Origin of the sequence: Collinsella aerofaciens (assembly GCF_015560135.1) — a bacterium.
Classification (GTDB): domain Bacteria; phylum Actinomycetota; class Coriobacteriia; order Coriobacteriales; family Coriobacteriaceae; genus Collinsella; species Collinsella aerofaciens_AN.
Map to the genome: position 1 here is coordinate 1 of NZ_JADMRH010000015.1, position 51,952 is coordinate 51,952.

Consider the following 51,952-nt stretch of genomic DNA (forward strand, 5'->3'; position numbering starts at 1 on the left):
GGCGCCTTTAGACGCGTGCCGGAAATCCAAGGGTTATACCCTAAGAGCAAACCACCCCTTTTAGGGGTGGTTTTGATTGCACGGTACGGATGCGTTTTATTGCACGCTGAGCGGACTCGCAGACCGTTCGGACGTTAAAACGAACCGACCGCGCCTTCGTGCTGCCGAGGGTGTTCATAAGTGGATAGTATGTGCTTACTATCACAACGTGTGCCGTGTCTGGGAAGCACGGTGCCGCTCATTGGGAGGAACAACATGAAAAAGAAGCTGCTGCTTGCGCCCCTCATGGCCGTTTTGGTTGCATGCGTGGTCGTGCTTTCTGGCTGCGGAGGCCCTTCGATCGAAGAACTCATCACCGAGGACCTTACGACTCAGTTCGATGAGGTCAAAAACGGTGGCGACGATTTCCTCTCTGGTCTGGAAGAGGCTTCGGGCGACGAGTTCGAGCAGCTGGGCATCGATCCCAAGGAGTATGCCAAGACCTATCTCGAGGGCTTTGATTACGAGATCGGCGACGTGACGGTCGACGAGGACAAGGGCGTTGCAACCGCCGAGGTCTCCATCACCTGCAAGTCCATGAACAAGATCGTCGAGGACTTCTCCACCCAGTATCAGGAGAAGGTCGCTGCACTTGACACGGTTCCTTCCGATGACGAGCTGTACAAGATGGCCGGCCAGGTGATGGTCGATGTGACCAAGGCCACCGAGCCCAGGAAGACCACGGTTATCTTCAAGTACACCTGCAACGACGACGGCGAGTGGTCTGCTGACGACTCCGTCAACTCCGAGATGATGGATGCGATGCTGAGCTAGGGGAGTTACGCGGTAGTTTGTTACGGCGTTTTACCAAACGCCGTAACTGCTCGACGCTGCGCGGGCACCAGAGCGACAACTTGTCATTCAAAGAGGACGGCATGACCAGAAGGTCTATGCCGTCCTCTTTTCATGCCAATTTGTTCGCTCTGGTGCCCGCTCGCTGTCATTGCCGAAACATCGGCGTTGCCATGGCAGTCATTGGGGACGTTCTTAAATGACTAGTCGTTGGGGACGTTCTTGTTTGACTAGTCGTTTAAGAATGTCCCCAACGACTACTTTCCGCGCGACAGAATCTATGCAGCCGTGTTGAGCGACAGCCCCGCTACTCGCCCAGAATCAGCGCCGCGAGCTCTGCCTGGCTGTCCACCACGTAGTCGGCGTCGGCGGCTTCGAGCTCTGTTCGGCCGCGGAAGCCCCAGGTGACGCCGGCGCTCTTAAGGCCGGCATTGTGGCCGGTCAGAACATCGACATTCGAATCGCCAACGTAGAGCGTGGTCGCCGGGTCGGCGCCTAGCTCTTTCATCACATGCAGCGTAACAGGCGCCTCGGGCTTGGGTGGAAACGCGTCGACACGACCCTGCACCAGCGCAAAACGATCGGGGCCAAAGTACTTTTCGATAAGCGGAGCCGCCGAAATATGGTCCTTGTTGGTGAGCACGGCAAGCTCAACGCCCGCGGCGCGCAGACGGTCGAGCATCTCGACCGTGCCGGCATAGGGGGCGGTGTGGTCCTCCTTGTGCTCGCCGTAATAAGCCCTAAACTCGGTGAGCGTCTGCTCAAACATGCGGCCGTCGCCCGCGTACTCGGCGGGCATAAAGCGCTCGACAAGCTTGAGCATGCCGTTTCCCACCTTGTAGCGGTACTCGTCCACGGCAAACGTGGGCCAGCCGTGCATCTCGCAGGTATGGTTGCCGGCTGCCGCCAGGTCCTCGAGCGTATTGAGGATGGTGCCGTCCAGATCAAAAATCACATGGGAATAGGCTGCTGCCATGGGTGCTCCTGCCGTTTGAGTTGTAAAGCGCACCCCATGATACTGGGCTTGCGTGTCGGGCGCGTTTGGAATCTGAACATCTTTAACGGCATCGGGGCGCATCGCGCCAGCGCAAGCCTTTGCCGCTAGCAGATCCTGGGCAGTTGCTCTCCCACGAGCATGTCGAGGATGCGGGTCGATCCCCAGCCGGTGCGCACGCGAACGGCGGGTCGAGCGCCTTCGGCAAGCGGCATCACGCGACCGATGATGGCGGCGTTCTTGCCGTAGCGGGCGGCGCGCATGGCCGCTAGCGCCGCGTCGGCCTGCTCGGCTGGCACCACGGCGACCATCTTGCCCTCGTTGGCAACCTGCAACACGTCGTAGCCGAGCATCTCGCAGGCGGCCTGCACGTCGGGGCGCACGGGTACGGCGTCCTCGTCAATCTCCATGGCAACGCCGCTGGCCTGGGCAAACTCGTTGAGCGTGGATGCCAGGCCACCGCGCGTGGGGTCGCGGAAGCAACGCGTATCGGGGGCGGCGGCCAGCACGTCGGCAATCAGGTGGTTGAGGGGCGCGGCGTCGCTCTCGATGCTGCTCGAGAACGCCAGGCCCTCGCGCTGGCTCATGATGGCGATGCCGTGGTCGCCCAGCGTGCCCGAGACCAGGACGACGTCGCCGGGCTGGCAGCTGGCGCCGCTGAGCGTCACGCCCGCGGGAACCTCGCCCACGCCGGCGGTGTTGATGTAGACGCCGTCAGCTCCGCCGCGCTCGACCACCTTGGTGTCGCCGGTGATGATTTTGACGCCCGCCTCGCGCGCCGTCTCGGCCATGGTCTGCACAATCTGGCGCAGCTTATCCATAGGATAGCCCTCTTCGAGGATAAAGCCGCACGAAAGGAAGCGCACGTTGGCACCCGAGGTAGCAACATCGTTGACGGTTCCGCACACGGCGAGCCTGCCGATATTTCCGCCGGGGAAGAACTGCGGCGTCACCACAAAGCTGTCGGTCGACATGGCGATGCGCCCGCTCGCGGGCAGGGCGGCGACACCGGCATCGTTGCCTTCGAGCAGCTCGGGCGACCCAAAGGCATCCAGAAAGACCTCGTCGATAATGCGCTTCATCATCTGGCCGCCGGAGCCGTGGCCCAGCAGGACAGTGCTATCGGTGACGCTATGGGACATATCGAAAACTCCAATCGTGGTGCGTCTGGTGCGTGGGGGCGTTCGGGCTAGATTTGGTATCTAAAGTACGCAGCGCAGCTGCCTTCCGAGCTCACCATGCACGGGCCAACAGGATGCCCGGGCGTGCAGGCGTGGCCGAAAAGTGGGCAGTCGCTCGGTGCGATGGCCCCGCGCAGCACGTCGCCGCAACGGCATCCGCGCGGCTCGACCGTCGGTTCAACGGGCACGTCATAGCGGGCGCCGGCGTCAAAGCGCGAGAACTCGGGGCGGATGGAAAGGCCCGAGGCGGCAATCGGTCCCAGCCCGCGCCATGTGGTAGCGCACGGCTCAAACACCTGCTCGACCAGTTGGCGCGCCACGGGGTTGCCGTCCACGTTGACGCCGCGACGGTACGCGTTGTCGATCGCGGGCCGCCCCTCAACGACCATCTGCACCAGCATGCAGATACCCTGCAGAATATCGACCGGCTCAAATCCCGTGACCACGCCTGGGGTCCTAAACTCATCGACCAAAAAGCCAAAGGGTACCAGGCCTGTGATGGTGGCGACGTGGCCCGGCAGGATAAAGCCGTCGATAGTGGTCTCGGGGTCGTTGGCAATCGCGCGCAGCGCCGGTGGCGTGGTCTTGTGGGCGCAATAGACCGAGAAGTTCTGGAGTCCGCGTGCATCGGCCTCCAGGATGGCGGCGGCGATGGTGGGCGTCGTAGTCTCAAAGCCCACGCCCATAAAGATGACCGGGCGGTCGGGGTTGTGTTTGGCGATATCGAGCGCGTCGAGCGGCGAGTAGACGATACGGATGTCGCGTCCGGCTGCCTTTTGCGCGGCAAGCGAGGTGGACGATCCGGGCACGCGCATCATGTCACCAAAGGTAGTGATGATGGCGCCGTCCATCTTGGCGAGTGCGATTGCGTGGTCGATGTCGCGGTTTGCGGTAACGCAGACGGGGCAGCCCGGGCCGCTCAACAGCTTGAGCCCCGCCGGCATAATGGAGCGAAAACCATAGCGGCCAATGCTCACGGTATGCGTACCGCAGACCTCCATCAGGTTGATGGTGCGGTCGCCGACAAGCTCATGAATGCGGTCGATGAGCTCGCGAGCGAGCCGTGGGTCGCGAAATGCCGAAAAGTCGATACCGGAGTGAACCGGTTGCGCCGCCGCCACTAGTATGCCTCGGCCGGGTTGGTGGCGAGCTGGTCCTCTTCGACCAGCTCGGTCATGGCGTTGACCAGCTCGAGCGTCTCCTGGGCTTCCTGCTCGTCGACAATCTGGATGCCAAAGCCGGCGTGTACGAGAACATAGTCGCCCACCTGTGCCGTCGGCACAAGTCGCAGCGATACGGGGCGCTCGATGCCCATCATGTCGACGATCGCCTTTAGGTCGTCGTCGCGTTTGACCACTTTACCGGGAACGGCAAGGCACATAATGTTTCCCTTTTATACGCTTTGCGCTGGATGGGCGCTTAATAATCCATCAGTTGATGGTAGCGCTCGCGGGGGTTGCGGGCAAACGCGTTACACCTGTGAGACGGCGGCGCATGGGCTGGCCAAGCAGCCTACCGCGATGCGATCTGCGTGAGGCGAGCGCGGGCGACCGCCGCCTGGCCGTAGGCGATGCAGCCGTCGTTGACGGGCACGGTGTGGGGAACCAAGACGGCAAGACCGGCGTCTTTGAGCTCGCGCGTGAGGAACCGAAGCAAAAGTCGGTTCATGAACACGCCGCCCGAGAGCGCGACGATGTCGATGCCTTCGCGAGCGCAGATTTCGCTTGCGATACGTGCCGATGCGCGTGCAATGGCGATATGGAAGTCGAGCGCGAGCTTGTCGGCCGGCACACCGGCCTCGATTCCACTCAAAAGCGCCTCAAAAAGCGGTTTGGGATCCAAAATGAGGGGGTTGTCCGAGGCCGCCTGGACAGTTAGTTCAGATACGTATTTTTGTGATGGGCTCTGGGTGGCAAAAGCCGTCTGCGATGATCCCAAATGGGTTGATTTGGGGTGTTCGGCAGACATATTTGCCGCAAATAGGGTGTCTGGAGAGCCTTTTTTGGCCAAATCTGAGGCAAAAATGCCGGATAGGGGGTCAGTAGTTAATACGTATCTGAACAAACTGTCCAGCGATGTTGAAGCGGATGCGGATACACCCGCCTGATTGCCGGTGAAATGGCTGTTTTCGCCGTCAAGAGCGCGCCAAGCGGCGGCCTCGAGCTCGATGGCGGGTTCGCCCTCGTAGGTTGCAGTGCCACAGATGCCCAAGATTGCCGCCGCGGCGTCAAATAGACGGCCCATACTGCTCGTTCGTGGGCTGTTGATGTTCCGCTCGATCATCGTGGTCGTGATACTGCGCGTCTGCTCATCGAGGCTGCCCAGGATCCCCGCGGCACCCGGACGTTCGAGCAGACCGAGTTCGCCGAGCAGGGCAAAGGCGTTGCGTCGGGCGTCGCGCACAGATGCGGCGCCACCGGGAAGTGCCCAGGTACGCAGGTGCGCGGTGCGCTTAAAATCGGCGAGGCCGGCGACAAGAAATTCGCCGCCCCAAATAGTCCCGTCGGTGCCGGCGCCCGTGCCATCAAAGGCGATGCCAAGTACGCGCGCGTTGGGCGCAAGCTGGCCTGCGGCGATGGCCTCGGCCATCACGCTCGCGATGTGCGCATGATGGTGCTGGACTTCGATAAGCGGCAGGCCCTGTTCCCGCGCCTGCTCGCGCGCCCATTGGCTCGATAAGTAGCTGGGGTGCAAGTCACAGGACAGCGCGGCAGGCGCTAGGTCAAAAAGGTCTTCCAGGCGCGTGCGTGCTGCATTCCACGCATCGAAAGTCGCACCGTTTTCGACATCGCCGATATGCTGCGACACAAAACAGACCGACGTTCCGTTCGCGTCTTCGCGCGTGAGTGCGATCGTGGCCTTTTGCTGCGGGCCGCAGGCGAGCACACAGGGCGCGGCACTGGCGAGTGCCGGCAACGGCAACGGCTGCGGGGCGTACCCGCGAGCACGGCGCACGGGCATAACGGCATCGTCGACCACACGCGCTACGGAGTCGTCGTAGCGCGAGAGGATCGCGCGGTCATTGCCGAGCAGCGCGTCGGCGATGCCGGCGGCAACGAGATGCTCCCAGGCAAGATCGTCATCGGTTTCGATGGGCTCTTCGCTCAAGTTTCCGCTGGTCATGACCAGCGCGTGCATGCCATGGGTTTCTGCCGCGGCAAGCAACAGATGCTGAAGTGGGGTATAGGGGAGCATAACGCCGAGCTCAGGCAGATCATACGCGACGGACGGTGCGAGTGCGAGAGCATCGAAGGAATCTCCCATACCAACGGCGCGCCGGCGCAGCAGCACGATGGGGCGGATGCTGCCGGCCAGCAAGTCGCGCTTGGCGTCGTTGACATGGCACAGGCGCTCAGCATCGATAAGGTCGCGCACCATAACGGCAAGCGGCTTGTTGCTGCGGCGCTTGCGACGGCGCAGCTCGACTACTGCTTGCTCGTTGGCGGCGTCGCAAGCTAGATGGAATCCGCCCAGGCCCTTGATGGCAACAATGCCGCCGGCCTCGAGCAGCTCGACACAGCGCTCGATAATAGCGTCGCTAGACTCGCGCGTGTCGCCGACAGCCGGCGTCGCCTCTGAGCTCTCGAGCTCCATGCCGCCTGCCGCCTCGCGCCACGTAATAAGCGGCCCGCAGTCAAAACAGGCATCGGGCTGCGCATGAAAGCGCCGGTCAAGTGGGTCGGCATACTCCGCGGCGCACGCGGGGCACATGGGAAAGCGATCCATAGAGGTGGCCGCTCGGTCATAAGGCAGCGAGCGGATGATGGTAAAGCGCGGGCCGCAGTTGGTGCAGTTGATAAAGGGGTAGTGATAGCGTCGGTCGGCGGGGTCGAACAGTTCGCGCAGGCAGTCGTCGCAGGTGGCGATATCGGGCGAGACGAGCGTCGTATGCGCGGTCTGGTCCTGTGATGCCACAATGCGAAAACCCTGTTCATTGGCAGCATCCCAAGTGCCGGGCTCCAAATCCGCAACGTCGACGCGCTCCACGCGGGCAGCCGCAGGCGCGTGCTCTGACAGCGCGGCGACAAAGCCGTCGAGCGCTTCGCCCGAGGCATGCGCCTCGACATGCACACCGTCGCCCGCGTTGAGCACCCAACCGCAGATGCCATGCGCCATGGCCTCGCGATACACAAACGGCCGCATGCCAACGCCCTGTACGATGCCCGTCACATGAATATGCACATGCCGCATGCGGCTCTCCCTCATCAAAACCGACCAAAAAGGGACAGGTTTATTTTGGTAGGTAAAACATCTAAACCTGCCAAAATAAACCTGTCCCTTTTTGGCAGGTGCGCTGCAGAAAATCCCGCTACAGTCCTAGGCTTTGTCCGGTGGCGGCACACGTGAGCTCGCCGTGCTTAACGCCGCGCAGGCCCAGCAGGCGGTCGGCCAGCTCGTAGACGCGCTCGCCGCGACCCTTGAGCGCCAGAATCTCCAGACAGTTGTGGTGATCCAGATGCACGTGCATGGTCGAGACAATCTCGTCGGTGTAGTCGTGCTGCACCTCGTCCAGGCGGCGCGTCAGATCGCCGGTATGGTGGTCATAGATCATGGTGAGTGAACCGATGACCTGCTCGTCGGGCGTGCGCATCTGCTCCTTGGCGATCGAGGCGCGAATCAGGTCGCGTACGGCCTCGGAGCGGTTGGCCACGTCACCACGGCGTGCGATCTGCTCGTCAAAGCGGCGCAGCAGATCGTCGGGCGCGGTCACCGAAAAGCGGACCAGCTCGGAGCTGGAGCCGGCGCAACGGCAGCTCGCCTGGTCGGCCGGACCGTGCGGATGCTCGTGCTTGTGGTCGCAGCCGTGCTCGTGCTCGTGCTCGTGCTCGGTCACGCTACACCAGCTTCACGGAGCCGACGGAGTTATGGTCGGCCTCGATGGCGTCCTCGTAGCCCTCGAGCGCGTCATGCGCCTCGTGCAGCGCAGCCATGGCGGCCTCGAGCTTGGCGCCAATACGCTCCATGTCAAAGTTCTCGGTCGCATGCAGCAGCTGATGGCTCCACTCGTGAGCGAGCTCGATGGTGTCGTCGACCTGCTTGACGCTCATGGCAAGCTGGCTCATGTTCATTCCAACATCATGCATGGGAAATCTCCTTTTGTATGGGGCAGTTCAGTGGTTCAGATTTTACTACGCCCGCTCTGTGCGCAGCTGCATAAGAAAACGGGTGCGAGTCTGTGTGACTCGCACCCGTTCACTGGGGGCTGTTTGTAACTACCATACTATCCGTGGTCGTCCGCGCCGCGCCCGGCAGTCCGGCGAGCGGTGCAAAAGCGCTCATGGACGGCGGGTAAGTAACAAGCGTATTACAGATGCTTCTCCAGCAGCGCCTGCAGCCTCGCCTTGGGCAGAGCGCCAACCGAGCGGTCAATCTCCTCGCCGTTCTTAAACACAATCAGCGTGGGGATGCTCATGACGCCATACTTCATGGCCAGGTCCTGGTTGTCGTCGACGTTGCATTTGGCAACGGCAAGCTTGCCCGCCAGCTCATCGGCAACCTCGTCAACGATGGGCGACAGCGAACGGCAGGGCCCACACCAGGGAGCCCAAAAATCGACCAGCACGGGAAGGCTGCCGTTGACGGTGGCGTCGAAGTTCTCGGGGGTAATCTGCTTAATGTCAGCCATGGTGACCTCCATAATGCGACGCGGCTCGACCGCGTAAAACTCAGTACGACCGTGCTTATACCCAGCGGCCCGCAAAGCAACCACTCGCGGGCGGCTCTTTTATCAAAAGCGCCGCAAAACCCCTTTCTTCAGATATGGGGATATAAGGCGCATCGGCGTCAGCCGATATACATATACGGCTGCAAGTGGTATACTGTTTTCATGGATAGATACAGGAGCAACGACAACATAGTCTGGGACTGCGACTACCATGTGGTCTTCTGCCCGAAATACCGCAGGAAGGTGCTCGTGGACGGCATCGGCTCCCGCTTCGAGGAGATCGCGCACGAGGTCGCGGAGGAACTCGATTTCGAGATAAGGGAAATCAAGGTCATGCCCGACCGCGTGCACATGCTCGTCTCAGTCGACCCCCAGTTCGGCATCCACCGGGCCGTGAAGCGCATCAAGGGCAGGACCAGCCACGACCTGCGCGCCGAGTTCCCGCAGCTGAAGCGCAAGCTGCCGACGCTCTGGACGAACAGCTACTTCGTCTCGACCGTCGGCGGGGCGACGCCCGAGGCCGTCAGGCAGTATATCGAGGACCAGAGGAACGCGTGAGGGCCATGGACAAGACCTTCGAGTACCGCATATACCCGAGCGCCGAGCAGGAGGCCCTCCTGCAGAAGACCTTCGGCTGCTGCCGCTGGGTCTACAACAGGGTGCTGGCGATGAGGCGGGACGAGTACGCGTGGACGGGCAAATCGAGGCACATCAACTCCTACATCACCCAGATCCCCGCCTGGAAGAGGGCGGACGCGCCGTGGCTCTCCGAGGTGGACTCCATGGCACTGCAGCAGTCCCTGCGCGACCTGGACAAGGCATTTAAGAACTTCTTCCGCGCACCAGGCAAGGTGGGCTTTCCGAAGTTCAAGTCCAAACGCGCGGGGAGGAAGAGCTACCGCACGAACGGCGTCGGGATAATCGACGCCAGGCACGTGAGGCTGCCAAAGCTGGGGACCGTCAGGGCGCGGGTGAGCCGTCCCGTGGAGGGGCGCGTCCTGTCCGCGACGGTCAAGCAGGTGCCGAGCGGCAAGTACTACGTGGCGATATGCTGCGCGGACGTCCCCGCCACGGACGCGCCGGCCCCGACCGTCGGGTTCCTGGGAGTCGATGCGGGAATACACGACATAGCCACCTGCTCCACGGGGGAGCGCCTGCCCAACCCCAAAAACCTGCAAAGGAGCGAGAGGAGGCTGGCGCGGGAGCAGCGGCGGCTCTCGCGCAAGCGGAAGGGCTCCGCAAATCGCGCCAGGCAGCGTGTCAGGGTCGCGCGGGCGCACGAGAAGGTTGCCAACCGGCGGAAGGACGCCCTGCACAAGTTCACGACGCATGCGGTGGGAGAAAGCCAAAACATCGCGGTCGAGGACCTGAACGTCAGGGGCATGCAGAGGAACCGCCGCCTCGCCAAGGCCGTGGGCGATGCCGCCATGTCGGAGCTGGCGCGCCAGCTCGAGTACAAATGCGCATGGTCGGGGCGCGGCTTCGTAAGGGTGGGCAGGTTCTATCCGTCCAGCAAGACGTGTTCCGCATGCGGTTACGTCTACAGGGGACTGACGCTGGCCGAACGGGTATGGGACTGCCCCGCGTGCGGCATGCGTCACGACCGCGACCTGAACGCCGCCGTCAACATCGCCCGCGAGGGAAGGAGAATCCTGGAAGGTACCGCAGGGCATGCGGGAACCGCGGCAGACGCCGCAAACGCTTGTGGAGAGGGCGTAAGACCTACGGCTGCATGCGCAGTCTAGGCAATTCTCGGTGAAGCAAGAATCCCCTGGCTTTAGCCATGGGGAGTGTCAAATAATGGTGGGCACGCAAACGATTGGAGAGCGCATACCTATGTCACAAAGCCAGAAAAAAGAAGCCATCGCCCAGGCGGCCGAGCAGGAGCTCGCATCGCTTGCGGGTCGTGGCGTGCGCATCGCAGGCAACGCGTGCTCGCCGATTGTGCTGGTAAAAGGCGATTTGGATGAGGCCGAGCGCTCGGGCGGCGAGCTTGCCGCAGGCGCGGATGGCGCGGCGCTGCGTAAGGCGCTCGGGGCCATCGGTTATGCGCCCGAGGATTTTTGCGTGCTGGCAAGCGTCGCCGGTGCGGGCGACGGAACGGTGGCGGTGGGCCATGCCCTGCCGTGCGAGCTGTTCCGCGAGGCGCTCGAGGCGCTGGACCCCGAGGCGGTGCTGTTGCTGGATGATTGTGCGGCCGATACCATGCGCGAGACCTATGCCGATATGCTCGTGGCGATCGACGACTTCGACACCGCCATGCTCAAGCCCGGCCTGGTCGCCCATGTGCAAGGGCGCCGCGTGCTCGCGCTCGACGGCTTTGAGGCGGCGCTCACCGACAAGGCCGCCAAGCAGCGCATGTGGGCCTACATTAAACAGCTGACTCCGGCCGCCGCGCCGCTGTAGCGGACCGGCGCTGGCAAGGTGGTCCCGGCGGGCCGAGCATGCCGGCAGCTTGTCGCGTCCCTACATCACGGCACGCAGCTCAAATCGGTCGCCGTGAATGCGGAACTGGCAGTTGCCGTTCATGCGCTCGACGGCGAGCTTAATGCTCTTGGTGCCAAAGCCGTGGCCGGCGTGCTGGGCCACGGGCATGCCGTCAACCATACGCGGCGGGCGGTCAAACGTGTTAGAGACCAAAAGCAGCAGCTGCCCGTCTTCGTAGCGCAGGTCCAGATCGACGAATCGTTTGCCCTGGGGAGCGGCGCTCGCGGCGACGATGGCGTTGTCCAGGGCATTCGAGAGCACGCTAAACAGGTCGACATCGGCCACATGGACGTTCTCTGGCACGGCGGCGCGCAGGTCGGCGGTGATACCGTTTCGGTTGATATCGGAGCTAAATGACGAAAGCACGATGTTGACCGTTTCGTTGGCACAGTAGCGGCGCACGGCGGTGCGGTCGTTTGTCTCACAGAGTTCGTTGATGCGCCCGAGCGCCTCGTCGACGTGACCCTCTTCGATTAAAACCGCAAGGCCGCGCAGGAAGTGCCGCATGTCATGGCGCAGAACCGAAAGCTCGCGTCCAGATTGACGCCAGGCTTCGAGCTCTTTGATAGCTGCGCTATCGCGGGTCTCGAGCATCCAACGCTCGCGCTCGGCGGCCTCTTTAGCCTCGTATTCGCGCAGATACACAGCAAGAAACATAAGGTAGAAAGCGCAAAGGGCAAAGGCCAAAAACTCAACGGTCACCACCGAGCCCGAGTGGAACAGCGTGGTGTAGACGTTGGTGGCATAGTCAAAGATGTAGTAGACGAGCGGCAGGATCAGCAAGATCTCGAGCTCGGTGGGGCTTTTAATTGCCAGACGGGGTCCAATGTCACGGGCCCAATGCAAAAGGACGATAAAGACGGCGGCCGTGGTGACGATGTGCGCCAGATAGTACGCGATCTGAGAATCGGTCGCGGCAAATGCGGCGATACCCATCCAATTGCTGAACTGGCAGCTCAGGTAGGCGCTGGTGACGCCCAATGTCGCGAGCAGCGGGCTCAGGCGGTAGCGCGCACACAGGTAGACGGCGAGCGGCAAATGCACGATGAGCGGGTAGGCCTGCCGGGCAAACAGCTCGCCGCCGACCGTATTGGCGATTGAGAAGGCGGTACCGGTCAGAACGGTGGCGACCACCAGCTCGAGCGCATGGCGTCGATTGAGCTCGACACCGCACAGCGCTGCCGAGGCAAAGACGCCAAAGAGCAGCGTCGTGGTGTGATGGATTGCCCAAAGGACCATTTCGACCGAAGAAGTCATCAACGCCTCCCGCCCTCAAAACGCACCGCAAAGTAGGCATCTTGGAAACCCTGCTTGCTGCTGCGCGAAAGCGGAATGCTCGCGCCCGAGCGCATGACGATCTCCGTCCGATCGAAATGATCGATGTTGCGCAGGTTGACCTGGTAGCTGCGATGGCATTTAAAGAAGACCGCGTTTTGCGCCAAGCGGTCCTCGACGCTGCGGAACGATTCGAGCGCCTCGATATCGCGTCCGTCGCGCAGGTGGAAGACCACGTGCTTGTTGCGCGCCTCGGCATATTCGATGTCGGACAGGCGCAGAGCATGGTAGCCAAAGGACGTTTTGATGACGAGCTCGTCGGTCGCCGACGGGCGCATGCTCGAAAGCTCGTCGAGCAGCTGCGCCAGGCGCTCGTATGTCACGGGCTTGAGCAGGTAGTCGAAGGCACGGACCTCGTAGGACTCCAGCGCAAACTCGGGCGACGAGGTGAGGAACACCAGGCGCACGGCGGTATCGGCCTGACGCAGCTCGCGCGCGGTATCCATGCCGTTGACGAGCGGCATGATCATATCGAGCAGGATGATGTCGGCGCGCGACGCGGCATGGCGGGCCAGCAGGTCCTCGCCGCGCGTGACGAGCGCAACGTCGACCGCCGTGCCCGTCTCGCTCGACCAACGGTCGATCATCCGGTGCAGTCTATCTAGAAAAACGACGTCGTCGTCGCAGGCAATAATCTTGAGCATTCGGGCCCCCTTAGTAGTTCGATTTTGCCACATCGGGCGCGTACCGCTTGCGGAGGCGCATCCCATTTGCGCCCCACGGCGTGCAACTCGCGCCGAGCGGAAGGGTGTTAGAAAGAACCGCCGCAAAATAATTCGTGGATAAACATGTCAACAGATGCTGGCGGCTGGCCGGGGATTATGCCAGCCGCCAGCGCCAAGCGATGCCGGGCATCGCGAGAGCATAGGGATAAGGGGAGCTACGATGAGGGAGAAGAAGATGGGGATGCGCGCCGCTCTGACGCGCCTGCTGGGTATCGCCACCGTGGCGTGTGCGCTCGTGGCGTCGCCGGTGGTGGCTGGGGCGGCGACTACGGCGGATATTCCGAGCGATGCGATTCCGGCCCCAACAACCAGCAACAACCTCTTAGTTGCCGATACGGTGACGCTCGAGGCGGGCAAGGATTACGTCGTCGGCGGAGAGATCAAGATCAACCACTACATCGTAAAGGGTGGTACTGAGCAAAATCCGACGCGCATATATCTCACCGAGAATGCATGTCAAGGACGCTGGAATGGTTCCATTAAAGACAAAAGAACTAGCGGCACCGATGAGCTCTTTGTGCTCGAGGGCGGCTATGTTGAGTTCATTGGAACCAACGGGAATGACAGGACTCCCGTCTATTGCAACGGCAAGAGCTTTTTGTCCGACAATGCCGGCAGAAGAGACGGTTGGGGCGATGGCGCCGATAAAAACAGGGTCTCCAATAGCCTGAACCTTAAGGTTTCCGGCATCGAGCTTAAGACGGTAACCTCAGGGGAATCTAAGAGGCCAATTGCGCTGTATGGCACGATGGTCGATGGCGAAACGGCGACCTTCGACAATGTCAAGGTTAGCAACTGGCGTTGCACGGCGAACCATTCGAATTATGGTGGCGATTGCCACTACGGCAACGACAAAACTGATTATGAAGCCTCTCCGGCGCCGGTTACGATCCTCAGCTCGGAGAACGGTGCAAAGAGCTTGGACGTTACGTTCAGCAACTGTGAATTTACTGATAATAGGAATGACTGCGCTGGCGCGCTAAGTATCGTAGGTCGTGGGTGCAGGCCCAGGGTTGTGCTCAACAACTGCACCTTCAAGAACAATCAACAAGAATCGATTTGGTGCAAAGAACTTAACGTGCAGGATAAAAATGAGCATACCCATGCTGGCAACATTGTTGTCAACAAGGCGGACGTCACGCTGAACGGTTGCACCATTACGTCGACGCAAGAAGCGGCGAACTATACGCAGGACATGGTCATGACGAGTGCAATCGCGGTTGCTAAGGACTCTTCATGCACGCTCAACAATACGAAGATATCCGACACCTATGCCGAGGGCACGTACTACTATGCCGATGCGAACACGCGCCGAAACACTGTATATGCTCACGGAACAGTGACGCTTGCCGGCAACACGGCCATTGCCACCAACGGCGAGGAGGGCGCTCGTGGCCTTGCGTTCGACGAGCCGGGGTACTATTACTATGGCAAATTAAACATTGCCGACACCTTCACGGGCAAGGTCCAGCTGTCGCTTAAGGACGATCAGCTGGGCTCCTATACGGGCATGCAGTGGAAACTTGGCGCCTGCGGTATCGAAGAGAGCGACCTGCGCGCTTGCATTACTACGGATGATCCGAGTGTCGGTATCGGAAAGACGGACGACGGATATGTGTACGCCTCTCGCCTGCCGCATGAGCACGTGTGGTCGGTGGAGAAGGCCTCAAACAGCTCATATCAACTTAAGGTCACATGCTCCGGGAAGATGCGCCCGAGCGATTGCAACTACAAAAATGGTTACGCCGTCGAACTGGGCATCGATGGAGCCACGTCGAATAAAGGAAAGCTGGGCGTAACATACAGCGGCGGTGAGATCGTTCCAACGCTGACGATGTCGAATAAGGACGGCTATGCCCGAGACGATATCGTCTCGACGGAAGGCGTCCGTATCTCCGGGTCTCAGTATTACAAGCTCTCGAACTGGGGCGACAGCAAGGGCGAGCCACTGGAACAAGTTCCTACCGATGCGGGTATTTACCGTATCGAGTCCAAAGTTAAGGTCGATGGCCAGGATGACGCCCTGACGCTCACCCGCGAGTTCCAGATTAAGCCGCTTGCATTGGATAAGGTCAGCGGACTCACGTTCAAGTTTAATGACAACGGAACAGACATCACGATTAATGGTGATGCAGTTCGCGCGTACCCATGGACGGGAAAGAAGATTACGCCCAATTTTACCGTTGAGGTTTACAACTACGACACTCAAAGCTGGTTGCCCTTCGTCAAGGGTGGCGATTACAAGATTGATAGTGACTCGACGGTAAGCGCAACCGATCCTCCCAGCCCCAACTCTTATCCCCCGTTCTACCTAGTTGGTATTAAGGGCATGGGCAACTACACGGGCTCGGCATATGCATACTGGACCATCACGGGCACACAGTTCAAAAATGTGACGGCCGAGGGATTCGAGGGCGTCTATGACGGGCAACCGCATGGCGCCAAGATCTCGGTGGATAATGCTCCTGCCGACATGAAGATTGAGTACAGCTATGATGAGGGCGAAAGCTGGACAACGGAGGCGAAGAGCTATACGGACGTTCAGCGTACTCGCAGGGGTGAGGTCTGCTCCGTAACGGTCGATTACCGCATCACCGCGAGAGACTATGTGACAAAGAGCGATTCGGTTGAAATCAAGATTACGCCGGCCAGCCAGCCTGTTCCGTGGCGTTATATCGCTAGCGACGGCACGGGTGTCAAGGTCGAGAACCAAAGTGCGCACTTGCTTGAGGATGGGTCGCTTTCCAATCTGAATGAGACGTACGAGTGGAGAAAATGCGGGGACACCTATTGGGAATCCGTCGATACCGGCAAAACTTCAATCGAGTCGCTTGCTGCCGGTAAGTATGAGGTCCGCTTCAAGGCGGACAACAACCACTATGCTTCGACGGCTAACGTCTTCGAAATCGCCGAGGGCCCTTGTGCGTCGGAGGACGGCAAATGGTATAAGACCGAGGACTCGAATGGCATCCACTGGCAGGTGTGCCGTTGCAAAGAGAAAATTAACGAAGGCAAGCATGAGTTCTGCTGGGAGGAAGTTAAGGCTCCTACCAGCGAGGAACCCGGTCTAAAGCGGTATCAATGCTCCACGTGTGGCTATGTCCAGTGCGAGAAGGAGATTCCTCCGGCGTGCATCGGCGGTTATGTTGGCGTGTATGACGGCAATGAGCATGCCGTGAGCGTTGACCTTAAGGAAGGCGCGACGGCTCAGTTCAGCGTCGACGGTGGCGCCACGTGGAAAACGGATGCTCCTTCAATCAAAAACGTCGGCAAGACCACGGTCGACTATAAGGTGACAACTCCTGGTGCATCCGACATCAAGGGACAGGTGACGCTCGAGGTGACGCCGTGCCCGATTACGGTGGCGCCTGCTACCGCTTCTAAAACGTATGGCGATCCGGATCCCGACTTTACCTATAAAGTGACGGCTGGTTCCCTTATGGAGGGCGATACGCTTTCCGGTATTACGTACAAGCGTGATGAGGGCGAGAATGTCCTGACCGGCTATGCGACGTACAAGGTGACGGCTTCTCAGGAAGAGGGCGCCAACGCTAATTACGATATTACGTTTGAGGCAGGCTAGTTCACCATCACACGTCGCACTATCGAGGTGACGTGGACGGTTGGACAATACGTTTACAACGGCCAAGAACAGGGCCCCACGGCAGAGATAACCAATCTGGTTTACGGCGACGACGTGTCTCTCAGGCTCGTAGATGCCGCAAAGGTAAATGCCGGCACGTATACGGCGAAGGCGACTGGCCTCGTCGGTGAGGATAAGGTTCTCTCTAATTATCGGAAGCCCTCTTCGCGCATTGAATGCACGTACGCTATCGCCAAGGCCAAACGGGACAGCGCTCCCAATGTAAAGGCGACGGCGGAGACCGTGAGTGGTAAACACGACGGTAAGATTGAGGGCGTTGATACATCGATGATGCTGGGCAAGCCTGGCAAGCAGATGATGTTCATCAAGGCAAGTGATCTGGTCGATGGCGACAAGCTTGAGAATCTAGTGCCCGGTTCCTATCGCCTGTGCTACGGGAAGACGACGAATTATGAAGCCTCCGAGACCGTTACCGTTACGATCGCCGCTGGGCCTAAGCTCAAGGTGACGCTGCCGGCCGAGCAGGCGGGCTACACGATCACGGCTGATGCGACCGAGCTCGACTGGCATGGTTCTGCGACGCTTAAGCTTGCGGTTGCGGATGGCTATTACGCGACCAAGGATCTTGCTGTTAAGGCAAACGGCGAGACCATCAAGCCCAGCGAGCAGGGTGTTTACCAACTGTCTAAGGTAGAGAAAGACACCGTGATTACCGTCGAGGGCATCGCCAAGCATGAGCCCGATGGCACCGGTTGGAAGAGCGACGGTTCTTCTCACTGGCATGTTTGCACGTGCGGTGAGCGGATTGACGTTGCCGAGCATACCTTCGAGTGGGTAATCGACGAGAAGCCTACGGTCGAGAAGCCTGGATCCAAGCATTTGCACTGCACTGTCTGTGACTACAACTCCTCCGAGAAGGTTGTAATTCCGGCAGCCTCTGTTGCCGGCTACTCCGGCGAGTATGACGGCAAGGTCCACACTGCCGATGTCTCGGCCCTGCCCGAGGGCACGGCGGTCCAGTACAGCATCGACGGTGGCGTCAATTGGTCTGCCGAAGCTCCCAGCATCAAGGATGCTGGCACCCTGCCGTTCAAGTACAGCGCGACCGTCGACGGAGCCGCTATCGAGGGCGAGGCCGAGCTTGTGGTGACGCCGCGTAAGGTTACTGTGACGGCATCCGACGCCTCTAAGGCGTACGGCGACGATGACCCTGTTCTGGGCTCGAAGGTCGCTGAAGGCAAACTCGTCGAGGGCGAGAGCCTCCAGGGCATCACCGTTTCACGCGAGGGCGGCGAGACCGTGCGCAAGGGCGGCTACGCCGTGACGGCGTCGCAGACCGAAGACGCTAACCCCAACTACGAGATTACGTTCAAGCCCGGCACGTTCACCATCGATAAGCGCGAGCTCACCGTGAAGTGGGACGCCACCACTGAGTTCACCTACGACGGCGAGGAGCACTGCCCCGGGGCAGACCTCAACAACATTCTCGAAGGCGACGACGTCTCTGCGTATGTCGACGGTGCCGCGGTCAAGGCCGGCACCTACACGGCGGAGATCACCGAGCTGACGGGCGCCGACAAGGACAACTACAAGCTGCCGGCAACGGGTCTGACCTACGAGTTCTCTATCAAGAAGGCGCCCAAGGGCGCGCCGGTGGTCCAGGGTGTGGCCGAGACCGTCAGCGCCAAGGCAGACGGCAAGATCACGGACGTCGACGCCACCATGGAGTGGCGCGCCAAGGAATCGGGCGAGTATCAGGCTGTGCCCGAAGGCGTGGCCGAGCTCAGCGGCCTTGCCGCGGGCACGTACGAAGTGCGCTACCGCGCCGATGACAACCACGAAGCCTCCGCCGCGACCAAGGTCACGGTTGCCACGGGCCGCAAGCTCGCTGTGACGCTGCCCGCCGAACAGGTCGGCTACAAGCTCACGGCCGACGCGACCGAGCTCGACTGGCATGGCTCCGCTACCCTCGCTATCAGCATCGAGGACGGCTACTTTGCCGACCCCTCCGCCTACGTCGTTAAGGTCAACGGTTCCGTCGTGGCGCTCAACGACCGCGGCGAGTTCACCGTCCAGGACGTCGAGGGCGATGTGAGGGTGACGGTCGAAGGCGTGCGCAAGCACGAGGCCGTGAGCGATAGGTGGCTCTCCGATGACAACACGCACTGGCATGAGTGCACCTGCGGCGGCAAGATCGCCGAGGCCGCGCACACCTTTACGTGGGTTGTCGACACGCCTCCCACGGCGACCGAGAAGGGCTTCGGCCACCGTCAGTGTGTCGTCTGCGGGTACGAACTTGATTCCGAGGAGATTCCGGCTGCCGCTATCTTCGGTTACTCCGGCGAGTACGACGGCGCGTACCACACGGTCAATGCTTCGGCGCTGCCCGAGGGCGCGACGGCCGAGTACAGCGCCGACGGCGGCAAGACCTGGTCTGCCACTGCTCCCGAGATCAAGAACGTTAGCAAGCTGGACGTTGCCTATAGGGTGATGATTGGCGGTGCGACGGTCGAGGGTCAGGTGACGCTCGAGGTCAAGCCGCGTGCGATCACGGTCACCGCTCAGAACGCCTCCAAGACCTACGGCGAGAAAGACCCCGTCTTTGAGTGGTCGGTCACCGCTGGCGAGCTCGTAAAGGACGAGACACTTGAGCTCGAGATCGCGCGCGAAGACTGCGACGACGTGCGCGAGGGCGGCTATGCGCTGCGGCTGACGCAGCCCGAGGGCGCCAACCCCAACTACATCATTACGTTCGTCGACGGCACGTTCACCATTAACCAGCGCCTGCTCACCGTGACGTGGGGCACCACCGAGTTCGTCTACGACGGCAAGGAGCACTGTCCCGTGGCCACGCTCGGCAATGTTATCGGCAAGGATGACCTTGGTGCATTCGTTGACGGTTCCCAGACCGAGGTCGGCACCTCTTATAAGGCGACCCTCGCCGAGCTGACGGGCAAGGCTGCGGGCAACTACGTACTGCCAGCCGATGGCTTGACCTGCGAGTTCTCCATCAAGAACGCCCCGCAGGACGCGCCGGTGGTTCAGACCGAGGCCGAGACCGTGAGCGGCAAGTCCGACGGCAAGATCACGAGCGTCGACGCCACCATGGAGTGGCGTGCCCAAGGTGCTGCCGAGTACCAGGCCGTGGGCAAGGACGTGACCGAGCTCAAGGACCTCGCCGCCGGCGTGTACGAGGTACGCTACCAGGCTAAGGCCAACTACGACGCCTCTGCCGTTACCGAGGTTACCGTGAAGGCTGGCCGCAAGCTCGTCGTGACGCTGCCGGGTAATCAGGCTGGATACACGCTCACCTCGACGGCGACCGAGCTCGACTGGCGCGGCTCCGCAAAGCTCGCCATCAGCATCGACGGCGCGTACTTTACGGGCAAGGACTACGCCGTCAACGTCAACGGCAAGGCCGTTAAGCTCTCCGACGATGGCGCCTATGAGCTCAAGGACGTCGAGGACGACGTGAACGTGACGGTCGATGGCGTCCTCAAGCACGAGCCCGACGGCTCCGGCTGGGCGCACGACGCCAAGGCTCACTGGCACATCTGCCGCTGCGGCGAGATCCTCGACAAGGCTGAGCACACCTTTGAGTGGGTCGTTGACAAGCCGGCGACCACCGAGGCCAAGGGCGAGAGGCACCAGGAGTGCACTGTCTGCGGCGAGAAGGGCAAGACCGAGGACATCGCGATCCTGGCCCCCACGATCATTGAGGGTGCAGGCCAGGCGATTACGGTCGACACCGCCAAGGACCTGAGCTTCCGCTCGAACGCGCCGATCAAGTACTTCAAGACGGTGCTGGTCGACGACATGGAAGTCGGTGCTGATAACTTCGTTCTTACCTCGGGCTCTACAATCGTGACGCTCAAGGCGAGCTTCGTGAAGACGCTTGGCGTGGGCGAGCATAAGCTGAGCGTGGTTTCGACCACGGGTACGGCCGAGATGACCTTTACCATTGCCGAGGCCGCCAAGCCGACGCCCGATTCGAGCCAGACCACCACGACCACGACGACCACGTCTTCTAAGTCCAAGAAGAAGGCTGGCAAGGCGACCATGCCTTCGGTCGGCGATGGGATGTACGCCATGGCTGGTGGCGTACTTGCAGCCGGCGTGGCAGTTCTGCTGCTGGCATACGCCATGAGGCGCCGCGCCTAGTCGCCTCCTCATCCCCTTGGGGCCCCGGATTTCGCCATCCGGGCCACTTTGGGTAGCGCCGCGAGGTCTTGTGGGCAAAAAATGGCAAATATGAGTACTGTCACTATTTTAGTAACAGCAAAATAAGGCTCAAAACGGGTCTAGGGAGCGTCGCGAGCGTGATTTTGGGATGCCTGTCGCTGGATTCGGAGCCCAAAAAGGCGATTCATGGGACTGACGGACCGAAAAACGCTGCTACTAATCTGGTAACAGTACTCATATTTGCCCTTTTTTGCCCACGGCCCCTCAAACTGGGGCATCAAACAGAGGGTTCAAATATTAGAAAGAAGCCATTTCGGCTCTTTTCAGCTCGCCAATTCTAAAATGGGTCGCTCCGTAATTGAATCTTTATTTCAACTTTACACCTAGGTTTACAGCTGTCTTGTCAGCTGTAAACCTAGGTGTCATACTAAAGCCCCAAGATTCGCCAAAAGAGAGGGGCCTTGATGGCACAGAGCGCGAACATGGATGCATCGGAGCTTGCACGCGATATCGCGGCCGGCCTGGCATCGGCAACGACGGCAACGGAGCGCGCGGCACTGGTGCCCGCAGAGCTCGTCGAGGCCATTCAGCAACTAAAAACCCAACGTGACGCAGTAATCCTGGCGCACTATTATGTGGCGCCCGAGGTTCAGGCTGTGGCCGATTTCGTCGGCGACAGCTTCTACCTGGCAAAGCTCGCCAAGAGCCTGCCGCAGCAGACTATCGTGCTGTGCGGCGTGGAGTTTATGGGCGAGAGCGCCAAGCTGCTCAATCCCACCAAGACCGTGCTGCTGCCCGAGCCGGGCGCGGACTGCCCCATGGCGCACATGGTCAAGCGCGAGACGGTCGACGCGGCGCGCGCCGAGTACGGCGACGACCTGGCCGTGGTGTGCTACGTCAACTCCACGGTCGAGATCAAGAGCTGGAGCGACGTGTGCGTCACCAGCTCCAACGCCGTTAAGATCGTGTCCGAGCTGCCGCAGCAGCATATTCTGTTCATTCCCGACCAAAACCTGGGACGCTTCGTAGCCGAGCAGGTGCCGCAAAAGCACGTCATCCTCAACAACGGCTACTGCCCGCGCCATCACATCATCACCGTCGAGCAGATCGTCGACGCGACGGAGGCCCACCCCGACGCGCTCGTGCTGGCGCACCCCGAGTGCAAGGCCGACGTTCGGGCCGAGGCCGACTACATCGGCTCCACCGCCGGTATCATCAAGTATGCCGAGGAGTCGGACGCGAGCGAGTTCATCATCGTGACGGTCCGCGGCGTGCTCTACGAGCTCGAGCGCCGCTGCCAGGGCACCGGCAAGAAGTTCTATTTCCCCGCGGTGCAGCCCACCTGCGTCAACATGGACCTCATCACGCTCGAAAAGCTCGTGCGCTGCCTGGAGACGGGCGAGGGCGAGGTGCAGATCGGCGTCTCGGACGAGGCGGCAGACCAGGCCAAGCTCACGCTCGACCGTATGCTCGAGTACGCAGCGCGCTAGAACAATGTTGCATGAGGGACGGTCCCTTATGTCACATTACAAGGGAGAGGATTCCTGTGGAAACCAAGCAATACCCCGATATGGAGTGCGACGTCGTTATTGCCGGCTGCGGCGTGGCGGGTCTGTACGCGGCCCTCAATCTGCCGACGAGCACGCGCGTGATCATGCTCTCCAAGGGCGCGGTCGATGAGTGCGATTCGATGCTCGCGCAGGGCGGCATCTGCGTGCTGCCCGAGGGCTCGGACTACGATGCCTTCTTTGAGGACACCATGCACGCCGGCCACTACGAGAACCGCCGCGAGAGCGTCGACATCATGATTCGCTCGAGTCGCTCGGTCATCAACGACCTGCTAGCGATGGGCGTGGATTTTGAGCGCAAGGCCGACGGCAGCCTCAATTTTACCCGCGAGGGCGCGCACAGCCGTCCGCGCATTGCCTTCCATGCCGACATTACGGGCAAGGAGATCACGACCAAGCTGCTCCAGGCCGTTCGCAAGCTGGACAACGTGCAGATTTTGGAGCACGTGGCCATGACCGACATCCTGACCGCCGAGCGCGATGGCGCCACGGTGTGCACCGGCGTCGTCGCCGTAGCCGTGGACGAGGACAACTCGGTTCGCCCCGCCGACGAGCTGGCAAATGCCGCTGAGGGCGTGCATGCCGGTAAGCCGTTTAAGATCCATGCCCGCCACACGCTGTGGGCGACGGGTGGCATTGGCGGCGTGTACGACCACTCGACCAACTACCCGCAGCTCACGGGCGACGCCTGCTACATCGCTCAGGAGCATGGCATTAAGATGGAGCACCTGGACTACGTGCAGATTCACCCCACGGGACTGTTCTCGCCGCAGCCGGGCCGCACCTTCCTGATCAGCGAGAGCTGCCGCGGCGAGGGCGCGATTTTGCTCAACGCCGCTGGTGAGCGCTTTACCGACGAGCTTCAGCCGCGCGATGTGGTCGCCGCCGCTATTCGCGAGCAGATGAAGCAGGACGGTACCGAGCACGAGTGGCTGAGTTTTGCCCCCGTCGAGCGCGATGTGGTGACCGGGCACTTTGCCAACATTCGCGCGCGCTGCCTGGAGGACGGCCGCGACATCTTGGACGAGCCCATCCCCGTTACGCCCACGCAGCACTACTTTATGGGCGGCGTGTGGGTCGACAAGGACGGCCGCACCTCGATGCCCGAGCTCTACGCCGCCGGCGAGACGGCCTGCAACGGCGTTCACGGCAAGAATCGCCTGGCTTCAAACAGCCTGCTCGAGGCGCTGGTCTGGGGTCGTCGCGCCGCGTGGTATATGCGTACCGGCGAGTCACTGGCCGTGGAGCAGGCAGGCGATCCCGCGCTCGATGGCCGTCATCGCGCCCTGGGCGCCGACACCCTGGCAATCGATGATTTGGCCCGTGCCGCCGGCACGCAGGCCGTGGAGGAATAGACCATGAATCCCATTACCATGAAGCTCGTCGTCGATGATCTGATTCTGCAGGCCCTGCGCGAGGACATCACGTTTGAGGACGTGAGCACGGCGAGCGTGTGCCCCACGGCGCGCCCCGCCACGGTGGAGCTCATCGCCAAGGCCGACGGCATCATCGCCGGCCTGGATGTGTTCGCTCGCACCTTTGAGCTGCTGGATTCGCAGAGCTCGGTGCTGTTTGATGTCGTCGACGGCGACGAGGTGCACGCCGGCGACCACGTGGGCCAGGTGCGCGGCGACGCGCGCGTGCTGCTTTCGGGCGAGCGCGTGGCGCTCAACTATCTGCAGCGTATGAGCGGTATCGCCACCTACACGCACAACATGGCGGCGGCGCTCGAGGGGACCAAGACCGTGCTTGTCGACACGCGCAAGACCACGCCGGGCATGCGCGTCTTCGAGAAGGCCGCGGTCGAGATCGGCGGCGGCAGCAACCACCGTTACAACCTGTCGACGGCCGTCATGCTCAAGGACAACCACATCGACGCCGCCGGTGGTGTGACGCGTGCGATCGAGATGGCGCGCGCCCATGCATCGTTTACCACGACGGTCGAGATCGAGTGCGAGAACCTGGACATGGTGCGCGAGGCCGTGGAGGCCGGTGCCGATATCATCATGTTCGACAACATGACCCACGACGACATGGCTGACGCGATTGAGCTTATCGCCGGCCGCGCCAAGACCGAGTGCTCGGGCAACGTGGATGCCAGCAATATCCGCGCGCTTGCCGACCTGGGCGTTGACTTTATTAGCTCGGGCGCCCTGACGCACTCCGCGCCGATTCTCGACCTCTCGCTTAAGCACCTGCGTCTGCTGGACGGTAAATAATGAACGCCCGCGAGCGTCGCCGTGCCATCATGGCCGTGCTCGAGCGAGCCAAGGGACCCGTGTCGGGCAGCGCGCTTGCCCACGAGGTGGGTGTGAGCCGCCAGGTCGTGGTGCAGGACATCGCCCTGCTGCGCGCCGATGGGCACGATATCGTGGCGACCAATCGCGGCTACGTGCTGCAGGAGGCCGCGAGTAGCCCCGCCGTGCCCACGCGTCTTGTTAAGGTGCGCCACAGTGTGGAGCAGGCGGGCGACGAGCTCACGAGTATCGTCGACGCGGGTGGCGCCGTGCTCAACGTGATCGTCAACCATCGTGTGTACGGCAAGATCACGGCCGACCTGGACATCCGCAACCGTCGCGATGTTGAGCGCTATCTGCGCGATATCGAGAGCGGCAAGAGTTTCCCGCTACTAACGGTGACGAGCGGCTATCACTTCCATCGCATCGCGGCGGAGGACGAGCAAACCCTCGACGAGATCGAGGCTATGCTCAAGGAGAAAGGCTACCTTGCAGACCTGATGCCCTACGAGGACGATCTATCGTAGCCGACGCTGCAAACGCCCCTAAGCGGCAATCTGACGTTCAATCGTCGGTTGCGTACAAAAAGTACGCTTCCCTCCTCTTTCACGTCACCTTGCTCGCTTAGGGGTGTTTTCGCTGACGTGAGCTCAACCTGCGACGGTGCCAAATTAGTTATCCGCACAAAAAAGGAGGCCTCCGCGGCGATGCGGAGGCCTCCTTTTTTGTGCACGGTGTACTTTTGAGTGTGCAGGTGGGGGAGTTGTTACTCCTCGACGATCTCGGTGATCGCGCCAGCGGGGCAAGCGTCCTGGCAAGCGCCACAGGCGACGCAGGAGTCCTCGTCAGCGACGGTAGCGACGTCCTGGAGCTCCAGAACGCCAGCGGGGCAGGAGTCGACGCAAACGCCACAAGCGATGCACTCGTCGGCATCAATTACGGGATGAGCCATGGTAGTTTCCTCTCTGTTGACCGACGCTACAGGCGATGCGCGCCGGTTTGATTCGGGCAAAAACATACCACGGGAGCGACCGTTTGCAATACCCTCTGACCGGCATCTTCATACCGTTCGCCGAGTATGCCAAGGTTTACTAAAAAACGCGCAGGTGGGGCCGTTGAGCTGCGCAAATGTTAGCTAAAGGTGACTTGAAATATTGAGCTATTGAGCGCGCCTGCGGAAAGGGCATCCCGTTATTTTGCCGAAAACCGGGTCGCAGTTTCCGGTTGGACCCGCTAGCGGAAACTGCGACCCGGAATCCACGCTCAAAACGGGACGAGCTTTCCGCAAGGCAGCCCCAGGCACCCTCGGACCCAAACCTCAGCCATCTCTACATAGATCTCGATAGATTTGCCGAGAACCCAAACAGTGCGTCTACCTGCGTATTTGCGAACCTAAACTCTCGGCAATAAGAAATCTTATATGAATTGACTTAGATTTTGTATATTCCGGCCCATAAGGGGATACACTACATCCTGAAAGACAAGCCGAAACACCGCTCGGCAGACCGCCGAGTCGGTGCAAACGCACAAGAGAGAGGGAATTTCTAATGGGCAAGATTCTTGGTATCGACCTTGGTACTACTAACTCCGCAATGGCCGTCCTCGAGGGCGGTTCTCCGACCATTATCGTGAACGCCGAGGGCGACCGCACCACCCCGTCTGTCGTGGGCTTCCGTGCCGACGGCGACCGCGTTGTGGGTAAGGCCGCTAAGAACCAGGCTGTCACCAACCCCAAGAACACCGTGTTCTCCATCAAGCGCTTCATGGGCCGCAAGTACTCCGAGTGCACCTCCGAGATCAAGACCGTGCCGTACGAGGTCAAGGAGGGCCAGGGTGGCCGTGCCGTCGTCGACATCGAGGGCAAGGATTACACCGCCGAGCAGGTGAGCGCCATGACGCTCGCAAAGATGAAGGCCGACGCCGAGAAGTATCTGGGCGAGACCGTCACCGACGCCGTCATCACCGTTCCGGCCTACTTCAACGACGCCCAGCGTCAGGCCACCAAGGACGCCGGTAAGATCGCCGGCCTCAACGTCAAGCGTATCGTCAACGAACCGACCGCTGCTGCTCTGGCCTATGGCCTGGACAAGCAGGGCACCGACCAGCGCATCCTGGTCTTCGACCTGGGCGGCGGCACCTTCGACGTCTCCATCCTCGACCTCGCCGACGGCGTGTTTGAGGTTCTGTCCACCTCGGGCGACAACCACCTGGGCGGCGACGACTGGGATCAGCGCGTCATCGATTGGATGGCCGATAAGTTCCAGCAGGAGAACGGTGTCGATCTGCGTCAGGACCCCATGGCCCTGCAGCGTCTGAAGGAGGCCGCCGAGAACGCCAAGAAGGAGCTCTCCGCCGCCCAGCAGACCACCATCAACCTGCCGTTCATTACCATGAACCAGTCCGGCCCGCTGCACCTCAACTACACGCTGACCCGCGCCGAGTTCGAGAAGATCACCCGCGACCTGCTCGAGCGCTGCAAGCAGCCTGTCACCAACGCCCTGCGCGACGCCAAGCTTAAGCTCTCCGATCTGACCGAGGTCATCCTCGTCGGCGGCTCCACCCGTATGCCCGCTGTCCAGGAGCTCGTCAAGACCATGACCGGCAAGCAGCCCAACATGTCCGTGAACCCCGACGAGGTCGTTGCCGACGGCGCTGCCGTCCAGGGCGGCGTGCTCACCGGCGACGTCGAGGGCATCCTGCTGCTCGACGTTACCCCGCTGTCGCTGGGTGTCGAGACCATGGGCGGCATCATGACCAAGATGATCGACCGCAACACCACGATCCCGACCTCCAAGACCGAGGTCTACTCCACCGCTGCCGACAACCAGACCAGCGTCGAGATCAACGTGCTCCAGGGCGAGCGCGAGCTTGCCCGCGACAATAAGTCGCTCGGTAAGTTCCAGCTGACCGGTATCCCGGCTGCCCGCCGCGGCGTGCCGCAGATCGAGGTCACCTTCGACATCGACGCCAACGGCATCGTCAAGGTCTCCGCTAAGGACAAGGGCACCGGCAAGGAGCAGCAGATCACCATCTCCGGCTCCACCGCGCTTTCCGACGACGAAGTCGATCGCATGGTCAAGGACGCCGAGGCTCATGCCGAGGAGGACAAGAAGCAGAAGGAAGAGGTCGAGGTCCGCAACCAGACCGACAGCCTGTGCTACTCCACCGAGCAGACCCTCAACGAGCTCGGTGATAAGGTTTCCGCCGACGTGAAGTCCAAGGCCGAGGCCGCTATCGCCGACGCCAAGAAGGCGCTCGAGGGCTCTGACGTCGAGGCCATCAAGGCCGCCGGCGAGTCCCTGCAGTCCGTGGCCTACGAGCTGGCCCAGGTTGTCTACGCCGACGCTCAGCAGCAGACCGACGGTGCCGCCGGCGCCCAGCCTGCCGACGATGACGTCGTCGATGCCGACTACGAGGTTGTGGACGACGAGGACAAGTAATCATGTCCGCCCGTAAAGCTCGCACGGAGGCGGCCGCCGTTGGTGCCGCCCCCGTTGACTCTGAGGAGAAGGACGTGAAGATTCCCGTAGAGGCCGTCGACGATGCCGAGGCCAACGAGGCCGAGGCCGCCGAGGCTGCCGAGAACCAGGTAGAGGATTCCAACAAGGAGGCGACGATGACCGAGGACGAGATGGTGGAAGCCGCTATCCGCGCCGGTGAGGAAGCCGCCGACAACGACTTTAAGCTCAAGTTCGAGCAGGCCCAAAAGGAGCTCGCCGACGTGCGCAGCGAGCTCGATGCTGCGGCAGAGGCCCAGAAGGCCGCCGAGGACAAGGCAAAGGACGCCACTGAGCGTACCGCCCGTCTTCAGGCCGACTGGGAGAACTTCCGTCGTCGCACCGCCAACGAGCGCATCGCCGAGCGCGAGCGCGCGACCGAGAAGCTCGTCACTGCACTGCTGCCGGTGGTCGACGATATCGAGCGTGCGATCGACCATGCCCGCAGCCAGGAGCTTGCCGACGACTTTAAGCAGTTCGTCGACGGCGTCGACGCGGTGCATGCCAAGCTGCTCGATGTGTTTGCGCACGAGGGCGTTGAGCCCATCGACCCCAAGGGCGAGGCGTTCGATCCGCTCGAGCACCAGGCCGTGGGTCGCGTCGAGGACGCGTCGCAGTACGACGAGACCGTCAACGACGTGTACCAGAAGGGCTACCGCATGGCGGACCGCATCCTGCGTTCCGCGATGGTGACGGTGACCTACGGTGGCGAGAAGCGCCCCGCACCGGAGCCCGAAGCGGCGCCCGAGGATGCTGCGGCCGATACGGCCGAGAGCACCGAGGAGTAATTGAGAAGGGCCCCGGGGCAACACCCGGGGCCCTTTCTGGCCTAGTGCCATATGAAAGCATGAGCCGCCGCCCGCTGGGCGACGGATGAGACAGGAGAGGAGCTACGATGGCTGCAGGCAAAACCTTCTATGACATCCTGGGCGTATCCAAGAGCGCCTCCGACAAAGAGATCAAGAGCGCGTTTCGCAAGCTCGCGCAAAAATATCACCCCGATGCCGGCGGCGACGAGGCCAAGTTCAAGGAGATCAGCGAGGCCTACGAGACGCTTTCGGACGAGAAGAAGCGCAAAGAGTACGACCAGATGCTTATGTTTGGCGGCATGCCGGGCGCAGGCGGCGCGTATGGCGGCGGCTACGGTGCCGGCGCGGGTGCCAGCGGCTGGGGCGACATCTTCGACAGCATCTTTAGCGGCAACGGCGCCTGGGGCAGCGATTGGGGCTCGGGCTTTGCCGGGGCTGCGGGCGCTGCCGGTGCCGGCACGGGTCGCAGCCGCGCTCGCAAGGGCGGCGACCTGTCGCTGACCGTCGATGTGACGGCCGAGGACGCGTTCCGCGGCGTGACGCACAAGGTCACCTATCGCATTCCCTCGACGGGCGAACAGCAGACCATTACGGTCTCGGTGCCCGCGGGCGCGGTCGACGGTGGCAAGCTACGCTACAAGCGTCGCGGCGAGTATGGCGTTGCGGGTGGCGAGCGCGGCGATCTGGTCGTGACCACGCATGTGGAGGAGCACCCGCTGTTTAAGCGCAAGGGCGCCGACGTGACCATGGAGGTACCGGTCTCGGTCTACGAGGCGGCGCTCGGCTGCACGGTGGACGTGCCCACGCCCGGCGGCGCGACGGTCCGTTTGAAAGTGCCCGCGGGTACCCAGACGGGCAAGAAGTTCCGCTTTAAGGAGATGGGAGCACCCGACGTTAAGCACCGTGGCCGTACGGGCGCGCTGCTCGTCGAGATCAAAGTGCAGGTTCCCACGAACCTGTCTGATGACGAGCGCGATGCCATGACCAAGCTGCGCGAGGCCGACACGCGCGACTACCGCGAGAAGGTCAACCGTTACAAGGCGACGTACTAGGGCGGTCGCGGCGCACGCCCACGCCCGCGGGCTTATGATGGACGATAACGAGACGGAAAGGGGTCAGGTAGCATGGCCGAGGACAATAGGAACAAACCGCTGTACATGATCAGCGTGGCGGCCGAGCTGACCGGCATGCATCCGCAGACTCTGCGCGTCTACGAGTCCAAGGGCCTGGTGAACCCCCAGCGCTCGGGCGGCAACACGCGTCTGTATTCGCGTGCCGATATCGAACGCCTGGAGCTCATCAACCAGCTGACCGACGAGGGCATCAACCTCGCCGGCGTGGTGCGCATCCTCGATATGAAGGAGCGTGCCGAGGAGCGCGAGCGCGAGAACGAAAAACTCCGTGCCCGCGTGCGCCAGCTCGAGGACGAGCTGCACGAGTACAAGATGCAGAAGAAGATTACCGCCCTGGCCCCGCGCGACGGCTCGGTTAACCCCGAACAGGTCATGCGCAAGCTGCTGGGTGCGGGAGGAGATCTGTAGGTTACGCCGTTCTGCCGAACGGCGGACCAGCCGACGCTGCGCGGGCCGCATTTGGACAATCTGACGTTCAACTTCAAGGGCGCGACCAGAAGGTCAGCGCCCTTTCGTTTCGCGTCACCTTGTCTCAAATGCGACCCGCTCACTGCCCGTCCTCAACCTGCGACGTTGCTTTGGCTGGCACTTTGGGATGCTCCTTGTCGAGAGCGCGATGCAAGGGGTTCGTCCTTTACTTTACCGAGATAAAGTGAACGCGCAGATTCGTAACCCACTTGCAACCGTTCTATGGCACGATATTGAACGAATGTATGCTATGCGCCCAAATCTTTTGGGCAGAGTGGGAGACAGTATGGTCAAGCTGTACGAGGACGGCATCTACCTGCGCGGCGGCAGCGAGGTTGTGCCTGCGGCTGAGGCTGCCGAGCGCGGTATTACGCAGGCGCCCGAGGATGCCAAGCGCGGTACCATCGCGTATTCGATCCTCCAGGCACACAATACGTCCGGCAATCCCGAGGCGCTCAAGATTTGCTTCGACGCCATGGCGAGCCACGACATCACCTTTGTCGGCATCATCCAGACGGCGCGCGCCTCGGGCATGGAGCAGTTCCCGCTGCCTTACGTGCTCACCAACTGCCATAACTCGCTGTGCGCCGTGGGCGGCACCATCAACGAGGACGACCATGTCTTTGGCCTTTCCGCGGCCAAGAAGTACGGCGGCATCTTCGTCCCGCCGCACATCGCCGTCATCCACTCCTTTATGCGTGAGAACTTCGCCGGCTGCGGCAAGATGATCCTGGGCTCCGACTCGCACACCCGCTACGGCGCCCTGGGCACCATGGCCGTGGGCGAGGGCGGCGGCGAGCTGGCAAAGCAGCTGCTGCGCGACACCTACGACGTCGCCTATCCCGGCGTTGTCGCCATCTACCTCACGGGCGCCCCGCGCCCCGGCGTCGGCCCGCACGATGTGGCGCTCGCCATCATCCGTGCCGTCTTTGCCAAGGGCTACGTTAAGAACAAGGTCATGGAGTTTGTGGGCCCCGGCATCGCGAGCATGACGACCGACTACCGCAACGGCGTCGATGTCATGACCACCGAGACCACCTGCCTGTCGAGCATCTGGGCCACCGACGAGGACACGCACGCGTTTTTGACCATGCACGGCCGCGGCGACGACTACCGCGAGCTCAAGCCCGCCGATGTCGCCTACTACGACGGCTGCGTCGAGGTCAATCTGTCGAGCATCAAGCCCATGATCGCGCTGCCGTTCCATCCTTCCAACGGCTTTGAGATCGACGAACTCAACGAGAATCTCGAGGACATCCTGCATGAGGTGGAGCTCGAGGCCGCCAAGATCGGCGAGGGCAAGACGCACTTTAGCCTGCTCGACAAGATCGTCGACGGAAAGCTGCACGTGCAGCAGGGCGTTATCGCCGGCTGCTCGGGCGGCAACTACGACTCCGTGGTCCAGGCTGCCCGCGTGCTCAAGGGCGCCAACACCGGCTGCGGCGAGTTTTCGCTGTCGGTCTATCCCACAAGCCAGCCCGTGGCGCTCGAACTTACGCGCCGTGGCTACATCTACGACCTTATGGAGGCCGGTGCGATCGTGCGCACGGCGTTCTGCGGCCCGTGCTTCGGCGCCGGCGACACGCCCGCCAACAACGGCCTTTCGATCCGCCACACCACGCGCAACTTCCCCAACCGCGAGGGTTCCAAGCCGGGTAATGGCCAGCTGAGCGCCGTGGCCCTGATGGACGCCCGCTCCATTGCGGCGACGGCTGCCAACGGCGGCGTCCTGACGCCGGCGACCGACCTGCCCGAGGAGACTTGGGACGAGGCCTGCGAGTACACCTTTGACGACGCGCCGTACAAAAAGCGCGTGTACTGGGGCTTTGGCAAGGCGGAGCCTGCCGACGAGCTGGTCGAGGGTCCCAACATCAAGCCGTGGCCTGCGATGGAGCCTCTCGGCGACGATATCCTGCTCAAGGTGTGCTCCAAGATCATGGACCCGGTCACCACGACCGACGAGCTCATTCCCTCGGGCGAGACGAGCTCTTTCCGCTCCAACCCACTGGGTCTGGCCGAGTTTACGCTCAGCCGTCGCGACCCGGCCTACGTGGGCCGCTCCAAGGAGGTCGACGCGGTGGAAAAGCGCCGCGTTGCCGGCGAGGCGGCAGGCGACCTGGCGGTACTCGATGCCGAGCTTGCCGGCGTGTTTGAGGCACTGGCCGGCGCCGGTGTCGCGGCCGATGCCAAGGCGACCGAGTACGGCTCTATGCTCTACGCCAAGAAGCCCGGCGACGGTTCTGCCCGCGAGCAGGCCGCGAGCTGCCAGCGCGTAATTGGCGGCCTGGCCAACATCGTCCACGAGTACGCCACCAAGCGCTATCGCTCCAACGTGATGAACTGGGGCATGGTGCCCTTCCAGATGGAGGCGGAGCCCAACTTTGAGGTGGGCGATTACGTCTTTGTGCCGGGTATCCGCGCCGCGCTCGATGGCGACCTAAAGGACATCGCCGCCTACGTGGTGCGTGCCGACGGTGCGGTCGAGCAGATTGAGCTCTACATTGCCGATATGACGGCCGAGGAGCGCGCCATCGTCAAGGCCGGCTGCCTGATCAACTACAACAAGTTCAAGGCCGCTGCCGAGTAACTCTGCTGTACGCCCCGGCCACACCTTTCCCTCGTGCTCACGCGCTTCGCGAGGGTCGCCCGAGGGAAAGGTGTGGCCGGGGCTACCGCGACGTTCTCGTTGGGTCTTGAGGGGCGCTAATAATTGACCGGGACCATCACAAAGTTGCCTGCCCGGCGGGTCCTTATTTCGATGGGGTCCAGGTTATTTCATCGTCAAATAGCCAAGTGCGTGCTGAGCCACTGTCGCGCGCTGTCTGTGGATCGGGCTCGCAAGTTTGTTCGTAGGCATCCTCGGTACACCGATCCATAAAATCGACGACTGCCGTCTGGTCGCCTTCCATGACGTAGATCACGTTGCCATCCGAGATATAGACTCCCGGCCCTTCGTTGTCCACGTGGCCGGGGTCGTATGAAACGTTGCACAGTCTGCTCCCGTTTGCCGCATCGAGTTCAAGGGTCGAATAATACCCGCCATTCATTTGGCCTTTCTTGGCTCGATATATTGCGGCGCCGTACCATCGCTTAAATGTCTTGCCTTTGAGTAAACTGGTTGCCTTGCCGATAAGCTGCTCATCTTGGGTATAGCGCGTGGCTCCAAGTTCGATTCGGGGATAGTTACTGACCCCAAGCGCTGCGGGCGTACCGTCGAAATCGACGGTGATTGAATCGGGTTTGACGATATCGGTGAGGATTTCGATGGGGTAGCTTACGGTTTCAACCGCCGCCTGCGTTGCCGAGGCAGGGAGAAATGCGAGATAGATAATGCCCACGCCGACTGCGGTAATTGCAAACGCTAAGACGAGCAGGCCGATATAGGTGGAGCGTTTCACGGTGGGGCACCTCTCATGCAATATGCAATCATTAAGATAAATGATACAAGCTTACGACAATATTCAAAAGAAAGCGACCGCCCGGAATGAGAGGGCTAAAAGGCCCTATTGGGCTTCGATTTGATCTCTAATAGGAATATTTGCCTCCCCTCATTCTGGGCGAGGGGTCAAAATTGAGTTCACGAGTTTTGTGCAATACTATTCTCACTAAACCCGCTATTTTCACTATAAGCACTATAAAAACGACAGGGACGATGACGAGAACAATGTGGCGTGCGATAGCTAAGCCGTTTAAGCCGGACTCTGACCTTGAATCTCTGCCTCTATCTGTGCGAACGGGCTATTGTCGGTTCTCGATTCCATCACTGCGTTCTCGTTGGGTCTGGGGATCGCCAAACGTAGACTGGGCTTGATACCGCCTCTTTTTATTGGGGCGGTTTCTTTGTTGGACCACCACGAAGGTGCCTGTCCCCTTTGTGGTGGTTTTCGGTCTGTCTCGATCTGTAACATCTTGGCCGCTAAAAGTGGGCTTGGTGTTACAGATTTAGATTTTCGATTCGGGCGCCTTCTGTTCGTCTCGATTTGTAACAGGTAGAGCCCTATTTGCCGAGTAGATGTTACAGATTGAGACAAACGGGTGCCGCTGGCCATTTCATCTTGATTTGTAACATCTGGAGCCATAAACAGTCGCTAGATGTTACAGATTGAGATAGTAAGGGGACGAGGCCGCAGCGGGCGAGCGTGCCTACTCCCTATCTCTCAATCACTCAGAAAATCTTATATATAGAGACTTAGATTTGTGTATAAGATCGTACAAAGCTGGCAACAATACTTCTCGAACAACGTGAAGCCGCCCCGTAGGGCGGCCACCCCAAGAGAGGTGATTCCATGAGAATCGATAAGCTAGCAATGACGTCGCGCGAGGCGTTGCAGACCGCCATGAGCACGGCTGCCGACGCGCAGGCCGGCGCGGTGGAGCCGATTCACCTGCTGTCTGCCCTGCTCGGTGCCGGCGAGCGCAATATCTCCGTGATCATCGAGCGTATCGGCGCCGACCCGGCCCAGCTCGCGCGTTCCACACAGGATGCCATCGACCACGCGCCTAAGGTTTCGGGCGAGGGTCAGCAGATGGGCCTGTCTAACGAGCTCGTCCGCGTTATCGAGAAGGCCGAGAAGAAGGCCACCAAGATGGGCGACAGCTTTGTGGTGACCGAGCATCTGCTGATGGCGCTTGCCGAGGACAAGGGCGAGGCGGGCCGTGTGCTGCGCGACGCCGGCGTCACCAAGGAGCGTATCGAGCAGGTCTACGAGGAGCTGCGCGGCGATGACCGCGTGACGTCTGCCGAGGACAAGACTCAGTTTGAGGCACTGGAACAGTACGGTCGCAACATCTGCGATCTGGCCCGCGCCGGCAAGCTCGACCCGGTCATCGGCCGTACCGACGAGATCCGTCGTACCATCCAGGTCCTGTCCCGCCGCACCAAGAACAACCCCGTGCTCATCGGCGAGCCGGGCGTCGGCAAGACGGCTATCGTCGAGGGCATCGCCCAGCGTATCGTGGCCGGCGACGTGCCGAGTACCCTGCGCGACCGCGACCTTATCGAGCTCGACATGAGCGCGCTGGTCGCCGGTGCCAAGTACCGTGGCGAGTTCGAGGACCGCTTGAAGGCTGTGCTCAAGGAAGTGCAAAAGTCCGAGGGCAAGGTCATCCTGTTCATCGATGAGCTCCACACCATCGTGGGCGCGGGTGCCACCGAGGGCTCCATGGACGCCGGCAACATCCTAAAGCCGGCGCTTGCCCGTGGCGACCTGCACGCGATCGGCGCGACCACGCTCGACGAATACCGCAAGTACATCGAGAAGGACGCGGCTCTCGCCCGTCGTTTCCAGACCGTGATGGTCAGCGAGCCTACCGTCGAGGACACCATCTCGATCCTGCGTGGCCTCAAGGAGAAGTACGAGATCTTCCATGGCGTGCACATCACCGATAGCGCGCTCGTGGCCGCCGCCGACCTCTCCGATCGCTATATCGCCGACCGCTTCCTGCCCGACAAGGCCATCGACCTGGTCGACGAGGCCGCAAGCCGCCTGCGCATGGAGCTCGACAGCATGCCGGTCGAGATCGACGCCACCACGCGTCAGCTCACCCAGCTGCAGATTGAGGAGCAGGCGCTCATGAAGGAGACCGACGACGCCTCCAAGGAGCGTCTGGAGGCCCTGCGCCAGGAGATTGCCGAGGTCCAGGAAAAGCTCAACGTGCAAAAGGCCGGCTGGCTCAACCAGAAGAACGCCATCGACCACGTGCAGGAGCTCAAGGGCAAGCTCGACGAGGCAAAGAGCGAGGAGGAGCGTGCAACGCGCAACGGCGATTTGGGTCGTGCGTCCGAGCTGCGCTACTCCGTGATTCCGGGCCTGCAGCAGCAGATTCAGGATTCCGAGGCCGCGCTCGAGGCGCAAAAGCAGCAGGACGGCGAGGGCCTCAATGAGCAGGTGACCTCCGATGAGATCGCTGAGGTCGTGAGCGCTTGGACCGGCGTGCCCGTGTCCAAGATGATGCAGGGCGAGCTCGACAAGCTGAAGGGCTTGGAGGGCGAGCTGCATAAGCGCGTCATCGGCCAGGACGAGGCGGTCTCCGCTGTCGCCGCGGCCGTGCGCCGCAGCCGTGCGGGCCTCTCCGATCCGGACAAGCCCATCGGCAGCTTCTTCTTCCTGGGCCCCACCGGCGTGGGCAAGACCGAGCTCGCCAAGGCGCTGGCCGAGTGCCTGTTCGATGATGAGCGTGCGCTCGTGCGTATCGACATGTCCGAGTACATGGAGAAGTTCAGCGTCCAGCGTCTGATCGGTGCGCCTCCGGGATACGTGGGATACGACGAGGGCGGCCAGCTTACCGAGGCCGTGCGCCGTCGTCCGTATTCCGTGATCTTGCTCGACGAGATGGAGAAGGCTCACCCGGATGTATTCAACGTGCTGTTGCAGGTGCTCGATGACGGCCGTCTGACCGACGGCCAGGGTCGCCAGGTGTCCTTCAAGAACACGATCATCATCATGACGAGCAACGTGGGCTCTAAGGCTATCGCCGAGCTTTCGGGCAAGGACGAGGAGGAGATGCGTCATCAGGTCGACGCGGCCATGGCTCAGACCTTCCGTCCCGAGTTTCTCAACCGTATCGACGATATCGTGGTGTTCCATCCGCTCGGCATGGCGCAGATCGAAAAGATCGTCGATATTCAGCTCGCCGATGTCCGCGCGCGTCTGGCTAAGGAGCGCATGACGCTTGCCATTACCCCGGCGGCCAAGCAGATGCTTGCTGTGGGCGGCCTGGACCCGGTCTTTGGCGCCCGTCCGCTCAAGCGTTTGGTGCAGCGCGAGGTCGTGGATGCCATCGCCGCCGCCATCATCGACGGCACGGTGCGCGAGGGCGATCAGGTGACGGTCGATGTCGACAAGGACGGCGGCTTTACCGTTGTGTGCGACAACACGCCGGCGGCCACCTACGAGGTCCCCGACGCAGAGTAAATTATGGGGCCGGCTCTAACCGCACCTCATCGCAAAACGCCAAGGGCGGCGGATCCAATCGGGTCCGCCGCCCTTTTTCGTGCGACAATCGATGATGTTGAGCATGAGTACATGGCAAGGAGATATGCAGATGAAAGACGAGAACAAGACGCACGCACCGGTTGCTGAGGCAGCGCCCGCCGCGCCGGTCGCACCGAAGGCTTCTCCCAAACCGGCGCCCAAGCCGCGCGACCCCTACATCCGTGCCGAGAACGAGGACGATGACGGCTACGATCCCTACAGCGATCGCCGCCCCGAGCGCGAGCCGATGTTCGAAGCCGACCCCTGGCGCTAAGTGCCACCCAAAAGGCCACCAATAAGTTGCGGTGAAATAGGGACTGTTTTGCGGTTTGACCAGCAAAAACAGCCCTATTTCACCGCAACTGCGTTAGGGATTTTTCTACAGGGGGAGGGTAGTCAAAAAGCCCCGTCCCAAATTGACTGCTCGGGGAGTCGCATTCGAGCTCGGTTGTCCTCTTAGCCACTCGATATCCTTCGGAGCAATAACGGTGATAAAACTTGCTTAAGTGTTAATCAAGCTACACACAATCTTGCTCTCTAATTAATCAAGAATCGGTATAATTTTGATTAGCTAGAGAGCAAGATTGGAGAATCATGGCATTCAACGACTTGATCGCCCAGAAAATAAAGGACTTTGAACAGCAGGGGGTTCCGCAGGTTTTTGAGCGAGACCTTGATCTAGGAAACCCACAGGAGCCAAAGCGCGACAACATCGTAAATGTGATTGTGGGGGCCCGCCGTTGTGGAAAGACGTATCGCCTGTATCAGGAGATGCGGCGGCTTCAGAGCCGGGGCGTCGAGCTTGACCGGATGCTTTACTTCAATTTTGAGGATGAGCGCTTGCGCCCGTATGAGCCATCGCTGCTGGCGGACGTGCTCGACACGTTCTATGCGCTGTATCCTGTTGCTCGAACCGAGGGCGCTTACATTTTCTTTGACGAGATCCAGGAAATTCCCGAATGGGGTGCGTTTCTGCGGCGTGTAGTCGATACGGAGAAAGCGACCGTCTATGTGACGGGATCTTCTTCTAAGATGCTGTCCTCAGAACTTAAGAGCGAGTTCAGGGGTCGTTCTCTTGTGCGAGAGCTTTTTCCGTTGAGTTTTTCGGAATACGTTCGATATAAGACGGGGAGCGTTCTCGAGCCAGATGCGACCTTTTCCCCGAGCGATGCAGCGCTGCTTCGACATCATCTGATCGGGTATCTTGAACGAGGGGGATTCATTGCGACACTTGAGCAGACGCCTGCAGACGCGATTCAGCTGCTACAGGAATATGCTTCGCGAACGGTCGCCATGGACGTCGTTGAACGTTACGACGTCAAGAACCCTCGCCTGGCATCGCTGTTCTTGACGCGGTGTATGGCATCTTCGGGACGAGAGCTGTCAGTGAACAAAGTGTACAACGAGTTCAAGAGCAGACAGATACCCGTCAGTCGTAATTCGCTTAGCGATTTACTTGAGTATTATGAGGACGCCTACCTGTTATTTTCTGTGCCGGAGTTCACGCGTTCACTGGCAAATAACATGCGGTCTGCGTCTAAGGTCTACGCTGTCGACCCTGCGATGTTTGGAGCATTCTCTCCCGCATCAGCATTGGACCAGGGCCAGAGGCTCGAGACCGCAGTGTTCAATGCGCTAAGAAGAAAGACTCCCGCGGTGAGGACCGGCTCGGTCTGCCGCCTGCTGATCAAAGAGAAGAGCAAAAGCCATGAGGTGGACTTTGTGGCTGGGGACGCGCTTCTCATGCGGGCTTATAGCCTGATTCAGGTGAGTGCGGATATGGCACGTGAGAAAACGCGCGAGCGCGAAATTGCCGCGCTTGATGCCTCGATGGCCCAGTTCGATCTTGGCGAGTCGGCAATCGTTACCATGGATGAACAGACCGATATTTCATGCGAGCACGGTGTGGTCCACGTTGTGCCCGCATGGAAGTGGCTCCTTGCCTAATCATCTATGGACCTGTGGGGTCAGGACCTCCTGGCTCCCTCATCACGGTTGGGGAGCACCTTGCTGCGCCAGGCTAGTCCTGGGCTTTGATACTCGGAAGGAGAATCTGGGCGAGGTAGTCGGTCTCGAGTTTGGCGGCGGCGTCGGCCTTGCCGTCTTTGCCGACCAGCACGTTCTTGATCTGGCTATAGGTATAGCGGTTGCCGGTCGTAAGCTCGACAAGCTCAATGGCCGCGTCCATGGGGTAGGTCGACACTGGATCCTGGGTGCGCCCGTTGATAGTCTGGGGCACCACGTACGGATAGACGGGGCCGCTGGCATAGACGGTATAACCGTTGCCCAGATTGGCCGCACCCAAAACCGTATCGCCCTCATCGGGCGTAAAGCTCTCGCCCTCGCGCACCGCGACGAGCGTCACGATCGGCGTATCGCTGTCGCCGTCCAGATAAATGCACAGCGTGTTGCCGTTTTGCCAGGTTGCGACCTTGCCATACCACTCAACCGGAATATCGAGCTGATACAGGTCCGTTGCCTTATGCCGAGCATCGGCATCGCGCGCGGCCTGCGCTTCGCTCGCGCTCACGGCATTGACGGCGGCGTCGCGCCGCGCGGTTGCCGCCTGCTGAAGTATCTTGGCGGCCGCGGCGGAGCTCGCACCGCCTTCCTCGGCATACTTGGCGGCGGCATCGATCTGGTCGTCAGTCACCGTGTCGGCCGAAGGCACCTTGAGCTTAAAGGTGGCCTGGGCACTTAAATCCTGTCCATCGCTCTTAACGGCGACCTGCGTCTTGGTGGTCGGGACGGTATAGATGGTGCCGTCGGCCGCGATGGGGGAGGCGGCGATGGAGAGCGTGTAATCGCCGGGCAGCAGTTTGATGCCGCGGCCGCGCTCGTCAACGTAGAGCGTTTCGCTCACGGAAGAACCGTCGGAATCTTGTCCGCTCACCTGCACGGGAATCTTGGAGCCAGTTGAGCAGTCGAGGCCCGCGGCATGCACGCCAATCTGCACCGACATCATGGTATGGGCGTTTGCGGCAAGCACGGCAGCCTGCTCTTGTTGATATCCGTTCCAGGCAGCATAGCCTGCGCCGCCGGCAACAAGCGCGACGGCTACGACGCCGGCAACCATCAGATTGCGGCGCTTGGGCGACATTTTGCGATGGCGAACCTCGGCCTCGCGTGCCGAGGGAACGGACGGCAGGGGAATATCGCCCATGGCGATGGTCTCGTCCACGGCAGGCGCAGAGCCTAAGCCAGGAAGCTCGCGGGTCAGCGAATCCTCGGCCGGCAAGCTGTCGAGCAAGATGGTTTCCTCGCCCGTGTCGGATTCGGGCTGGTTGTCGGCCTCGCTTTCGGTGTCTTCGTGACCTGCCTCATCTTCGGCAGGCTCAACGTCGCCTGCATCCTGATCATCGGGCTGTGCCTCGATTTCCGGTTCATCCTGCACATCAACGCTCGAATCGTCAAACGCAACATCGTCAAGCGAAATCCGGTCTAGGCTCTCCAGGGCCTCGGCACACGCTTCTGCATCTTGGGCCGCATCCTCTTGGCCCATCGTCTCATCTTTCATATATCCCCCAAGCTCAATATCGGGACAACACTGTACCCAAAAACGGGACCCCATAGAGCCGCCGCATGATTTGAAATCCGATTTTATATATGCGTATGTTTTTGAATAGATGAATAGAGACGCAACGACAAAAGCCCCCGAAAAGCGAGCGAAACGCTTTCCGGGGGCTCTGCGAGACATTGGATGAAAATCCTGACGGGCGGGCCTATGCCCAACTGCCAACAGCGACCAACACGTTACTCGGCGTGCGCGTAATCCACCTTGGCGCGGCGAGCGGTAGCCTTCTCCCAATCGCTGGTGCCCTCAAAGACATCCTGCTTGTAGGGATTGCGGCCGAGCTTCTTGGCGCGGTAGGCGATGTAGATGATCGCGGCGACGTTGGCGACCAGAGCGGCGATCGAGACCGCGGTAGCGGCGCCGGGGTCGAGCGTGGAGTGGGTCACAAAGATGGACTCCTCCTGGAAGTACGGGAACACCTGGGCAAACATGCACCAAATGGCCAGCGTAAAGGCGCGGTTCTGGATCCAGCCGCCCTTGTTCCAGATAAAGGCGGCGACGGTGGGCGCCAGAAGCAGCGCAAAGCCGCAGAACCAGGAGTGGGTGGGCAGGCAGTTGTAGGTGTAGCAGAAGTTCCAGATATCGTAGGCGATGATGTAGACCCAGGTCATATCGGGCCACAGCATGTCGGTCTGATCCTCGGAGGCGTAGACGCTCCACCAACCGGTCATGCAGAAGATGTTGATAATACCGGCGATGCCGTTGAACACGTTGTTCCAGCCGGCCAGCTGCGTAGCACCTTCGGAGGTGACCCAGGTGGACTCGCCCAGGACAAAGAAGTGATAGGCGCTCTCAAAGTCGGACACGACGGCGATCATGATGTTGATGGCGACGATCACAAACGGCCATGCGCGGAACCAATGCGCCTTGCCAATCTTGCCCCACTGGTACTTAATGGCAATGAAGCCCCAGCAACCGGCCAGCGCCGCGTATACCTTGGCGTAGTGGAACCAGCTGTTCTGGTACACATGGGTGGGGTTGGTGAGCGCCCACTCGGCACCCTGCGAGACGCCGATGGCGATGGCGACGCAGTAGATGGTCATGGCCAGCGGAGCCACGCCAAAGATGATTGCCGCGCCCAGCTTGGTGCGGCGGCCGACCTCGTTGAGCACGATCAGGCCAATAAAGACCATGGCCCAGCCGGCCCAGTGGATAAGGGTATCGCTACCCCAAACATCGAACAGCATGCTGCTCTCCTTTCACACGCCCGCGGCCCCTCTTCTGATCGCGGGCAGTTTGGCCAAATGTCGTCAGTTCTGGGGCTTGCGCTCCGGATACTTGGCGGTATAGCCCTCGATGTGGAGTGTCGAGGCGATGATTTCCTTGACCGTCTCGTCGGGCACATCGGGGTGCGTGCGGATATACATCAACAACCCCATGATGAGGGTGTAGAACGTCTCGTAGACATGGTCGATGCGTAGCTCATGATGGGCGGCAAAATCCACCACGGTGGTGTCGCAGATATACTGCGCCACACGCTGGACCACGTTGTGCAAAAAGCCGCCGTAGAGCGCGCCGCTGCTTGAGGTGAGCGTACTCGGCAGCTCGTGGCCGCTGACGACCAGGCGCTTAAAGAGCGGGGCGACGGTGTCGAGTGCGCCCTCGATATCACCGACGGTGCGGTTGGCATTCCACTGCTCGAGCTCGGAGATAAAACCGTCGATCGCCTCGTCCATGACGGCGGTGACAGCGGCGTCCATGTCGGCAAAGTAGTGGTAGAACAATGAGCGCGTGCAGCCGGCTCGCTTGGTCACGGCCGAGACGGATAGATGCGACACGCCTAGCTCAGAGCTCACGGTGCGCACGGCGGCGAGGATCTCGCGACGGCGTTCGTCGCCCGTCAAGCGCTTTGCCGCGCTATCGGATGCGGGGACGGCATCGACTACAGAGGTATCTGCTGTGTTGTTGCCCATGTTTTGCCGCCTTTCATCCTCTTTTGCCTGATCGTTCGCCTAACAGTCTTGAATATTGTTGACGGTTCGTCAATACTGTTTTTGACACAATGTCAACAATAACGGGTGAACGGCGTGGGGGCATGTCGAGCCCGTAAAAAGAGGGGCGCTGCGTGCCTGCCAGGTTGCGGCAAGAGAAGGGACGACTATGATTCTCAACGGACCGGGGATTAGCTACACCGAGCCCGATATCGGTGCGGAGTTTGTGCCGCCGCTGCCGGAGCATCCGCGCGAGGCCATCGTCAAGCTGTGCGAGCACTGCACTAACCGCCTGCTGCATCGCGACGAGCTGCTGGGCTACGAGTACTGGTCGTTTGCCGAGGCCGCGACTGACGAGCAGGCCGAGGTACTCTGCAAGATGAAGATGCGCCGTCCCTACACGCTGCCCGAGATGGTCAAGCTCACCGGCATGCCCGAGGCCCAGATCGAGAAGATGCTCGACGATATGAGCTACACGGGCCTGCTCGAGTACAACTGGGAAAATCCCGAGCGCGCCAAGCAATGGGTGCTGCCCATGCTGGTGCCGGGTTCCGCCGAGTTCCTCAACATGCGCGTGAGCCAGCTCGAGGAGCATCCGGTCTATGCTAAGTTCTTTGAGCAGGCGTCCAAGGGACCGCTGTCCAAGGCCACGCCGATGGTGCCGCCCGGTGGTGCCGGCATCGGCATGCATGTCATTCCGGTCGAGAAGGCCATCGATGCCGCGAGCACGTCGGTGCCGATCGAGCATATCGAGCACTGGCTCGACAAATACGAGGGTAAGTATGCCGCTAGCACCTGCAGCTGCCGCGCAAGCCGTCGCGTGATGGGCGAGGGCTGCGCCGACGACCCGGCCGATTGGTGCATCGCCGTGGGCGATATGGCCGACTACGTGGTCGAGACCGATCGTGGCCATTACGTGACCCGCGACGAGGTCTACGACATCCTGCGCCAGGCCGAGGACAACGGCTTTGTGCACCAGATCACCAACATTGACGGCGAGAACAAGATCTTCGCCATCTGCAACTGCAACGTCAACGTGTGCTACGCCCTGCGCACCTCGCAGCTGTTCAACACGCCCAACCTGTCGCGCTCGGCCTATGTCGCCAAGGTCGAGAAGGACAAGTGCGTGGCCTGCGGTCGCTGCGTTGAGGTGTGTCCGGCCGGCGCCGCCAAGCTGGGCCAGAAGCTCTGCAGCAAAAAGGCGGGCGGACAGGTGCCCGAGTATCCGCGCCAGGAGCTGCCCGATGCCACCAAGTGGGACCACACCAAGTGGTCGCCCAACTACCGCAACGACAACCGCATCGAGACGCATGAGTCCGGCACCGCGCCCTGCAAGACGGCCTGCCCCGCGCACGTTGCCGTTCAGGGCTATTTGAAGCTCGCGGCTCAGGGTCGCTATGACGAGGCCCTAGCACTCATTAAGCGCGAGAACCCTCTGCCCGCTATCTGCGGCCGTGTGTGCAATCGCCGCTGCGAGGATGCCTGCACCCGCGGCCGTGTGGACGCCGCCGTGGCCATCGACGAGGTCAAGAAGTTTATCGCCCAGCGCGATCTTGATGCCGCGACCCGCTATGTCCCACCCGTGGTGACGCCGACGCGCGCCGGCGGCTTCGATCAGAAGATCGCCATCATCGGTGCCGGCCCGGCCGGTCTGTCCTGTGCCTTCTATCTGGCCGAGAAGGGCTACAAGCCCGTCGTGTTCGAGAAGAACGAGCGCCCGGGCGGCATGCTCACCTATGGCATTCCCAGCTTTAAGCTGGAGAAGGACGTTATCGAGGCCGAGGTCGAAGTTATTCGCCTGATGGGTGCCGAGTTCCGCTATGGCGTGGAGGTCGGTCGCGATGTGACGCTCGACGAGCTGCGCGCGCAGGGCTTTAAGGCCTTCTACGTTGCCATTGGCTGCCAGGGCGGCCGCCTTGCGGGCATTCCGGGCGAGGGTGCCGAGGACGTGACCGTGGCCGTCGACTTCCTTCGCGAGGTTAACAGCGGCAAGATCGATTCCCTGTCCGGCCGCACCATTGTGGTGGGCGGCGGCAACGTGGCTATCGATGTCGCGCGCAACGCCTGCCGTCTGGGTTCCGAGCACGTTGAGATGTTCTGCCTGGAGAGCGATGCCCAGATGCCTGCCAGCGAGGAGGAGCGTCGCGAGGCCATTGAGGATGGCGCGCACATCAGCTGCGGATGGGGCCCCAAGGAGATTCACCTGGACGAGGCCGGTCGCGTGTGCGGCATCACCTTCAAGCGCTGCACGCGTGTCTTTGACGACGAGGGCCGTTTTGCGCCCGAGTACGACGAGAACGATCTGCGCCGTGTCGATGCCGACCGTGTCGTCATGTCGATTGGCCAGTCCATTGTGTGGGGCGACCTGCTGGCTGGCTCCAAGGTGGAGCTCGGCCGCGGCCAGGGCGCCCTGGCCGATCCCCAGACTTACCAGACCGCCGAACCCGACATCTTTGTGGGCGGCGACGTCTACACCGGCCCCAGCTTTGCCATCGATGCCATTGCCGCCGGCCACGAGGCTGCCGTGTCCATCCATCGCTTTGTGCAGCCGGGCTCCACGCTCACCATCGGCCGCAACCAGCGCCGCTACACCGCGCTCGACCGCGACGATGTCGTGATCGAGAGCTACGACAACGCGAGCCGCGAGGTTGCGCATGTGGACCGCGAACGCGAGAAGGCTGCGCCGTTTAGCGAGTATGTTGAGACCTTTACCGAGGAGCAGGTGCGCGCCGAGACCGCCCGCTGCCTGGGCTGCGGCGCCTCGATCGTCGACCCCAACAAGTGCATCGGCTGCGGCCTGTGCACCACCAAGTGCGCGTTCGACGCCATCCATCTGGATCGCGACCGCCCCGAGTGCTCCACGATGGTCAAATACGAGCAAAAGCTTCCAAGCCTGGGCAAGTACGCGCTCAAGCGCGCCATCAAGATTAAATTCGGGAAGAAGTAAGAAACGCAACAAGCAGGAGAACGGCGCAGAGAGCGGTTGGACAGCGAGCGAGTCCCAGGCGTGGCGAGGTGCCTTGAAAGAGGAGGGCATAGGGCTTTTGCCCATGCCCGACGATTGAAAGGCAGATCGCCCGTCTGGGGCTCGCGCAGCGTCAAGCCGACCGCCGTTCGGTAGAACGGCGGAAGGAATTAAAAGTGCACGAGCTCGGAATCGTCTATCACATCATTCGCGATGTTGAGAATGTGGCGCGCGCTCATGGCGTGCGTCGCGTTTCGAGCGTCACGCTGCTGCTGGGCGAGGTCTCGGGCGTCGTCCCCGATCTACTACTCGACGCTTGGCGCTGGGCGGCGGATAAAAAGCCTATCGCGCAGGGCGCGGAGCTTATCGTGGAGCCTGTCGACGCCGTGACGCATTGCGAGGCGTGCGGCCGCGACTACGCGACGGTCGAGCACGGCAAGACTTGCCCCCATTGCGGCAGCGGTGAAACATACCTGCTGCAGGGCCAGGAGATCATGATCAAACAGATCGAGACCCCCGACGAGGACCCGGCAGACGCTGCTCCTGACGGCCTCTCCGACGCCCCCGATGCCGTCGACGCCGCCAACCCTCTCCACATCGCCTAACATCTAATGTCTACATGGGCTAGAGTTCTAAACATATTTGCTTCGGTTAGTCAAGTCATGTCTGTTTAAACAAAATGGTGGCACGCAGACGCATTGGGATTCACCTAAAAGCGGTCTTAACGAACGGTGCACCTTTATATGTCTTTGAAAACAATCAGCAAATCACGTTTTAGCAGGCAATGAGCTGTAAACCAGCAATGTAATCGATTTGTAACAAACTTAGACGTTTAAACAAATAATCCAACCTTTTGCGAATTTAGCTATAATTCCACAATCCAAACAGGTATACTCCTTTCATGTCGTGTAGGAAATACGTAGACAAAAAGGAGGTTATGTGATGGTAAGTATTGTTCTTGCTAGCCACGGGGACTTGGCAGCTGGAATCAAGCAGACGGGCTCGATGGTCTTTGGCGATCAGCCGTCTGTTGCCGTGGTCTCGCTCGAGCCGAGCATGGGCCCCGACGATTTCCGTGCCAAGGTCGAGGAAGCAGTCGCTTCCTTCGAGGACCAGGAGCAGGTGCTCTTCCTCGTTGATCTGTGGGGCGGCACGCCGTTCAACCAGATCAGCGGACTCATCGAGGGCCACGATTCCTGGGCTATCGTCACCGGTGTCAACCTGCCTATGCTCATTGAGGCATATTCGCAGCGCTTTGACGCAAAGAACACTGCACATGCGATCGCAAAACATCTCGTGACTGAGGCTAAGGCTGGCGTGCGTGTCAAGCCCGAGTCTCTGGAGCCCGAGGAGAAGAAGCCGGCTGCGGCCGCCGCTGCTCCTGCAGGCGCCATCCCTCCGGGAACGGTCATCGGCGACGGGCACATCAAGATTGCCCACGTCCGTATCGACACCCGTCTGCTGCATGGTCAGGTGGCCACCACGTGGACCAAGCAGATCAACCCCAACCGCATCATCGTGGTTTCCGACGGCGTTGCTCACGACGAGCTCCGCAAGACCATGATCGAGCAGGCTGCCCCTCCGGGAGTCCATGCCAACGTCGTGCCCATCAAGAAGATGGCCGAGGTCGTCAAGGACACGCGCTTTGGTGACACCAAGGCCATGCTGCTCTTCGAGAACCCGCAGGATCTGCTCAAGGCCATCGAGGCCGGCGTCGACATCAAGGAAGTCAACATCGGTTCCATGGCTCACTCCAAGGGCAAGGTCGTCGTCACCAACGCCGTCGCTATGGGCGATGATGACGTTAAGACTCTCGAGGCCCTCAAGGCCAAGGGCGTCAAGTTCGAGGTCCGCAAGGTTCCTTCGGATTCCTCCGAGGATCTCGACGCCATGTTGAAGAAAGCTAAGGCCGAACTGGCCGCTCAAGCATAGTAAAGGAGGGTCCGATACATGTCTGCAATCACTATTCTGCTTGTTGCGATTGTCGCGTTGCTTGCCGGTATGGAAGGCATTCTGGATGAGTTCCAGTTCCATCAGCCGCTCGTGGCATGCACGCTTATCGGTCTCGTAACCGGTCACCTTCAGGAGGGCATCCTCCTGGGCGGTTCGCTCCAGATGATGGCCCTTGGCTGGGCTAACGTCGGCGCCGCTGTCGCGCCTGACGCCGCTCTGGCCTCGGTCGCTTCTTCGATCATCATGGTGCTCGCCCTCAACGGTGGCGCCACCGATTCGGCCAAGGCCGTTACCACCGCTATCGCCGTCGCCGTCCCACTGTCGGTCGCTGGTCTGTTCCTGACCATGATCTGCCGTACCATTGCTACCGCTATCGCTCACGCCATGGACGGTTGCGCCGAGAAGGGCGACTTCTCCGGCATCGAGCGCTGGCAGTATGCTGCCATCCTCATGCAGGGCCTTCGTATCGCCATCCCGGCAGTGCTTCTGTGCGTCATCCCGGCCGAGGCCGTTACCAACGCGCTTAACGCTATGCCCGACTGGCTGTCCGGCGGCATGGCTGTCGGCGGCGGCATGGTCGCTTCCGTCGGTTACGCCATGGTCATCAACATGATGGCCACCAAGGAGACCTGGCCGTTCTTCGTCCTCGGCTTTGTCCTTGCTGCCATCCCTCAGCTCACGCTGATCGCCCTTGGTCTCATCGGCATCTCCCTTGCCCTCATCTACCTTGGCCTTAAGGATCTGGCCAAGCAGGGTGGCGGCATGGGCGGTGGCTCCGGCGACCCGCTCGGCGACATTCTGAACGATTACGAGTAGGAGGGGAGTGATACATATGGCAGAGAACAAGATTCAGCTCACCAAGGCTGACCGCAAGAAGGTTTGCTTCCGTCATCAGTTCCTTCAGGGCTCGTGGAACTACGAGCGTATGCAGAACGGCGGCTGGTGCTTCGCAATGATCCCTGCGATCAAGAAGCTCTACACCGGCAAGGATGACCAGATTGCCGCTCTTAAGCGCCACCTGGAGTTCTATAACACCCACCCCTATGTTTCCGCCCCCGTCATTGGCGTTACCCTCGCTCTCGAGGAGGAGCGCGCCAACGGTGCCCCGATTGACGACGTCGCCATTCAGGGCGTCAAGGTCGGTATGATGGGCCCGCTCGCCGGCGTCGGCGACCCCGTCTTCTGGTTCACCCTTCGCCCGATTCTGGGCGCTCTGGGCGCTTCCCTGGCCATGTCCGGCAGCATCGTCGGTCCGCTGCTGTTCTTCTTCGCGTGGAACATCATCCGTTACGCTTTCCTGTGGTACACGCAGGAGTTTGGCTACAAGGTCGGCTCCTCCATCGCCAAGGACCTCTCCGGTGGTCTGATGGGCAAGGTCACCGAGGGCGCTTCCATCCTGGGTATGTTCATCATCGGCGCCCTGGTCGAGCGCTGGGTGTCCATTTCCTTCACCCCGATCGTCTCCACGGTCAAGCAGTCTGCTGGCGCCTTTATCGACTGGGCTAGCCTGCCCTCCGGTTCCGAGGGTATCAAGGAAGCGCTGACGATGTACAACTCCGTCGGTGCTACCGCCCTTGATCAGATGAAGGTCACCACGCTTCAGGCCAACCTCGATCAGCTCATCCCCGGCCTTGCCGCCGTGTGCCTGACCCTGCTGGTCTGCAAGCTCCTCAAGAAGAAGGTCAGCCCGATCGTCATCATCCTGGCTCTCTTCGCCGTCGGCATCATCGGTCGCTTCTGCGGCTTCATGTAAGCACGCTTCGGCTTAAGACCGAGAGTAGCTAGACAAGGGCTTTTGAGCCATTGAAACGGACCGCACCCGGTGGGTACACTGGATGCGGTCCGATTGTTTTATTTGGAGGGCGAGGCGCGCATGGCGCAATCTCAGAACAGCACGGTCGATTTGGCAACGCCGGCAACCTGCCTGATGGGGCTTACCAGCCACGGTAACGTGATGGTGGGCAATAAGGCGTTTGAGTACTATAACGAGCGCAATCCCGAGGATTATATTCAAATCCCGTGGGATGAGGTCGACTATATTGCCGCCGAGGTTTTGCGCGGCACCAAGAAGATCACGCGTTTTGCCATCTTTACCAAGGATAACGGTCACTTTACGTTTTCGACGCGCGACGACAAAGAGACGCTTCGTGCGGTCCGCAAGTACGTCGACGAGGATAAGCTCGTGCGTTCGCCCGACTTTATCGATGTGACCGCCAAGGGCGCCAAGAGCATCCCTTCCGTTATCAAAAACCTCTTCCACAAAGGCAACTAGCTCTTCACAAGTTGCGGTGAAACAGTTCCTAAATACGGCTTTAGATGCTTCAGACAGGAACTATTCCACCGCAACTTCGAAGTCTAGTCATGCGACGTATTGCGATGCAGTAAATCTGCTACACTAGTACAACATGCCTCCGTAGCTCAGGGGATAGAGCACCGCTCTCCTAAAGCGGGTGTCGACGGTTCGAATCCGCCCGGGGGCACCAGGAAAATCGCAGGTCAGGAGTTATTTTTGCTTCTGACCTGTTCTGGTTTTGGGGCTAAGAACCGCTTCCGTTTGTAAATCTGGTAAGTAAATATTATGACTTCCCGAGTTTTCCACTGAAAACAGGAAATCACCATTTTGGGGATAAAAGTTTTCAACAGCTGTCAGTCGGTTCCATTTTGGTGAAGCGCTTCCCCCTTTTGGGTAAATTATTTCACCATTTTGATGATTCGGTAGCTTCGAATTCTTTGATAAAACGCCTGTTCAGAAGCTTGTGCTATACCCATTTTGGTGAAACCAATTAATAGAGAAATATACTATAAAGAAATAGGGACGGCGATGCCGTCCCCTTCGCTCGCAAAGCTCGCTGCGCGGTCACGTGCCGTGACCTTGCCGCCGGCTACGCCGTCGATTGATACGCTCACTGCGTTCGCTGATTGATAGACTAATCCGTTATATCGGTGACACCAGTCATAAGTGCAGCGATTGACATGTTGAATCCATTGGCAATTTTACAGATGTTGGAAAGACTGACATTTCTTCGTCCGACCTCTATCGAGGCGTAGTAAGACCTGTCCATGTCGATACGGTTCGCAAATTGCTCTTGTGAGTAACCAAACTTTGATCTGAGTTTTTTGCAGCGTAGACCAAAGGATCGTTGTAGTGGCGAGATATCCATGACAAAAAGAGTCATGGATTGTTGTATAAAAGCCAACGGACTATATACAACAATCCCAGTTGAGGCGCATAATTATCTCTATTGGAAAGCGCTCTGATGCCCAGTCGGATAGGGCACGGAAAAGGAATGGAACAGCACAATGACCCAGGGAAAGCGCTTCGCTGCCGGTGGCGATCACTTCGCCGCACTGCCAAACAAAAAGTTTCACGCCCCGAAGGGGATCGCGCGTCTGACCGTCACCGCGGCGACCATGGCCGCCATGACCGGATCGAGCCTCATCTCACCGTTCACGGCATTCGCCCAGACCGGTGACGGGGGCACGCAGCACCCCGCCGTGATGTCGCCGATCGCCGCCCACGCCGGCGCGGCATCCGGTACCGGCGCGAAATCCGCCGCACAGACCATCGCGGACCTGCAGAAGGCAGTCAACGAGGCGAAGGCGAAGGAGGACGCCGCCAAGGCAGCCTACGATGAGGCCGCCGGTCCCTACAACGAGGCGGCTTCCGCCCGCGACCAGGCCAAGGCATCCTACGATTCTGCAGTCAATGCCGGCACGGCAGCCGACCGAGCGGCAATGGACGAGTACGCCCGTCAGGTCGCGGAGGGCAAGGACGCCGCCGATGCCGCCGGCAAGGACCTCGAGCAGGCGAAGGCGGGTCTCGCAGACGCCAAGGCGGA

40 protein-coding genes, 1 tRNA gene and 1 pseudogene are annotated in these 51,952 nt (G+C 60.7%); 26 read left to right on the forward strand and 16 right to left on the reverse strand.

What is annotated here, in order from left to right; all coding sequences use genetic code 11:
- The first annotated feature begins 255 nt into the window (after nt 1-255).
- On the forward strand, nt 256-813 hold the full coding sequence (locus I2H19_RS06975; RefSeq protein WP_055310036.1) for a hypothetical protein: 558 nt from the start codon (nt 256-258) through the stop codon (nt 811-813).
- 325 nt (nt 814-1,138) lie between these two features.
- Here I2H19_RS06975 and I2H19_RS06980 read toward each other — a convergent pair whose 3' ends face one another.
- The 8 genes from I2H19_RS06980 to trxA all read right to left on the reverse strand — a co-directional run bounded on the left by I2H19_RS06980 (nt 1,139) and on the right by trxA (nt 8,632).
- Nucleotides 1,139-1,807, reverse strand: a complete 669-nt coding sequence (locus I2H19_RS06980; RefSeq protein WP_195622165.1) for an HAD family hydrolase — start codon at nt 1,805-1,807, stop codon at nt 1,139-1,141.
- 125 nt (nt 1,808-1,932) lie between these two features.
- The gene (gene hypE, locus I2H19_RS06985; protein WP_195622166.1) at nt 1,933-2,967 is read right to left on the reverse strand and encodes a hydrogenase expression/formation protein HypE; all 1,035 of its coding nucleotides are present in this window, start codon (nt 2,965-2,967) and stop codon (nt 1,933-1,935) included.
- 47 nt (nt 2,968-3,014) lie between these two features.
- Entirely contained in the window at nt 3,015-4,127 is a 1,113-nt protein-coding gene (gene hypD, locus I2H19_RS06990; protein ID WP_195622171.1) for a hydrogenase formation protein HypD, read from the reverse strand.
- Nucleotides 4,127-4,387, reverse strand: a complete 261-nt coding sequence (locus I2H19_RS06995) for a HypC/HybG/HupF family hydrogenase formation chaperone (RefSeq protein WP_138113783.1) — start codon at nt 4,385-4,387, stop codon at nt 4,127-4,129. The genes hypD and I2H19_RS06995 overlap by 1 nt, the downstream gene beginning before the upstream one ends.
- Before the next feature lie 131 nt (nt 4,388-4,518).
- Complete coding sequence (gene hypF, locus I2H19_RS07000) at nt 4,519-7,197, reverse strand: carbamoyltransferase HypF (protein ID WP_195622172.1); 2,679 nt, start codon at nt 7,195-7,197, stop codon at nt 4,519-4,521.
- Between the two features lie 118 nt (nt 7,198-7,315).
- The gene (nikR, locus tag I2H19_RS07005) at nt 7,316-7,840 is read right to left on the reverse strand and encodes a nickel-responsive transcriptional regulator NikR (RefSeq protein ID WP_271745756.1); all 525 of its coding nucleotides are present in this window, start codon (nt 7,838-7,840) and stop codon (nt 7,316-7,318) included.
- Nucleotide 7,841: 1 nt separating this feature from the next.
- Entirely contained in the window at nt 7,842-8,090 is a 249-nt protein-coding gene (locus I2H19_RS07010; RefSeq protein WP_117746515.1) for a hypothetical protein, read from the reverse strand.
- 221 nt (nt 8,091-8,311) lie between these two features.
- Nucleotides 8,312-8,632, reverse strand: a complete 321-nt coding sequence (gene trxA, locus I2H19_RS07015; protein ID WP_117746516.1) for a thioredoxin — start codon at nt 8,630-8,632, stop codon at nt 8,312-8,314.
- Nucleotides 8,633-8,833: 201 nt separating this feature from the next.
- Between trxA and tnpA the strand changes: the two genes are divergently transcribed.
- The 3 genes from tnpA (at nt 8,834) to I2H19_RS07030 (ending at nt 11,077) form a co-directional block, all read left to right on the forward strand.
- On the forward strand, nt 8,834-9,229 hold the full coding sequence (gene tnpA, locus I2H19_RS07020; protein ID WP_195364121.1) for an IS200/IS605 family transposase: 396 nt from the start codon (nt 8,834-8,836) through the stop codon (nt 9,227-9,229).
- A gap of 5 nt (nt 9,230-9,234) precedes the next feature.
- A complete protein-coding gene (locus I2H19_RS07025) occupies nt 9,235-10,416 on the forward strand; it encodes a transposase (protein WP_229042264.1) in 1,182 nt (393 codons plus the stop codon).
- Between the two features lie 91 nt (nt 10,417-10,507).
- Nucleotides 10,508-11,077 carry a hypothetical protein gene (locus tag I2H19_RS07030; protein ID WP_229089831.1) on the forward strand — a complete coding sequence of 190 codons (570 nt, stop codon included), beginning with the start codon at nt 10,508-10,510 and terminating at the stop codon, nt 11,075-11,077.
- A 60-nt stretch (nt 11,078-11,137) separates the two neighbouring features.
- Here the strand turns inward: I2H19_RS07030 and I2H19_RS07035 are convergent, their stop codons facing one another.
- Nucleotides 11,138-12,415 (reverse strand): ATP-binding protein, encoded by a 1,278-nt coding sequence (locus I2H19_RS07035; RefSeq protein WP_195622174.1) that lies wholly within the window; start codon nt 12,413-12,415, stop codon nt 11,138-11,140.
- On the reverse strand, nt 12,415-13,137 hold the full coding sequence (locus tag I2H19_RS07040; RefSeq protein WP_195622175.1) for a LytR/AlgR family response regulator transcription factor: 723 nt from the start codon (nt 13,135-13,137) through the stop codon (nt 12,415-12,417). The genes I2H19_RS07035 and I2H19_RS07040 overlap by 1 nt, the downstream gene beginning before the upstream one ends.
- A gap of 241 nt (nt 13,138-13,378) precedes the next feature.
- On the opposite strand from I2H19_RS07040, the gene I2H19_RS07045 reads away from it, so the two are divergent.
- The 6 genes from I2H19_RS07045 to I2H19_RS07070 all read left to right on the forward strand — a co-directional run bounded on the left by I2H19_RS07045 (nt 13,379) and on the right by I2H19_RS07070 (nt 25,336).
- Nucleotides 13,379-16,801, forward strand: coding sequence for an MBG domain-containing protein (locus I2H19_RS07045; RefSeq protein WP_195622176.1), 3,423 nt, complete (start codon nt 13,379-13,381; stop codon nt 16,799-16,801).
- A 114-nt stretch (nt 16,802-16,915) separates the two neighbouring features.
- Nucleotides 16,916-20,983, forward strand: a complete 4,068-nt coding sequence (locus tag I2H19_RS07050; RefSeq protein WP_271759857.1) for an MBG domain-containing protein — start codon at nt 16,916-16,918, stop codon at nt 20,981-20,983.
- Nucleotides 20,984-21,468: 485 nt separating this feature from the next.
- On the forward strand, nt 21,469-22,494 hold the full coding sequence (gene nadA, locus I2H19_RS07055; RefSeq protein WP_195622178.1) for a quinolinate synthase NadA: 1,026 nt from the start codon (nt 21,469-21,471) through the stop codon (nt 22,492-22,494).
- Nucleotides 22,495-22,550: 56 nt separating this feature from the next.
- Nucleotides 22,551-23,927 carry an L-aspartate oxidase gene (locus I2H19_RS07060; protein ID WP_271745759.1) on the forward strand — a complete coding sequence of 459 codons (1,377 nt, stop codon included), beginning with the start codon at nt 22,551-22,553 and terminating at the stop codon, nt 23,925-23,927.
- Nucleotides 23,928-23,930: 3 nt separating this feature from the next.
- Entirely contained in the window at nt 23,931-24,791 is an 861-nt protein-coding gene (nadC, locus tag I2H19_RS07065) for a carboxylating nicotinate-nucleotide diphosphorylase (protein ID WP_195622179.1), read from the forward strand.
- Nucleotides 24,791-25,336 carry a transcription repressor NadR gene (locus tag I2H19_RS07070; protein WP_195622180.1) on the forward strand — a complete coding sequence of 182 codons (546 nt, stop codon included), beginning with the start codon at nt 24,791-24,793 and terminating at the stop codon, nt 25,334-25,336. Before nadC ends, I2H19_RS07070 begins: the two co-directional genes overlap by 1 nt.
- A gap of 239 nt (nt 25,337-25,575) precedes the next feature.
- Here the strand turns inward: I2H19_RS07070 and I2H19_RS07075 are convergent, their stop codons facing one another.
- Nucleotides 25,576-25,827: an indolepyruvate ferredoxin oxidoreductase subunit alpha gene (locus I2H19_RS07075; RefSeq protein WP_158564522.1), complete on the reverse strand. Its 252-nt coding sequence runs from the start codon at nt 25,825-25,827 to the stop codon at nt 25,576-25,578.
- Between the two features lie 529 nt (nt 25,828-26,356).
- Between I2H19_RS07075 and dnaK the strand changes: the two genes are divergently transcribed.
- From dnaK to I2H19_RS07100, 5 genes are all read left to right on the forward strand, one after another.
- On the forward strand, nt 26,357-28,249 hold the full coding sequence (dnaK, locus tag I2H19_RS07080; RefSeq protein ID WP_006235214.1) for a molecular chaperone DnaK: 1,893 nt from the start codon (nt 26,357-26,359) through the stop codon (nt 28,247-28,249).
- A 2-nt stretch (nt 28,250-28,251) separates the two neighbouring features.
- Entirely contained in the window at nt 28,252-29,094 is an 843-nt protein-coding gene (locus tag I2H19_RS07085) for a nucleotide exchange factor GrpE (RefSeq protein WP_195622181.1), read from the forward strand.
- 107 nt (nt 29,095-29,201) lie between these two features.
- A complete protein-coding gene (locus I2H19_RS07090) occupies nt 29,202-30,167 on the forward strand; it encodes a DnaJ C-terminal domain-containing protein (RefSeq protein WP_195622182.1) in 966 nt (321 codons plus the stop codon).
- Between the two features lie 72 nt (nt 30,168-30,239).
- Entirely contained in the window at nt 30,240-30,656 is a 417-nt protein-coding gene (locus tag I2H19_RS07095) for a heat shock protein transcriptional repressor HspR (RefSeq protein ID WP_006235210.1), read from the forward strand.
- Nucleotides 30,657-31,002: 346 nt separating this feature from the next.
- Nucleotides 31,003-33,303 carry a hydratase gene (locus I2H19_RS07100; protein ID WP_195622183.1) on the forward strand — a complete coding sequence of 767 codons (2,301 nt, stop codon included), beginning with the start codon at nt 31,003-31,005 and terminating at the stop codon, nt 33,301-33,303.
- A gap of 163 nt (nt 33,304-33,466) precedes the next feature.
- Here I2H19_RS07100 and I2H19_RS07105 read toward each other — a convergent pair whose 3' ends face one another.
- Entirely contained in the window at nt 33,467-34,114 is a 648-nt protein-coding gene (locus I2H19_RS07105) for a hypothetical protein (RefSeq protein ID WP_195622184.1), read from the reverse strand.
- Between the two features lie 888 nt (nt 34,115-35,002).
- On the opposite strand from I2H19_RS07105, the gene clpB reads away from it, so the two are divergent.
- The 3 genes from clpB (at nt 35,003) to I2H19_RS07120 (ending at nt 39,637) form a co-directional block, all read left to right on the forward strand.
- Nucleotides 35,003-37,630 carry an ATP-dependent chaperone ClpB gene (clpB, locus tag I2H19_RS07110; RefSeq protein WP_195622185.1) on the forward strand — a complete coding sequence of 876 codons (2,628 nt, stop codon included), beginning with the start codon at nt 35,003-35,005 and terminating at the stop codon, nt 37,628-37,630.
- A 130-nt stretch (nt 37,631-37,760) separates the two neighbouring features.
- Nucleotides 37,761-37,964, forward strand: coding sequence for a hypothetical protein (locus tag I2H19_RS07115; protein WP_138340859.1), 204 nt, complete (start codon nt 37,761-37,763; stop codon nt 37,962-37,964).
- 320 nt (nt 37,965-38,284) lie between these two features.
- Nucleotides 38,285-39,637 carry an ATP-binding protein gene (locus tag I2H19_RS07120; RefSeq protein WP_195622186.1) on the forward strand — a complete coding sequence of 451 codons (1,353 nt, stop codon included), beginning with the start codon at nt 38,285-38,287 and terminating at the stop codon, nt 39,635-39,637.
- Nucleotides 39,638-39,710: 73 nt separating this feature from the next.
- On the opposite strand, the gene I2H19_RS07125 is transcribed toward I2H19_RS07120, so the two are convergent.
- The 3 genes from I2H19_RS07125 to I2H19_RS07135 all read right to left on the reverse strand — a co-directional run bounded on the left by I2H19_RS07125 (nt 39,711) and on the right by I2H19_RS07135 (nt 43,177).
- Nucleotides 39,711-41,207: a hypothetical protein gene (locus I2H19_RS07125; RefSeq protein WP_229089832.1), complete on the reverse strand. Its 1,497-nt coding sequence runs from the start codon at nt 41,205-41,207 to the stop codon at nt 39,711-39,713.
- Between the two features lie 236 nt (nt 41,208-41,443).
- Nucleotides 41,444-42,451, reverse strand: a complete 1,008-nt coding sequence (locus I2H19_RS07130; protein ID WP_195544659.1) for a DUF5692 family protein — start codon at nt 42,449-42,451, stop codon at nt 41,444-41,446.
- Nucleotides 42,452-42,514: 63 nt separating this feature from the next.
- Complete coding sequence (locus I2H19_RS07135) at nt 42,515-43,177, reverse strand: TetR/AcrR family transcriptional regulator (protein WP_195361547.1); 663 nt, start codon at nt 43,175-43,177, stop codon at nt 42,515-42,517.
- 187 nt (nt 43,178-43,364) lie between these two features.
- On the opposite strand from I2H19_RS07135, the gene I2H19_RS07140 reads away from it, so the two are divergent.
- The 7 genes from I2H19_RS07140 to I2H19_RS07170 all read left to right on the forward strand — a co-directional run bounded on the left by I2H19_RS07140 (nt 43,365) and on the right by I2H19_RS07170 (nt 50,596).
- Nucleotides 43,365-46,142: an FAD-dependent oxidoreductase gene (locus I2H19_RS07140; RefSeq protein WP_195622188.1), complete on the forward strand. Its 2,778-nt coding sequence runs from the start codon at nt 43,365-43,367 to the stop codon at nt 46,140-46,142.
- 194 nt (nt 46,143-46,336) lie between these two features.
- Complete coding sequence (locus tag I2H19_RS07145; RefSeq protein ID WP_195622189.1) at nt 46,337-46,765, forward strand: hydrogenase maturation nickel metallochaperone HypA/HybF; 429 nt, start codon at nt 46,337-46,339, stop codon at nt 46,763-46,765.
- Between the two features lie 337 nt (nt 46,766-47,102).
- Entirely contained in the window at nt 47,103-48,092 is a 990-nt protein-coding gene (locus tag I2H19_RS07150) for a PTS sugar transporter subunit IIB (RefSeq protein WP_148332486.1), read from the forward strand.
- 18 nt (nt 48,093-48,110) lie between these two features.
- Nucleotides 48,111-48,929, forward strand: a complete 819-nt coding sequence (locus I2H19_RS07155) for a PTS mannose/fructose/sorbose transporter subunit IIC (RefSeq protein WP_006235195.1) — start codon at nt 48,111-48,113, stop codon at nt 48,927-48,929.
- Nucleotides 48,930-48,945: 16 nt separating this feature from the next.
- The gene (locus I2H19_RS07160) at nt 48,946-49,866 is read left to right on the forward strand and encodes a PTS system mannose/fructose/sorbose family transporter subunit IID (RefSeq protein ID WP_195622190.1); all 921 of its coding nucleotides are present in this window, start codon (nt 48,946-48,948) and stop codon (nt 49,864-49,866) included.
- Between the two features lie 120 nt (nt 49,867-49,986).
- On the forward strand, nt 49,987-50,385 hold the full coding sequence (locus I2H19_RS07165) for a DUF956 family protein (protein ID WP_006235193.1): 399 nt from the start codon (nt 49,987-49,989) through the stop codon (nt 50,383-50,385).
- Nucleotides 50,386-50,520: 135 nt separating this feature from the next.
- Nucleotides 50,521-50,596, forward strand: a tRNA-Arg gene (locus I2H19_RS07170).
- A gap of 444 nt (nt 50,597-51,040) precedes the next feature.
- Here I2H19_RS07170 and I2H19_RS07175 read toward each other — a convergent pair.
- Complete coding sequence (locus I2H19_RS07175) at nt 51,041-51,289, reverse strand: helix-turn-helix domain-containing protein (RefSeq protein WP_195622191.1); 249 nt, start codon at nt 51,287-51,289, stop codon at nt 51,041-51,043.
- Nucleotides 51,290-51,533: 244 nt separating this feature from the next.
- On the opposite strand from I2H19_RS07175, the pseudogene I2H19_RS07180 reads away from it, so the two are divergent.
- A pseudogene (locus I2H19_RS07180) lies at nt 51,534-51,952 on the forward strand (CAP domain-containing protein); the annotation flags it as partial.

Coding starts and splice junctions, on each gene's coding strand:
- I2H19_RS07030 (WP_229089831.1), top strand. CDS start 10,508: ATGTCACAAAGCCAGAAAAAAGAAGCCATCGCCCAGGCGGCCGAGCAG.
- I2H19_RS07155 (WP_006235195.1), top strand. CDS start 48,111: ATGTCTGCAATCACTATTCTGCTTGTTGCGATTGTCGCGTTGCTTGCC.
- I2H19_RS07100 (WP_195622183.1), top strand. CDS start 31,003: ATGGTCAAGCTGTACGAGGACGGCATCTACCTGCGCGGCGGCAGCGAG.
- I2H19_RS07090 (WP_195622182.1), top strand. CDS start 29,202: ATGGCTGCAGGCAAAACCTTCTATGACATCCTGGGCGTATCCAAGAGC.
- I2H19_RS07095 (WP_006235210.1), top strand. CDS start 30,240: ATGGCCGAGGACAATAGGAACAAACCGCTGTACATGATCAGCGTGGCG.
- I2H19_RS07165 (WP_006235193.1), top strand. CDS start 49,987: ATGGCGCAATCTCAGAACAGCACGGTCGATTTGGCAACGCCGGCAACC.
- clpB (WP_195622185.1), top strand. CDS start 35,003: ATGAGAATCGATAAGCTAGCAATGACGTCGCGCGAGGCGTTGCAGACC.
- I2H19_RS07045 (WP_195622176.1), top strand. CDS start 13,379: ATGAGGGAGAAGAAGATGGGGATGCGCGCCGCTCTGACGCGCCTGCTG.
- I2H19_RS07025 (WP_229042264.1), top strand. CDS start 9,235: ATGGACAAGACCTTCGAGTACCGCATATACCCGAGCGCCGAGCAGGAG.
- I2H19_RS07160 (WP_195622190.1), top strand. CDS start 48,946: ATGGCAGAGAACAAGATTCAGCTCACCAAGGCTGACCGCAAGAAGGTT.
- I2H19_RS07125 (WP_229089832.1), bottom strand. CDS start 41,207: ATGAAAGATGAGACGATGGGCCAAGAGGATGCGGCCCAAGATGCAGAA.
- I2H19_RS06980 (WP_195622165.1), bottom strand. CDS start 1,807: ATGGCAGCAGCCTATTCCCATGTGATTTTTGATCTGGACGGCACCATC.
- I2H19_RS06975 (WP_055310036.1), top strand. CDS start 256: ATGAAAAAGAAGCTGCTGCTTGCGCCCCTCATGGCCGTTTTGGTTGCA.
- I2H19_RS07085 (WP_195622181.1), top strand. CDS start 28,252: ATGTCCGCCCGTAAAGCTCGCACGGAGGCGGCCGCCGTTGGTGCCGCC.
- I2H19_RS07130 (WP_195544659.1), bottom strand. CDS start 42,451: ATGCTGTTCGATGTTTGGGGTAGCGATACCCTTATCCACTGGGCCGGC.
- I2H19_RS07135 (WP_195361547.1), bottom strand. CDS start 43,177: ATGGGCAACAACACAGCAGATACCTCTGTAGTCGATGCCGTCCCCGCA.
- I2H19_RS07175 (WP_195622191.1), bottom strand. CDS start 51,289: ATGACTCTTTTTGTCATGGATATCTCGCCACTACAACGATCCTTTGGT.
- tnpA (WP_195364121.1), top strand. CDS start 8,834: ATGGATAGATACAGGAGCAACGACAACATAGTCTGGGACTGCGACTAC.
- hypF (WP_195622172.1), bottom strand. CDS start 7,197: ATGCGGCATGTGCATATTCATGTGACGGGCATCGTACAGGGCGTTGGC.
- I2H19_RS06995 (WP_138113783.1), bottom strand. CDS start 4,387: ATGTGCCTTGCCGTTCCCGGTAAAGTGGTCAAACGCGACGACGACCTA.
- I2H19_RS07075 (WP_158564522.1), bottom strand. CDS start 25,827: ATGTTTTTGCCCGAATCAAACCGGCGCGCATCGCCTGTAGCGTCGGTC.
- I2H19_RS07150 (WP_148332486.1), top strand. CDS start 47,103: ATGGTAAGTATTGTTCTTGCTAGCCACGGGGACTTGGCAGCTGGAATC.
- nadC (WP_195622179.1), top strand. CDS start 23,931: ATGAATCCCATTACCATGAAGCTCGTCGTCGATGATCTGATTCTGCAG.
- I2H19_RS07010 (WP_117746515.1), bottom strand. CDS start 8,090: ATGCATGATGTTGGAATGAACATGAGCCAGCTTGCCATGAGCGTCAAG.
- dnaK (WP_006235214.1), top strand. CDS start 26,357: ATGGGCAAGATTCTTGGTATCGACCTTGGTACTACTAACTCCGCAATG.
- hypE (WP_195622166.1), bottom strand. CDS start 2,967: ATGTCCCATAGCGTCACCGATAGCACTGTCCTGCTGGGCCACGGCTCC.
- I2H19_RS07040 (WP_195622175.1), bottom strand. CDS start 13,137: ATGCTCAAGATTATTGCCTGCGACGACGACGTCGTTTTTCTAGATAGA.
- I2H19_RS07115 (WP_138340859.1), top strand. CDS start 37,761: ATGAAAGACGAGAACAAGACGCACGCACCGGTTGCTGAGGCAGCGCCC.
- I2H19_RS07070 (WP_195622180.1), top strand. CDS start 24,791: ATGAACGCCCGCGAGCGTCGCCGTGCCATCATGGCCGTGCTCGAGCGA.
- I2H19_RS07120 (WP_195622186.1), top strand. CDS start 38,285: ATGGCATTCAACGACTTGATCGCCCAGAAAATAAAGGACTTTGAACAG.
- I2H19_RS07140 (WP_195622188.1), top strand. CDS start 43,365: ATGATTCTCAACGGACCGGGGATTAGCTACACCGAGCCCGATATCGGT.
- trxA (WP_117746516.1), bottom strand. CDS start 8,632: ATGGCTGACATTAAGCAGATTACCCCCGAGAACTTCGACGCCACCGTC.
- I2H19_RS07035 (WP_195622174.1), bottom strand. CDS start 12,415: ATGACTTCTTCGGTCGAAATGGTCCTTTGGGCAATCCATCACACCACG.
- nadA (WP_195622178.1), top strand. CDS start 21,469: ATGGCACAGAGCGCGAACATGGATGCATCGGAGCTTGCACGCGATATC.